Below are 44,693 nucleotides of genomic sequence, written 5' to 3'. Positions count from 1 at the left end.
TTTCTTCGTTGACGCCTGCCGTGACCTTCAGGTCTTTTATGCCGTTTCGGGGATGTCGCTTTTCTTCTATTCCTATGCGGCAGGCGCAACCGAAAGAGCCTATCCATTGTTCCGCAGATTTCCCGGCCTTCTCTATGAGGACGGCATCCGTTTTGGGTTAATCATTTCGCAGCGCACCGATGTGATCCGTGACGTCAATTGGTTGACAGCCGTCAACGATGAACTGCTGGCGCGCGTCGGTGGTCTTGAGAAGGCGAGAGAAGTGCTCGCAGACGAAATCGTCCTCCATCCTTACGAGGGGGGCGTCGTTTTCCAGGCGGGTGAACGGCCGGTGCTTGGCGACTTGAACAAGGGGCAGGTGCCCGCAGCGTACCGCGCGGTCAACGATTTTCTCAAGCCCCTGCGTTACGAGGCATGGGATTATCCCTATCTTCGAGCACCCTACGATGTCGATGAGATGGAGTATACGCAATGGTGGACAAGTCGATTTGACGATGGTGAACGTTAAGGTTGCTCAGCCTCGTGAACTTAAGCGAACTCATCACCACGATGGCGATCCTTGAGGAGCGGGGTGAACTCGAAAAACTGGACGAAATTGGATCGCCGCCCGGCAATGTCATCCAATGGCTGTTTGGACTGACGTCCGGGTTCTATTTTGCCGACGGAGAAACACGTCAAATACGCCAATCTATGCTCGGCTTGGCACTGCGTTACTACGATCTCGTAGAGAGCAATACCAATTTATTATCGTTTAATGAGCGGACACGCCGCATTTCAGCAGGAAAACATATTGAGGAATATCTGTCGCAGAGGGAATATGACGACGAAAGGGAGACGGCGAGTTTCTACATAAGGCATATGCCAAAACAGGCGTTGCGTTCGACCGATCCGGTCCACGACTACTTCACTGCCCTTCTTCCCGGCGCCGGTTATCGCGGTGGCAATGGCGTTGTTTTCCAGGTTGGCGAACGGCCTGTGTTCGGCGATCTGAACAAGGGGAGGGTGCCCGCAGCATATCGTGCAGTCAACGATTTCCTCAAGCCCCTGCGTTACGAGAACTGGGAGCGCGCCTATCTTAGAGCGCCATGTGATGTCGATAAGATGGAGTACACCGAATGGTGGACACACCGGTTTGATGGTGGCGAGCGCTAGGATGGCGTTTTGGATATAAGCGAACTCCTCGCCACAATGGCGATCCTCGAAGAGCGTGGCGAACTAGGGAAGCTTGACGAAATCGGCCTGCTGCCCGGTAATGCCATTCAATGGTTATTCGGGCTGACGGCCGGGTTCTATTTTGGGGTTGGTGAAACACGGCGTACACGCCAAGCCATGCTCGATCTGGCGCTACGTTACTACGACCTTGCGGAAGGCAACACAAATTTGTTGTCCTTTAACGAGCGAGTACGTCGCATCTCTTCACGGGAAGACGTTGCGCAAAATCTGTCACAAGATGAATATTTTGATGAGGGGAAGACTGCGAGCTTCTATATCAGGCATATGCCAAAACAGGCGCCGCGTTCGACCGATCCGGTCCATGACTACTTTACTGTCCTTCTTCCAAGCGCCGGCTATCGCGGCGGCAACGGGCGCTTGATGTATCAGACACGGCTATCGGAATTATCACGCGACCCAACTGGCGTGGTTCGTTTATTCGTTGACGCCTGCCGTGATCTCCGGGTTTTTTATGCTGTTTCGGGGATGTCGCTTTTTTTCTATTCCTATGCCGCGGGTGCGACTGAAAAAGCATATCCTCTGTTCCGGCGGTTTCCTGGCCTGCTTTACGAAGATGGCAGCAATTTTACTCTGGAAATATTACACCGCACCGATGTGATCCGTGACGTGAATTGGCTGACAGCCGTTAACGATGAACTGCTGGCGCGCATCGGTGGTCTTGGAAAGGCGAGAGAAATGCTGGGAGACGAGGTCGTCCTCCATCCCTATGAGGGGGGCGTCGTTTTCCAGGCGGGTGAACGGCCTGTGCTTGGCGACTTGATCAAGGGGCGGGTGCCGACGGCCTATCGCGCGGTCAATGATTTCCTCAAGCCTCTGCGCTACGAGAACTGGGACTATCCCTATCTACGGGCTCCCTACGATGTCGATGAGATGGAGTATACGCAATGGTGGACACATCGATTTGACGATGGTGAACGTTAAGTTCGCCCAGCCTCGCGAAGTTAAACGAAACTTATTACCATCATTTCGTCTCGACGCTGCCTTCCGGCGCAGCCGATTGCGTCGCGACCGTTTTGGAAAATGCGGGATCGTCGTGATAAAGCGTGCTGCGGAAGAAGGCGGTTGAAAGACGCTGGATCGCGGCGACCCGCTGGGGCCGTTCGTCTTCTCGCGCGCCTCACAACCAGGGATGTCGCCAAGAGCATGCCCTATCGATTAGGCGAGCGGAGTTGCCTGAGAATGACTTATCGCGAAGACGCGCATCCTACACGAATTTGCACTTTCGACCGGTATCGACGCCGACGGTTCTACGTAACTTCCACGTAATTTTCGATGGCCATACGTCTGCACCTTGGTGCGTCTCAACGGTCGACGGGCGGCCGTAGCGGCGATGGATCGAAAGGACAGACATGAAAAAGATCATTTCAGGCGTACTCGTTTGCTTGACGCTGACTGCGTGCAGCCAGACGGAAAAGGGCGCCGGTATTGGTGCGGCCAGTGGCGCAATCATCGGCGGGCTGGCAAGCGGCACCTGGGAAGGTGCTGCAGTGGGAGCCGCGGCGGGTGGTGCGGGAGGGGCGGTCATTGGGAACATCAGTGAACGAAACGACAGGAACCGCGGCGATCGCTGGGAACATCGGGACCGGCGCGACTACGGTTGCAGATATCGGGATAACTACGGCCGCTGCCGATAAGGAGCTGGCCCTGGCGACGGGGGGGCTAAAAGCCAGCTGGATACCGGGCAGGTTTCGGTTCCCCGGTGCCGGACATCTGGACTGCCGATTCGCGGCCAGTCGGTCATGGCAGTCGAGTTTATCTGAAACATACATATAAATTTGCTGTTAGAATTCTGGAGAACAGCTGTCCGGGACTTGCACGATCAGGCCAATATGAAGCTTTTACTTATCGAAGACGATCCGGAAATGACGGATGCCTTGAGGACGGCCCTCTCGCAGCATGGCATCGTGCTTGACGCTGTTGGAGATCTGGCGACGGCGCGGGAAGCAATAGCCATGGCGGATTACGATATTGTCCTTATCGACCGGCAACTGCCGGATGGCGATGGCAGTACCTTCCTCGCCGATTTGCACCGCACGGGTTCAAATACGCGATCGATCATCATCTCCGCTCTGAGGTCGACCGACGAGCGAATTTCCGGCCTCAATGACGGCGCCGATGACTATTTGCCGAAGCCCTTCGAAATTCCCGAGCTTATTGCCAGAATGAGCGCTGTGCTGAGGCGGGTGCCGACAGCCGGCCCATTCGTCCTGTCGGCAGGAAACGTCACCTATGATCGTGTTTCATGCGATGTGCATGTCAACGGCGTCCGGCTTGCGCTCACTCGCAGGGAACTGCTCATCATCGAAACTCTGCTGAGAAACCGTGGTCGTACCGTGTTGCGCTCGTCCCTTGAGGGGCAGGTCTATTCCTTTGACGACGAGATCCAGTCGAACTCACTGGAATCCAATATGTCTCGCCTGCGCCGAAAGCTTGGCGAAGCGGAGGCCGACATTGTTATCAAGAATATTCGTGGCATAGGCTACTACCTTCATGAGCAGAAATAGGATGACCAGCACATCCCTTCGCTGGCGATTCACTTTTGGTTTTATTGTCCTGCAGCTCTGCGCGGTCATCGCGTCGCTCAGCCTGGTTTTATATCTCCTTTCTGGCATCAAGCCGGATGTGGCGATCACGTCCATCTGGCTGTCTCAGGAAATCGCAGACTCGGTCCGTCTCGAGCCGAATGGCCGGCCCCATCTGGTGCCGACGGCCAAGCTTAAAGAGATTATGGAGGAAGCGCCTGATCTGTGGTTCGTGGCAGACTTGGGCAAAGATATTGTCCTTGCACACAGAGCGCCTCCCGGGAAAATTGCCGACAAAATGCCATTCTTGCGGACGTTCAGAAGTGTCGAGCTCCATGGTGATCTGAATGATCCGCTGAGTGTCGCGCGCATGGAGCGTTTCGACACAGAGGCCGGTGAGGCAACGATTTTTGCTGGCGGTGTTTCGATGTCCCAATATGGTGTGACCGTGCTGTTGGGGAACCTTGCCATCGGCGTGCCGGCGCTGATCCTTGTCGCCATTTCCCTGATTGGCGTTCCGTTTGTCACACGCTGGGCTTTGCGGTCCTTCAGCGATCTGACCAGGCGTCTCGACAGGATCGACCTCGACACACGTGGCGCCCTGGTGGAAGAGCGGGGCTTGCCCAATGAGGTGCTTCGCCTGGTGCGCGATATCAACAGGGCGCTGCGTCGTCTCGATAGCGGCTTCGAGGCGACGCAGCGCTTCTTCGTCAACGCGGCCCATGAACTTCGAACGCCGATTGCTGTCCTGCAGGTGAGAATCGATACACTTTCACCAGGTGCGGACAAGACACACCTGCAGACGGCCATCAAGCGACTTACAGCAATCGCGAACCAGCTTCTCGACACCGAGAAGTACCGGCAGAAGCCCCAGCAGAATGCACCTGTCGATCTCAACAGCGTTGTGTCGAAGGTGGTTGCCGACCTTGCTCCCCTGGCGATTGCCGAAGGTTACGAGATTTCGTTCGATAGCGATGCCGAAAACCTGTTCGTTCCCGGGGATGCCGAAGCTCTGGAGCGTGCATTCATCAATCTGGTCCGTAATGCAGTCCAGTACGGAGGCGGAAGAGGACAGATATCGGTCAGTATCGAGGCTGACGGCAGCGTGACTGTCGCCGATCAGGGCTGCGGAATTGCCGGCGATAAGCAGTCGCGCATATTCGAACCGTTCTACCGGGTCAGCCCTCACGGCTCAGGTGCGGGTCTGGGGCTCAGCATGGTCAACGAGATCGTCACCCGTCACGGCGGCTACGTTGAGCTTTCGTCCACTCCAGGCAAGGGCAGCACATTTGCCGTACGCTGGCGCGAGAAGCGCGTTTTCCAGCAGCGGTAGGTTCGTCGCCTGCGCCAACAGGTCAAGGCGTTTTCATCCGTCGACGTTGGCTGAGCACGGCCGCGATCGCTTGATGTCTGGCGGGCAATCTCTGGCACGCCCCCCCACATTGCAAACACTTTGCCGATCGGTTGATTCTACAACGCGTACCAAACGGATCAGGCACGACGACGGCTCCCCGTAATTTTCAGGTAACTCTCGTGACAGAGAAAGCCCGCAAATTTCAATAGCATGGACCACGACTAAATGACACGACACATTACCCGCAAGCGTTTGATCCTGGCGGCGGCAACCCTTGTCGGTCTGCTGGGTGTCGGGCTGCTGTTTCTGCGTCCGCCGGCGAAGCTTGAACTGGTGACCGCGCAGGCGCGGACGGGTGACCTTGAAGAGGTGGTGCTGGCGACCGGGGTTCTCGAACCGCTCGAGCTGGTGCGTGTCGGTGCCCAGGCCTCGGGTCGCATTGAGCATCTGGTTGTCAAGATCGGTGACATCGTCGAGGCTGGCCAGTTGGTGGCCGAGATCGATTCCCAGACCCGGCGCAACACCTTGCGGGACCGCAAGGCCGCTTTGGCCAACATCCGCGCCGTTCACGCTGCGCGCAGCGCCGGTCTGGTGAAAGCCGAGAAGGATTTCGAGCGCGAGCGTGACCTGCTGGCAGGTGGTTCCACGCCGCGCGCCCAGTATGACGCCGCGGTTGCGATGCGAGACACCGCGCGGGCTGAGGTTCAATCGCTGGACGCTCAGGTCGCCCAGGCGCAGGTCGGGCTGGAGTCTGCGGGTATAGAACTGGATTATACGCGCATCACTGCCCCAATAGCCGGCACAGTAGTGGCGATCGTCACTGACGAAGGTCAAACCGTGAATGCCCTGCAGACTGCGCCGACCATCGTCATGATCGCGCGATTGGATACAATGACGGTGCGCGCGGATATCTCCGAGGCTGACGTCGTGCGTGTACGGCGGGGCCTGCCGGTCTGGTTCAGCATTCTTGGCGATCCGAAGCGCCGTTTCGATGGGGAGTTGCGACAGGTGGAACCGGCCCCAGCCTCCATCGCCAACGAGAGCAGCGCCGCCGCGAGCCGGATTGGCTCAACCAACGGCGCTGTCTATTACACCGGGCTGATCGACGTGGCGAATGAGGACGGGGTTCTGCGGCCCTCCATGACCGCGCAGGTGTCCATCGTTCTGAGCCGCGTCAGCGGCGTCGTGCTTGTCCCGCTCAGCGCAGTGGAAGGGGCGTCCCGGGCCGGCGATACGGCGCGTGTCCGCATACTGGACGCGGTGGGCGAGGTCCAGATCCGGGAGGTCCAGGTCGGTATCGACAACGGCGCGGACATCCAGATCCTTAGCGGTCTTCAGGCAGGCGAGACCATCGTCCTGGGAGCATCCACGGACGAACGCACGAATGGCCAGGCTCAACTGGCCGCGGCGAAGCGGTAGGGCGCGCCATGACGGAACCACTGATCCGCGTACGTGGGGTATCCCGCGCTTTCCCCGCAGGCGACGAGATGGTGCAGGTGCTGAAAGACGTCGACCTCGACATCGAGGCCGGCGAGATGATGGCCATCATCGGTGCTTCTGGCTCCGGTAAGTCGACGCTGATGAACATCCTTGGTTGCCTCGATCGTCCGACGGACGGCAGCTACTGGATCGAAGGACGCGAGACCTCGAAGATGTCCGTGGATGAACTCGCGGCACTACGCCGTGAGCGTTTTGGTTTCATCTTTCAGCGCTATCATCTGCTTGGCGATCTCAGCGCGGCCAGCAACGTCGAGGTGCCGGCCATCTATGCCGGACGCAGCCGATCCGACCGGCACAAGCGAGCGATCTCCTTGTTGACCCGGCTGGGCCTGGCCGACCGGACGGGCAATATCCCGGGCAAGCTTTCGGGCGGCCAGCAGCAGCGTGTGTCGATCGCCCGCGCCCTGATGAATGGCGGCGAGATAATTCTGGCCGACGAACCGACCGGAGCGCTGGATACCCACAGTGGCGCCGAAGTCATGAAGATCCTGCGCGAGCTTCACGCCGAGGGGCACACCATCATTCTCGTCACTCACGACAAGAAGATCGCCGAACACGCGGATCGGGTTGTGGAGATCAGCGACGGCGTAATCATTTCCGACGAGCGCAATATATCCAAATCCGCCGCGACGGCTCGGCCCATCCGCGAACACGCGCCGGGCGCTGGCTGGCGTGGCGCAATTGACCGGATGACTGAGGCCTTTCGTATGGCGGGCGCGGCAATATGGGCGCACAAGATGCGCTCGCTTCTGACCATGCTCGGTATCATCATCGGTATCGCCTCGGTAGCGGCAATCTCGGCACTGGGAGCCGGTTCGCAGCAACAAATCCTGAGTAGTATCAGTTCGCTCGGCACCAACACGATCGAGGTGCGGGCCGGTAAAGGCTTTGGCGACCTGGAAGCGGGCAAGATACGGACGCTGGTTCCCGCCGACGCCGAAGCGCTGGTGAACCAGCCCTATGTCGACAGCGTGACACCAACCGTCACGACGAGCGTAACCGTCAAGCGCGCCGCCGTGGCCGTCAATGTGTCAGTCTCCGGAGTTGGCGCCGACTTCTTTCGTGTACGGGGCCTTGAGTTGGCGTATGGACAACTGTTCGACGCCCAGGACGTTACCGCTTACAGCCAGAATGTGGTGATCGATGCAAACGCCGCGCGAGACCTGTTTCCAGACCGGGTAAACCCGGTGGGACAGGTCATCCTTCTGGGCACAATGCCGGCGAGGGTTGTGGGTGTGACGAAACGGGAAAACTCCTTCGGCCCGGCGGTTGATACGTTGACCGTTTATGCGCCTTACACAACCGTCATGGGCCGCATGCTGGGTCGTCCGAACGTCGACGGCATAACGGTCCGTATCAGAGACGATGTCGATCCGGGCAATGTCGAGGCCGCGGTTTCGCGCCTTCTCGAACGTCGGCATGGCGCGAAAGACTTCTTCCTCACCAACTCGGCGACCATTCGCGAGACTATCGAGACCACCACGCAAACCCTGACGCTGCTGATTTCGTCAGTCGCCGTGATCTCGCTGATTGTCGGCGGCATCGGCGTGATGAATATCATGCTGGTGTCCGTGACCGAACGTACCAAGGAGATCGGCGTTCGTGTGGCTGTCGGCGCGCGCCGCAGCGACATCCTTTCCCAGTTCCTGATCGAGGCCGTCATGGTCTGCCTTGTCGGCGGCTTCATGGGAGTGATGCTCGCCCTCGGGATCAGCGCTCTTTTCAATTTGCTGAGCCCCGACTTCAAAATGATCTTCTCTTCCGGCTCCATCATGGTGGCCTTCGCCTGCTCGACCCTGATCGGAATCGTCTTCGGCTTCCTTCCCGCCCGCAATGCGGCAAAGCTGGACCCGATCGAAGCCTTGGCGCGCGACTGATGACCCGCATACGTCTGCTTGGTTGCGATGCAACGATTCGTGTCCAATGGAGATATGATCGCGAAGGGCAGACTGGAGGGGCAGACCAACTCTAGCATGGCAATCCGGTGTTGAGCGCTTTTAAATGCAATCTCAAGGGTGCGGCATTCGCGGTCCTTATGGACCCGCCGTATCTTCAGACAGGCTGACTCAATTGGCGTAACCATGTTTGTCATGTCAGCTCTAAGGCACCCGGCTGCGGGAAGATAATGGCGGCAATGAGGTCGAAAGCTGCCTGGCAAGCCTGTTCACGTTGCGGCTCGATCGTTACTATTGAATCGGGCGTAGTGTCACGAGACTGATGCCGACAAGGCTGCATCTCGCGACCTGCGCCCATTGCCAGCGAGCCAGGACCTGAAAGTCAGCAGATACAGGGCTGGGGTATATCGCTGGGAGGCTAACCAATCTGTCGCATCGACCTGAGTCCCCTTTTGGGCGCAAAATCGCCTACGCCTCGCAGTCGAACGGGTAAGAATCGAAGCCCGTTAGACGCCCCTTTTTGCAGGCAAACGATATCGAAAATGGCCGGTCGCTTCAGACGACCGGCCTGCTTGACGGGACGATTACTGTGCCGCTTCTTCAATGAGCTCGGCGACTGCCTCTGGCTGCGAGACCATGACCACGTGAGAGGCGCCTTCCACGACGACCGTGCGTTTCGAACCTGCTCGTTCAGCCATGAAGCCCAATGCCTGAGCCGGGATATTCTTATCACCATCGCCATAGATGAAGTAGGAGGGTAGCGCCTTCCAAGCCGGCTTGCCTGACTTCTCTGTCAGCGCCGCCTCAGTGATTGGCCGTTGACCGGCTGCCATGAGTGCAGCGTCATCAACGCTGACATCATGTGCAAACTGCTTGTGGAACTTCTCCTGATCGATGGACAGGTCGGTAGCGCCGTCGGACAGCTTGACCGGAGCCGCAAGGGCCTCGCCAAGCGTGCCACCTGGAAACTTGCCGGCAAGATCGGCAGCCGCCTCTCCTTCATCCGGTGCAAAGGCCGCCACGTAGACGAGTGACTTGACGTTATCCCTGTCATTGGCGGCGGTCGTGATCACCTGACCACCATAGGAATGGCCGACAAGGACGACAGGACCTTCGATGCTGGCGACGATGTCCGAGACATAGGCTGCGTCGGACGAGACGCTGCGCAAGGGATTGGCGGCGGCAACAACATGATAGCCATCCTTCTGCAGGATTCTGGTGACGCCATTCCAGCTCGAAGAGTCGGCAAAGGCTCCATGAACGAGAACGACGGTCGGCTTGGCAGGTTGGGCAGATGCACTACCGGAGACCAGGGCGCCGACGACAGCAAGGCTTGTAACAAACTTGGACATGATATTTCCTTCTCTCAGTCTTGAGGGTGATGTTGATAGGGAATTTGTTCGGTAAAGCTGCGGATTTTCAGCTGCGGATGAATGCAAGCACGTCGGCGTTGAAACGATCGGCCTCGGTCTCTGCCAGCCCGTGAGAGCCGCCTGCATAGATCGTCAGCGTGGCATTTGAGGCGATTTCGGCCGCACGGTGGGCTGAAGCGTTGATCGGCACGATCTGGTCCTCATCGCCGTGAATGATCAGCGTGGGCCGGTCGATGCTCTTCAAATCCTGCGTGTAGTCCACCTCGGAGAACTCGCGGATACAATCATACTGGCCCTTGATCCCGCCTTGCAGGCCAATACGGCGAAAGTTCTCCCGCAAGCCATCATTGGGGGCGACACCCTCCCGATTGAAGCCATAGAAGGAGACCGTGAGATCGAAGAAGAACTGCGAACGGTTCTTTGCGGTGCTTTCCCGGATGCCGTCGAAGACCTCCATCGGTGTGCCATTCGGGTTCTCGGCAGTCTTCAGCATCAGCGGCGGGACTGCACCCACCAGAACCACCTTAGAAACGCGTTGGGTGCCATGACGGCCGATATAGCGCGCGACTTCGCCGCCACCGGTAGAATGGCCGACCAAGATCAGGTCGGTCAGGTCAAGCGTCTCGATCAGTTCAGCCAGGTCGTCGGCATACTGGTCCATATGATTGCCGTCGAAAGTCTGATCCGAGCGGCCATGGCTACGACGGTCATGAGCAATGACCCTGAAACCATTCTGGCTGAAGAACAGCATCTGCTGGTCCCAAGCGTCCGAAGACAGCGGCCAGCCATGGGAAAAGAGGATCGGCTGTCCTGCACCCCAGTCCTTATAGAAGAGGCGCGCGCCATCGGTGGTGATGAATATCGACATGTTGCTCTCCTGGAAATTTGATTGTTCGCAATTTGTTTGTGCGCGATATATATGTCCACTCATTTAGCTGCTGTCAATCGCTTGCAATCTAATCGCGTACAAATTATTTTTAAGCAAAGGAGATTGCCATGACTGACAAACGGATTGACGCCCCGGATACCCGCGCAGACGTGACCGGATTGCTGTGCTTTTCACTCTACTCGGCGAGCCACGCCTTCACGCAGCTCTACAGGTCACTGCTCGACAAATTGAGCCTAACTTACCCGCAGTATCTGGTGATGCTGACTCTGTGGCATCGCGACGGCCAGACCGTGAAGGAACTAGGGAAGACACTGTTCCTGGATTCCAGCACTCTGACACCGCTCCTCAAGAGACTGGATGCGGCGGGGCTGATCACCCGAAGCCGCAATCCAAGGGATGAACGCGAGGTTCTTATTCACCTGACGCAAAAAGGGGATGATCTCCGGACTAGCGCTTCGGATGTCGGGCGCTGCATTGAGGAAGCCGTCGGATTGGATGCCGAGACAGTTCAATCGGTCAAAGCGTCACTCGACGCCATAAGGGATAAGATCAAGTCATAAGGGCCGCTGCAATGCTAGCGCTCGATCATCTCGTGGCTGAGGATCGACCGCAACCAGAGTTCCACATCCGTGACGGCCGCCTTGGCCTGGACCGTCCAGAGTTCGGCGCCCTCACGGCGCAACTGCTTCACCGTAGATCTGTGCGACCCGATCATCATAGCGCTGCCCCCACGCCCCATGTGAACCGTGAGGGCAGCATGAAGCGACGTGCCCGCCAGCTACGACACCTTGAGCAGATGCTCATAACCCATCATTTGGAACACGCGTGCAGTTTGCGTTTCAACCACCGCGTTGATTACAGGAGTGCCATAGTCCGAGTAATCGATGATCGTGCGCATTGGCTTATCGCCTTTCGGGAGCGCCAACACACGTGCGATCTCGTCGGCAACGCCTTGGATGGGTGCATCGGCTCCTCGAAGAAGAGCACGCAAACCAGGCCCGATATTGTCGAAGTCGGCCTTGAATTTCTCATATCCCTCGACCGCGTCGTCATCGCCTGGATGGACAGCGGATTCGAAATGCGCCGTCCCATCCGGGAAAATGCCCGGCATTACGATCACGGTCTCGATGCCGAAGCGATTGATTTCATAGGCGGTCACCTCTGCCAACGCGTCCAGCGCATATTTCCCGGCGATGTACGGCCCGACAAAGGGTGTCACGATGCGGGAAATGGTGCTGCCAACGTAGAGGAGAACACCGTTCCCCTGTTTGCGCATCTGCGGAATTGCGGCACGGTTTAGCCGGTGAGCACCGACGACATTGGTGTTGAGACAGTCGGTCAACTGGTCCGGTGTGAAGCCTTCAAATACGCCGATGAACAGATGAGCGGCATTGTGAATGACGACGTCGAGGTGTCCGTGATCGGCGACCAACTGATCAACGGCTGCCTGGCAAGATTCTTCGCTATGAATGTCCATGTCGATGACACGGACATAGCCACCATGTTCGGTCGCGTAACGTTCAAGGGCTTCTCGCCGCCCGGCACTTCTCCCGTGAGGATCACGTACCCCGGCGTAGACCGCATAGCCTTGCCGGATAAGCGTTTGCGCGGTCAAAAGGCCCATACCCGATCCGGAGCCTGATATAAGAACGGTCTTCATAACATTTCTCCTTGGTTTTGTTGAAGGGAAGCTCGCAAACGTGTTGAACAAAATGCGCACCCGTACCGCTTTCGCGACCGAAATCAGTACCTGTTTCGAGCTGGAAGATGATTGACGACGGCTGTGCCTGACTCTTGCGGCAACTATGTGAGATTCCGAAGCGTCACTTTTACTTTTCGCGGTAGAATGTCATTCCACCGTGATGTAGTTCGTTCGCACTTACAAAATCTCCGTCAGCGGTAAAACCGGTATCGTCCCAATAATTGATGTGGGCGCCCCGGACCTCATAGCGGCCCTGATATGCGCTTTTGCGGTTGCCGCGCGCTTCATCGTAGCGCCCGTTTGGCAATAGTTCCTGGCGGATGCGCCCGTCAGCCGTTACCCAAATGCCGACATAGGGATGTTGCATAGTGCCTGTCCTTTCATTTCTCGAGGTTGAGATTATACGCCCGGCGTCCGCCTCGTTTGGCATTTCCATAGCGAGGAGCGGGACAGTGAGGATCACCGATTCGAGCAAACCGCAGCCGAATAGCTTTGCTTTGGTCATCGTGATCACCGCAATTCGGAATGTGGAATACGGCGCAGCACATCCTCATAGGCAACGAGGTCAAGGAACGCAGTCACCTCAGTCGCCCTTTCTCCGTCCATGCGGAGTATCCACACATAAGTGTTGGAATAGGGCTTGCCGTCACGAGCGACGGCTTCGCCTTCCCAATTGACGATGACGTGATCGCCATCGGCCCAGATACGCGTTGAGACTGGCCGGATGGGCTTGGTCAGGCGCGTCGCGAGGGGACGAACAGCTCGCTCAATCAAGTCGTCTTGACCGCGGTAAGTTCCAGCATTCGGCCCTGTGCCCTCTATTGTCCAGACAACATCTTGCGCCAGAACCTCATTGAAGAAGTCGGACCCGCCGGCGGCCCAGCGATCGAAGGCGGCTCCAATGATCGCCCTGTTGCGGTCGCGTGGCGCCTCCTGCAAGGGCGTTTCCTGTCCATGCGCGATGGACATCGGCAGCACCACAGCGCAAGCCAGAAGAGTTTTCAAGAAAGTCCAGCGCGAGCGACTGGCGAAATCTATGCTCAGCATGACATTATCTCCTGTCTACTACCTTGTTCGTGCCGAAGATGAGTTGCTGGCCCATCGGGCGGCCGATGAAGCGCTCTGGGAAGATCGGCGGCAAGGCGCTGGACCGGTTCAGCAAGTCGATCTGTTTGTCGCTAAACATGATTTCCAGCGCACCGAAATTGTCTTCCACCTGTCCAAGGGTGCGTGCTCCCACGATAGGCGAGGTTACGGCCGGGTTGAGCAGCGTCCAGGCAAGCGCGACCTGCGAACGCGACGCGCCAAGCTCTTCCGCTACCGTCCCCACCACGTCAGCAATCTCAAGTGAGCGCTCGTTGAGGTGGCCGGTCGAGGCGATCACACCTTTTCGTGTCGGCGCGACATTGGCGTCGTTTTCGTCAGACAGGTCGGCGCGGCTGTACTTTCCCGTCAGGATGCCGCCGCCTAGAGGCGACCAAGGCAGCACGCCAAGCCCCAACTCGTGTGCCATCGGCATGAGTTCAAACTCCACCGTTCGCTCCACGAGGCTATACTCGATCTGGAGCGCCACGAACGGTGACCAACCGCGCAGATCGGCCAGCGTCTGCATCTGCGCCACGCGCCAGGCCGGCGTATTGCAGATGCCAACGTAAAGAACCTTGCCGGCGCTAACGAGATCATCCAGTGCGCGCATGACCTCTTCGGGTGTTGTCGTAAAGTCCCAGGCATGCAGATAGAGAAGATCGATACGGTCGGTGTCGAGTTGACGAAGGCTGGTTTCCACTGACCGCATGAGGTTGAGACGATGGTTGCCGCCCGAATTGATGTTTTGTGCGTCGCGCGCCATCGTGAACTTGGTTGAGAGAACCACGCGCTCACGCTTGTCCTTGACGAAGCCGCCGAGAATCCTCTCGGACGCACCATCGGTGTAATTGACCGAGGTATCGATGAAATTCCCGCCACGGTCGACGTAAGCGTCAAAAATGCGGCGAGCCTCGCCTTCATCGGCGCCCCAGCCCCACTCCGACCCGAAGGTCATCGTGCCGAGAGATAGGGGTGATACGCGCAGGCCGGAGCGGCCGAGCAGACGATATTGGTCTAGCGAAATGGTCTTTGGCATGAAAGCTGTCTCCGATCGAGGCTAACGTGTCGCTGTTTCTTGCCGTCCCATATGAACGGATACGCTACGTCGGAGGTAGAATGTTTGTCCGGGTTTCTTGTACGATCATCCGAATGATACCGATCCCCGTCATCTAAGAGCCTACGCTTTTGTATCGTTGCAAACGGGCCGTGCTGGGCGCGAGATCCTTCATCTGTGACCGTCAGGCTATCTGATGCGTCGGTCGATTTGCCAATCGTGGGATCGGTCATCGAAGCGATTGTGGAGAGGTCTTATCTTTGCCTTCAGCTCGATCTCGACGCGGCCGCGCAATCCGCTGCCCCCAAAAGTCCCAACACCAAGGGAATGCCGGTAGGGATTGCGCTCAACCGCGTTACACCTCCACTGCTCGATACTTCGATTCGGCTTGCCAGACTTCTGGAAACACCAGATGACATTGAGGAGCTTGCACCTTTGACAACTCGGGAAATCCTTTATCGCCTTCTGACGGGGGGGCAGCGGAACTACGCCCCACCAAATGGCGCAGGCTGACAGCGTCTCAGCCAGATTGCCCGCGCCATCCTTTGGATCGGGACGCATTTCCGGGAGGCTTATCCGATTGAGCAGGCCGCCGCCCTAGCGGGTATGAGCCGCATTCACGGCTCCATAATCACCCGGCCAAGCGGTTTCGCATTTTCTGCAAAATCATGAGCGGCTGCCGCTTCCGAGAGCGGAAACGTCTTTTCGATCATCACACGGATTTCGCGACGATCGAGTATTTGAAGCATCTCATCTACCGTCGCACGAACCTGAGGTCTCTCTAATAGCGGGCCCATGAAAACTCCGAGCAAAGTCTGATTTGACTGCATGGCTGGCCACAGATCGATGGTCAGGCTTCCGCCCCCAGCGTTTCCCACAAACACAAGACGTCCTTCTGGTGCCAGGAGAGTCAGAGAAGCGGACAAGGTGACACCGACAGGATCAATCACGAGATCGACTCCTTTGCCTCCCGTGTTCTGTCTGACAGCCTCGACAACGTTCCCCATCGACCGATCGACAACGTGATCAGCCCCAAGGGAGGATATCCTTTGCAGCCGGCTTTCTCCACTTGAGACGGCGATGACGGTTGCGCCGGCTTGAGCCGCGAGCTGAACTGCGGCGAGGCCAACTCCACCCGCCGCTGCCTGTACAAGAACCGTCTGGTTGCGCAGAAGGCCACCTCTGGCAAAAAGACAATGGTGGGCAGTACCAAACGATATCGGCAAAGCGGCAGCCGACGCTGCATCCACGCCGGATGGCAAAAGCCACGTTCGGATCGCTGGCACGGCCCAGAGTTCGGCGTGCGAACCCTGCATGTCAAAGGCAGTAACCCTGTCTCCGACTTTGCGGTCCCTCACGTTCGCACCGGCCCCCACGACGCGCCCAGATGCTGCATAGCCGACTATCCACGGGCGGCCAGGAGGCGGCGTGGATCGACGATTGATCAAGTCTCCTCCTTCAATCGAAATGGCTTCCACTGCGATGAGGACATCATCCGGACCCACAATCGGGTCGGCGACGTCCCTGTACGTCAAAACATCCGGAGGTCCTGCTTGATCGTAAACGGCTGCCTTCATGCCTTCTTTTCCTTTTTAATTATCGCTGGGCCTGTGCGGCGGCAAATCGCGCCCTCGTTCACAACTCACCTGTTTAGAGGCACGATCCATCCCTTGCAGGCTGTCGACAAAACTTGATGTCGAAGAAGCATAGACGTCCATCCGCATATTGATAAGATACTGCGCCTCAAGAAGCTCTATAGATAGGATCGATAAATGGACCGGTATATCCTCCGCGATTTAGCAGTCTTCGAAGTGGTTGCGCGACACCAGAGCTTCACCGATGCGGCATCCGAACTTGGTGTGAAGCAGTCCACTTTGAGCTACACGATTAGCCAACTCGAACGGAAAATCGGGGTTGCTCTGCTTGCAAGAACCACGAGAAGCGTGGCTCCAACCGGCTCAGGGTTACGCCTATTGGAGATACTCGGTCCGGCACTGCGCGATCTCCGGGAAGAGCTCCTGCGTTTACAGGAAGCAAGGGAGACGATCGCAGGCGTCGTTCGGCTGACGATGATCCCGGTCGCCTTTGAAAGCATCGTTCGGCCAATGCTGCCAAGCTTTTGTCAGCGCTACCCCGATGTCGTGTTCGAAATCTCTACGAGTGAGAGACTGGATGACATCGTCACAGAAGGGTTTGACGGTGGGATCCGTTTCGGTACGCTCATCGATAAAGATATGGTGGCGCTTCCCTTGACGGCGTCTACCCCTATCGTGATTGCTGGCTCTGCATCTTACTTTGAGAACTACCCAATTCCCTTGGCTCCGGAACATCTGGCTGGTCACCGATGCATATTATATCGCTATCTGAGCTCGTCACGGCTATTCCGGTGGCCGCTGGCAAAGGGTAGTCAGAAGTTTGAATACAAGGGAGACCCAGCGTTGATCCTCGACGACGGAGCGGCGATCCGATCAGCCGTAATGGACGGGCTCGGTATTGGCTTTCTGCTTCGCTCGCAAGTGGCCTCCGATCTTGAAGCCGGCAATCTCCGGGAGGTTCTCACAGATTGGCTAACGGACCTTCCAGGTTTCAGCCTTTATTATCCGAGCCGACGCAGAACTTCGCCAGCGTTTCGCGCACTCATCGAGCATTTCAAAAAGGAGGGAATGACTTAGAATCCTATTGTCATTGCCTGAACGCAATGAAAACCGGTACCGCAGTTGTGCAATCTTGAAGTCGATTTAAACGAAGGCACGCACGTGTGGTTGAGCAGCATACGTGGATTTGACGTCATCGTTTTCTCAGCCGATTGAAGCGTCCGTTCGCGTAAGGGTCAGTCCGTACACGGTTACGTGAACTTCAATGAGGTGCCTCATGTGATTAACGTCAGTCGCTGCGTATCGAAGGCCTCGTAGACCATAGGTGAGCGTCGTCGCAAAGTCTGCACGTGACACCGGCAATTCCCAAGAAGCCGTTCCTTTTTCCAATATTCGAACGAGAAACTGCTGAAACCGTTCGTAAACTTGACGAACGGCCGGAAATTGGAAATCGAATAGATCGGCAGCGTCGGGATATGCGGTAGCGAGTTCCACTCCATGCAGACCCCAAATAGTACAGGCGTGTAGCAGCTTCTGATCAATAGCCGCGATCTGATCGACCTCATTCTGGATCAGGTCCAGGGATCTGGCGTCCATCATCTCGATCACACGGGTGAAGATTGCCTCTTTGTCTGGAAATATTAAATAGAGCGCCGGACGGGAAATGGCAGCCGCTTTTGCGATGTCGCCCATCGTCGTGCGCGCGAATCCGTACCGGACGAACACATCTTCCGCAGCGGTCAGGACCCGTTCTTCTTTATTTGAAAACTTCTCCATTCCCCTAACTTGACAAAAAGACGAAAAGTGTCAATCTCTGACATATCAACATAAAGTGTCAGAAAGTCAAAAAATGGAACTTGAAGCTCTCTCTCCTGAAACACTTGCCGACGCTGCTAAGCGGTTAGGCGGTGGGCCGGTTGTCATGATCAACTTCCTCCGCTTCAGAGACCGTCCGCTATATTCCGACGGGTTCGAACATGTGAAGACAACGTCTCGATCCGCATACTATGAGGGTTATGCCTCGGCCTTCCAGCAGATCGCGACGGCGCTCAATATTTCAACGGAGCTTATCTACGCTGGCTCCCAATTGATGACATTGCTTCCAAAAGAGAGCGAGGTATGGGACGACATCGTCATCGTCCGCTACGACAGCTTCGCGGACCTGTGCTCAATAATCGACACACCGGAATACGCGTTGCAAGCTGAACCTCATCGCGAAGCTTCCGTCGCGGGCTGGCGGTTCGTCGCGACCAGGTCAGTGATGTAAGTCCCGACGAAAATCGCAAGCTTCCCGGTATACTCGCCGAATTTGCATCAGGTGCATGCTCGGTAGAGACGTGCGGTAAGCGTTTGGAGCAATGGTTTCGAAGATGCGGGGCCACCTTCCGTAGCTTACCGAGCCGTTGATTGAACTGGTGTGCCAGTGAGCAAGCCCTCTCCAACGTGTTGCTGATCGATATTGGGTACCGGCTGGAAACGCTTGCGCGTTTGTCTCGCAGATCTACGAGGACCGGCTAAACCTGCCCGATGGCATCACATCGGCCCTGAACCCGCACATAATAAGGTTTTCCAAAATTGGAATTCGGTCCGTCATTCTTTTGCGTTTTCTTCTCGAGGAAACGACCTCATTTTACCAACATCAAACAACAAATGGCTAAGAAGGAGACACGCCATGAGTAGAGAGCAGAAAGAGAGAATCGCCAAAGCATTTCTGGACGCACTGGGGCGCTGCGACACTGAAACCATGTCGAACCTCAGCACGGACGATATGACGTGGTGGATCATGCCAGGCAATAAGTTTTCCGGCACGCATGCGAAGCGCCCTTACCTCGAGAACTTACCCCGACTTCTGGATGACGCCGCGGGCCCTCTGAAGATGGAGTACCACGAGGTCACCGGGGAAGAAGACAGGCTCGCGGTCGTCGCGAAGGGTGATCTGCCGATGAAGGACGGCCGGCACTATCGAAACAACTACCATTTTCTTCTTCACTTCCGCGACGGCAAGATCGCGAGCGGTCGGGAATTTACCGACTCGCTGCACATCAACGAAATCTTCGGGGCGCCGGGCCAATAGATTCAGCCTGGCACCTGAGGCGTTTGCTGGGGCTCTCCATGAGCATTCGTCTCACCACTTAGCGAGGCCCCGGACCATCAATCTACCATCAGCAAGCGACAGCGAACCGAGATCTTCGGCTCGTACGCAAGCTTGCGTCTTCAGGAGCGACTGACATGAAATACAAGACACTTGGAAACACCGGACTTCTTGTCTCACAACTTTGCCTCGGAACCATGACGTTCAGCGACGGCACGGGCATCTACGAGCATATCGGCGATGTCGGCCAGACCGGGGCGGACGAATTGGTCAAAGCCAGCATCGACGCCGGGATCAACTTCTTCGACACCGCCGACGTCTATTCAGCCGGTGCGAGCGAGCGAACGCTCGGACAATCGTTCAAGAACCTCGGTATTGCCCGAAACGAGATCGTGTTGGCAACGAAGGTCTATAGTCGGATGGGTTCAGGCCGAAACGACGTCGGCGCATCGCGCGGACATATCATGGACGCTGTTGAAGCCAGTTTGAAGCGCCTGCAGACCGATCACATTGATTTGTACCAAATCCACGCAACCGACACCCTCACTCCTGTCGAGGAAACTCTGCGTGCGCTTGATGATCTGGTTCGACAGGGCAAGGTACGTTACGTCGGCGTATCCAACTGGCAGGCGTGGCGCATTGCGACGGCTCTTGGCGTTTCTGCCCGCCTCGGGCTGGAACGATTCAATACACTCCAGGCATATTACTCGATTGCGGGTCGAGACCTTGAACGGGAACTCAAGCCATTGCTCGATGCAGAAAAGATGGGCTTGCTTGTCTGGAGCCCGCTTGCTGGCGGGCTGCTATCTGGGAGATTCAGCCGCGCAAATCAGTCTCCGGAAGGCTCGCGCCGCTCCTCTTTTGATTTCCCGATTGTCGACAAGGAGCGGGCCTGGAACGTCATCGACGTCCTGAAGCCCATAGCAGAGGCGCACGGTTGCAGCCCGGCACGAATAGCGCTGGCCTGGCTCCTCGCCAAGCCGATCGTGACATCGGTCATTGTCGGAGCAAAACGGCTTAGCCAGCTCGAAGATAATATGGCCGCGGTCGGCATCGTGCTGAGTGACGACGAAGTTGCGCGGCTGGATGCTGTAAGCGAGCTGCCGCCCGAGTATCCAGGTTGGATGCTCGCGACGCAGGGCGCTGACCGGTTGGGGCCTGTGGATCTGTGGTCAGGCAAGACCTCTCAGACCTCTTGATTCTGTCGATCCAAACGAGAGACGCCGAATAGGCGTCTCTTGCACCAAGACAGACATACGCGGTTACGCCTCTTTTGCATAAGCGCTGGCGAAAATTACGCATGACGCCAAGCATGAAACCAATGGGCCAACGAGCCTCAAGGAAAGAAACATGAGCAATCGATTGCAAGGTAAAATCGCTGTCATCACCGGCGCTTCCAAAGGACTTGGCGCGGCAATTGCGCGAAGTTTCGCCGCAGAGGGTGCATCAGTCGTAGTAAACTACTCGTCAAGCAAGTCTGCGGCCGAAGCAGTTGTTGAGGAGATCATCGACGCTGGTGGCACAGCCATCGCCGTGAAGGCCGACATGAGTGAGCCCGCGGAAGTTGAAGAGCTGTTTGCGGCAACAAACGCAGCTTTCGGCCGCCTTGACATCCTGGTCAACAACGCCGGTGTCTATGACTTCCAGCCGCTGGAAAACCTGTCTATCGATCTGTTCCGCAAGCATATGGAGCTTAATGTCTTTGGCTACCTGCTCGCGGTCAAAGAAGCTGTGAAATACATGGCGGAGGGCGGCAGCATTGTGAACATGTCCTCGACGGTAACGATTTTCGGCCCAGAAAACGCATCGGTCTATACGGCAAGCAAAGGTGCAATCGACGGTTTGACGCGCGCGTTGTCAAACGAGCTCGCCCCCCGCAAGATTCGTGTCAACGCAATCAAGCCCGGCGTGGTCGACACTGACGGCGTGCAGGCCGGAGGCTTTCTCCACTCTGACTTCGGCCCCATGATCACGGCGCAGACGCCGCTCAAGCGTCTCGGCGTTCCTGAGGACATTATACCTGCAGCGATTTTCCTCGCATCGGACGAATCGAGCTGGACGACTGGCGAATTTTTCATCCTCGCCGGTGGCCATCGCTAATCACCCCTTAATGCGCAACTAATCCTGCAAGGAGATACCAGATGACAACTTATACCGAGATGACACCCACACAGGTCGTCCAGCATTATCTCGAGACGTTCTTCAAGAAGGATGTCGAAAAGACCCTTCAATGCCTGACTGAGGATGTTGTATGGAAGGTTCAAGGGGCCAGTGATGTGCCCACCATCGGCCTCAGGCACGGACGGGATCAGGTGCGCGATTGGATGGCGCTATTTCCTGTCAATTTCGAGCCGCTCGATTTTCAAGTGGAGCGTACCTTTGAAAGCGGCGACAAGGTCGTGATCATCGGCAATTTCAAGCATCGCATTCGTGGCACAGGCAAAGATTTTGTTAGCGACTTCGCGGCAATCTGCTCGGTGAGAGATGGCAAAGTGAGCGCCTACAACTTTATTGAGGATTCATACGCGCTCTGGAGAGCATTTCAGCCGTCTTAGCAGGCAATTAATGTGGTCCACGCGGAAGAGAAAAGCGACCCTCTTCCGCGCCGGGACTGGAAGTACGCAAAGAGGTCACACTGAACTCCATCGCCAAGTCGTCCTCTCGCGTCAGGTTTCATGTGATCGCGGTTGCCCACGGCGGAGCAAGCGAGCGTGTACCGGGACACAGCCGGAAGTCAGGTCACTCGCGATTGGACACTTTTTCCCATTAGCGGTTCACTGCGACGAAACATTGACGATGGCCACTTGGGCAGATGTCGGAAAGTCATAAGCGTCTGGTTTTGCTGGCAGGATTTTCAAAAGCACAATCTTTCCGGAGATCATCTGGAAGTTCAGCTTGTAATATCGAAGGTCGCTGCCGGACGGTGATACGACCGTAACGCGGCAACCTTCGAACAATGGCTCAGATCTAAGCACGACAACCGGCGAACGCAAAAAGGAAAGCGTGTCGTTCAGCCTCTCGCGGGGAGACGCGTTGGTGTCTCCTCGACCTTTACCGTCAACGATCAGAGCGCCGGGGGCGAGAAGCTGTGGAAGCGCGTCAATTTGACGGTTGTTTAGTAGCAGAAAGAATTCCCGAATTGTTTCCGGAAGTTCGGTTCGGTTTGCGGTTTGGGAACCACTTGACAGTGGCATGAGCCGGGAAACCTGCTGGCTCACTTGCAAATCTGTCGGCTGCATTGGCGTTTCCTTTCTATTTGACGATCTTGCAGGTACTCATCGTTAATCGGCCGTGCCCCCTGTCCGTGGACAAACGGTCTTTGCGTTCGAGCTGGCAGAAAAAAAGATGTGCCGGGAATGCGATTTAGCGGTAGACGGATATTCCGTTATCCTTGCCGAATTGTCTGAAGCTGCAACTTTCGTGTTCTGGTCGATCCAGGGGGAAAACGGTGACGAGATTGGTGCTTCTATCGGGAAATGGAGGATTTCTGGGTGGGAGACCCCTGACTCCTTTAATGTCCGATATGCTTGCTTGATCGTCCAAATATCGCTTGCTCAGACTTTCCGTTGGTAAGAAGGCATGGCATAAAAGCATTATGAAAAGTGAACACGCCATCGAAGCCACCATTGCTCGCCATGCACCTCACGACGGTACGTTTGAAACGCAGCTGCCGGGGTTGAAGCTCATTCGCTGTTCCGAGACGACATTGCCGATGCCTGTCGTCTACGAGCCGACACTTTGCCTCGTCGCACAGGGGCGAAAGCAGGCGGTTCTCGGGCAGACAAGCTTTGTCTATGATCCCTCCAGCTATCTGGTCGCCTCCGTTGATCTTCCGGTCATGGGATCGGTAATCGAAGCATCGAAAGACAAACCGTATCTTTCGATGCAACTCGACCTTGACACCGTGGAGTTGGCGGATCTGGCAATTCGCTATCCTTCAGAACAGCACGCGCCAATCAACGGCCCTATCGGCCTGTTACTTAACAAGGTGGATGAGGGTATCATTGATGCCGCTTCGCGTCTCCTTGCGCTGCTGGACACGCCTCGAGATATCGACGCCCTTTCACCGCTGGCGAAGCGTGAGATATTATATCGTCTCATTACCGGTGTTGGAGGAGCGGCGGTGCGACAGATCGTGCAAGCTGGCGCGCATGTCAATCAGATCGCACGGTCTATTGTGTGGATCAGGAAGCACTTTCGCGAGACCTGTTCGGTGGAAGCTGGCGCCGAAGTGGCCGGGATGAGCCGCTCTACGTTTCACGCGCATTTCAAAGCGGTCACCAATATGAGTCCACTAGAATTCCGAACACAGCTTAGGCTTCAGGAGGCTCGTCGTCTGATGCTTAGTGAAGGTCTGGACGCAGCAACCGCAGGTTTCCAGGTCGGCTATGCGAGTCCGTCCCAGTTTTCGAGAGAATATGGCAGGGTTTTCGGCATGTCGCCCGCCAAGCATGCGAATGCTTTGCGCCAATCGCCCAAGCAGTGGATTGAACCCTTGGCACCAGTGAGTTGATGTGTTTCCTCCGCTATCTTTGAACCTCGGTCAGTAAAGTCGGCGCGGTGGCAGCCACGCATTGAAGATATTGCTCGAAACCAACGCTGCGGCGTGTTTGTCACCGTCAAGTACGTACCAACCGTCCCCAACAGTGAAATGATTTGACGGCCGGCGAGGTAGGATGGATGAGGACGTTAGACGAAAAGCCCAGCGCTCGACAGCCGGTTCACCGACTGACCAGCCGCGCCTTTCGTGACGCCAAGATCTGCTGCCATTGGCGTGAGCACTGCCGTGGATAGCAATTCGCTGCTGATCATGGCAGACTGTCTAAGGTCCGTGCTTGAAACAGAAGGGACGACACGGCGATTGACTGCTTTGCCTCGTGCAGCCACCAGACTGTTGATTGCCACTGAGAACTGACCCCAGGCTTCGCGAAGATTGTGAGGCACTTATTCGGGAGGACTATGCCCGTTGTAATCCTGGCGACTCGCTGGAGTGGTTAAAACATCGAGCGCGCTTTTCGAAACTGGACCAGGGCATCCTTTATGAATGGATAGGTATCGCATCGAAACGAGTTCGACAGCAGGAATAGAGGCCAACTGCCCTTGTTATTCGCGCAAAGCAGAAGTCATTTTAGCGGCATCCTATCCGTCTGAAAATTACAAGTCTCCGTGGACTCAGGCCCCCGCAACCAGAATTTACGAATAGTTTCAACAAGAAAGCCCTCCCGTCGCGGAGGGCTTTCTTGCGTTTGGAGCCTAGCACAGAGCTAGCACAACGGACCCCACCGGTTTGACGGGTGCTTGATGGCGTGATTCCCTGTTCTTACATCAAAGACGAAAACAGGTTGGAGAGCGGGTATGGCGAGCCACGAAATCCTCGGAGGAAAGGTCAATGTTTACCGGCGCGGCGGGCTCACGTGGCACTGCTCGGCGTCCGTAAAAGGCCGCCAGTACCGTGCCAGCACCAAGGAAACCGGATTGGAGCAGGCGAAAGCGTTTGCGGAAGATTGGTATCTTGGGCTTCGCGGCAAGCTAGCTGTGGGCATCCTTAAGACCGAAACCACCTTCGCGGAAGCCGCCAAGAAGTTCGAGCAGGAATACGCCATCATACAGAAGGTGAGCGTAGCCAGAAATGGGTCGAGGGCCACAGTATCCGCCTGCGGCTCCACCTGATCCCCTTCTTCGCCAAGATGGGCCTTTCCGAGATCAACGCCGGGACGGTCCAGGACTACCGCGTCCACCGGATGACGACTTCCAAGACCGGCAAACAGCCATCGCGCAGCGCTCTCCATGATGAAGTTGGCACCTTGCGGCAGGTGTTGAAGACGGCCATTCGTCACAAGTGGCTCAGCCATCTGCCCGACCTGTCGCCGCCCTACAAGACACAAGGCAAGATCAGTCACAGGCCGTGGTCAGCCCGGCTGAGTACAAGCAGCTATACGAGGCGACCCGCCAGAACGCCAAGGAGCCGAAGAACAAGCACTTCCGTTGGGAAGCCGAACAGTTGCACGACTTCGTGCTGTTCATGGGCAATACCGGTCTGCGGCCTGACGAGGCCAAGCAGCTCCAGCACCGTGACGTGACCATTGTTGTGGACCCGGACAGCCGCGAGCGCATCCTTGAAATCGAAGTGCGCGGCAAGCGCGGCATCGGCTGGCGCAAGTCCATGCCGGGCGCGGTGAAGCCCTATGTCCCCGCGATCGGGGCGGCCTGTCGGCGCGTCCTTGATGAGCCTTACCCGACATTTGATGACATCATGGATCGGAGGCCTGATCCGCATTTTGAGCGGGATGAATCCTATGGGCGGCTAGTCCCACGGTCAAATTGATGAACGTCCTCGCCTCTGCGATCAATGCCTCGGCTTCGTTGGACGTGCTGAACATCGCCTGAAGAACTATGGCGTTTCGGGTCGCATTGATCTTCTCGGCGGACTTGATCAGGGCCTTCGCCGTGGGGCTCGCCTTCGGGGTCGCGAAGTAGATCGGGACAAAGAAGGCGCTCGACCTTCAAAGGCAGCCCGTTCGCCCAGCGAAGGAACTGGTCTACGATCGCGGCGGATGGCTCGTCCCGTCCGTGTAGTCCCGAAAGTTTGGTCCATTGCGAACAGAGCTTTTCGAGGTCGGTTCTCTCATTATACGGCTTCCTTGAAGGTCTTCGATGCGCGTCAACGTTCGCCTTTGTCATGCCTTCCCCCTGAAGCCAGGCAAAATACTCGGCAAAACCCGGACGATATTTTCAGCGAAGTGGTGACGACTTGCAAGCTGGCAATAACTATTCATCGTGCTTCCACAATGCCTGCTTGAAATCCAGCGTCCGGCTTTCGCTGCGTTGGAATGTTACCAATGCCTCGATGTCGCCGAGGGTGATCTGATCGAGAGGGCGGTCAACCATATTGCTGCGTCGCAGGAACAGGCTGACAGGTCATCGTGCTAACAACCATACAATTTTCATACAGTCTGCAATAGAAACATTTACACAATAGTACACGTTGTGGTAACGGAGCGCAAATTGTCTCCATAGTAAAAGATTCGATGTACTTAGAATATTCGTACTATTTAATTAATACTATTAGAAAGTTTTTCGGTTCTCGCAGTATTGAGCCGGATATTTTATTTGGATCAGCGCATTTCGGGCAACGGTGGATCAAGGCGGTTGCCGTCTGCCTTGTGTGCATCGCAGCGAGCGATAGCGGAGTTGCAGCACAGGGCGTGGAGGGCGGGACGCCGCAGCCCGCGGTTCGCGAACAGAGGTTTGATGCATGGACGGTGCGGTGCATCGAGCCGGCGTCAACGCCAGCCGTTTCCACAAAGGGTGCCAGGTGCGAGGCAACGCAATCGGTTGTCGTCGAGCAGGATGGTCGCGAGGTCGAAGTCCTGAAGCTGGCGGTTACCGCCACGGATGACAAGGCTGGCAAGGCTGAATGGGCACTTGTCGCCCTCTTCCCGCTCGATGTCCTGTTGAATGCGGATTTCGGCCTCAGCGTGGGTAAGGGGAAACCGCGCCTCTATCGTTTCCGCAACTGCAGCCATCTCGGCTGCTTCGGCCTTGCGCCGATCGACCGGAACTTGCTCGGGGGGTTCAATGACGCGCCGGAGGCGGCGATGTTCTTTCGTCTGCTGAATGGCCAAGCCGTCAAACTGGTCTTCTCGCTGAAAGGCTTCCGGCAGGCCGTCAGCGCGCTGAAATCCGGGCCGGCGTCGTTGAGCCCATCGCCGGCGGCTAAAGGGCGGGCGAAACCGTGACCAGATCGCCGCGCCTCCCGCCTTTTCCTGTTGTAGCTCGACATGCGATCGCCGTCACCGCTGCGGTGATCCTGACGGGCGGCCAGGCAGTGGCGCAGGATCCGGTTGGAGCTGCGGTCAAGCAGGCTGATGGAATCTCTAGGCGATTCTCTGAAGATGTCAGGCAGTTTGAGGAAAAGACCAGTCGCACCGTCCGTCAGGCGCCGGGCGGCATTGCGGCTGGTCCGGAACTGGTCGGCGGCGACGGCGAGAGCGGACAATGCGTTGCGGTCAATCGGATCGCTGTATCCGGCGTGACGCTCCTGCCGCAATTGGACCTGCAAAAAACAGTTTCTGAATGGCAGGGCCGCTGCCTGCGCTTGTCCGATCTCAACGCCGTCCTGCAGAAGATCACATTTCTCTATATCAATCGCGGTTACGTCGCATCGCGCGCCTATCTTCCCGAACAGGATCTGTCCACGGGCACGCTTACCGTCAACGTCATCGAAGGCCGGCTTCAGGACATCATCGTCAAGCAGGGCAGGGCGGCAGGGGGACAATTACTGACCGCCTTTCCCGGATTGAAGGGAAGGCCGCTGAACCTGCGCGCGGTGGAGCAGGGGCTGGACCAGATCAACCGTCTGCGCTCCGTCAAGGCAACCATCAGCCTGGAGGCGGGCGCCGAGCAGGGCGATTCCGTTCTGGGCGTGACACTGCAACGGCAAAAGCCGTGGGCGCTGAGCATCGGGGCGGACAATTCCGGCACGCCGTCGACGGGCATCTATCAATCCCGCGCGGATCTCGGTGTCGACAATGTGCTCGGCCTGAATGACCAGTGGTCGGTGAACTATCAGCGGTCGATGGCGCGTCATCCGCTTTTCATGTCCGAAGACCCGCCGACCAGCAATCTGGTCGCCTTGGCGGCCTCCATTCCCTACGGCGCATGGCTGTTCGGCGTCGATAGTTCCTGGAGCAGCTACCGCTCGTCGGTGCGAGGCCAGATATCCGATATCGATACCTCAGGCAGTTCGGAATCGGTCTCCCCTTACGCGTCGGTGATATTGTCGCGCGACCAGATCTCGAAGACCTGGCTGAGCGGGCGATTGACGCGGAAATCGACCGAGAATTTTTTGCTGGGCAGCCGCCTCGACAGCGCCAGCCGCACGCTTGCGGTGGCGTCGATGGAGATCGGGCATTCCCGGCAGCTTCTGGGCGGCGAGGCAAGCGTCAGCATCGAATATCGGCGCGGCCTCAATATTCTCGGCGCGGTCGATGATGCAACGGCGGCGGTGGGGTCGCCGAAGGCGCAATATGACATGCTTGCCTATTCACTCGGCTATGTGCGCAGTCAGGATATCGATGCGTTCACCGGAATCTTCCGGACGTCGCTGTCGGGCCAGTGGACGGATGATCCGCTGTTTGCCTCGGAGCAAATGGCATTTGGCGGCAATTCGACCGTTCGGGGCGTAAGGGATGCGCTGCTGTCGTCCAGCACCGGCGTTCTGTGGCGTAACGAACTTTCCATGCTCCTGCCGCCGCCGGAAGAGGACGGGCTTGCCCAGGCGTTCGGCCGGTTGGAGCCGTATATGGCTGTGGATGTCGGGCACGCCCGGGCGAATGCCGAGGACGGCAGCATCGGCGGCACCATGACGGGTGGGACGGTCGGCCTCAGAAACCGCGGCGGCCAACTAAATTTCGATATTTTCTACAGCCGTGTCCTTTCGATTTCGGGGGCGCGTCGACCGGATGACGGTCTCGTTCAGGCGCGGCTGACAATTCAGTTTTAAGAGTAAGCGGCTGCAAGCCGGTATGGAGTAAGGCATGACCGGAAGACAGATCGCATCGGCGTTTCGCGCATCGTTGGCATCGATACTGAGCATCAGCCTGATCGTTGAGCCGATCATCGTGCGGGCACAGGAGCTTTCCGGCGCGACCGGCGTTTCGCCGGCCAACCAGCCGCGGATCGAAGCTGCGGGCAACGGCGTGCCGATGGTCAACATCGTCACGCCGAATGCGGCAGGCCTGTCCCACAATAAGTATGACAACTTCAATGTCGGGGCGCCCGGTCTTATCCTCAACAATTCGAACGGCGACCTCAATCGGTCCCAACTCGGTGGTCTCGTCCAGGGCAATACAAATCTCGGTGGGTCGGGGCCAGCGCGCGTGATCCTGAATGAGGTGGTCGGCGCAAACCGCTCGCTGTTGCAGGGTGCCACCGAAGTGTTCGGACGGGGGGCAGATGTCGTTATCGCCAACCCAAATGGACTGACCTGCAATGGCTGCGGCTTCATCAATTCGCCGCGCGTTACGCTGTCCACGGGGACGCCTGAACTGGGCGGCGACGGTTCGCTTCGTAATCTCCGGGTCGAGCGCGGCGATGTCACCATCAGGGCCGGCGGCGCCGATCTCAGCCAATCGGATATTTTCGACATCGTTTCCCGAAAAATCTCCGTCAACGGTCCAGTGAATGCGAGAGGTGAGATCAATCTCGCCGCCGGACGCAACGCTTTCGACTACGCGGCGGGCACCGTCACCTCGCTCGGATCGGATGGCAACGAGCCGGAAATCGCGATCGATTCGTCGCTTCTGGGCGGCATGTATGCCGGCCGCATCAAAATCATCGCCACCGACAAGGGCGCCGGCGTCAACATGAAGGGGAACATGGCCGCCAATGCGGGCGCGATGACCCTTACGGCGGACGGCAAGCTCACTCTCGGCAAAACCTATGCCAGCAAGAGCATCGCCGCCAGATCGGCAAGCCGGTCCGTCACGGTCGAGAGTACCCTGTTTTCCGATGAGGCGGTCGTTCTCGAAGGGAAAAGCATCGCGGAATTGGCCGCGGATGCGCTTGTCGGCGCGAAAGGCGACGTCACCATCAAGGGGCAGTCGGTGGTGGTCGGCGCAGGGGCGCTGGCCGCGTCCGGGCTGGATGCGAATGGCGTACAGTCAGCACTCGGGCGGCTGGACATTCAGGCGGAAGAGCTGAACGCGGGCAAGGGGCGGCTCTTCGGTGGCAGTCTGCTTTCAATCGCCGCCGGTTCGATCGACATCAGCCGGGATACCGACAACGGCAAGGATATATTCCGGTCGCTCGGGCTGATCACCATCGATGCGCGGCGCATCGACGCGGCAAACGGCCGTGCGACCGCGAACGGCAATCTCACGCTCAGCTCGGAAAGCGGCCTTGCGATATCGGGAGGACGGATCGTCTCTGGTGGCATGCTGCTCGCCACCGCCGCAAACCTGTCGTCCAGCGCAACGCTCGCCGCGACCGATCGATTGCAGCTGACGAGCAGGAATGGCGATCTCGTTCAATCGGGCTCCGTCCAGGCGAATGGCATCGAACTGACCTCTGCCAGCGATCTCACCAACAGCGGCAAAATCGTTTCGACGAAGGACGTCAAACTGACGGCGACGGGTGCTTTCGACAACACGGCGTCCGGCGTCATCGCCGCACAGGGCGGCGAGCTCGTGGTAGCGGGCACACACGATGTTTCCAATTCAGGCACGATGACGAGTTCTTCCTTCTCCACCGTCTCGGCCGGCGGCGGCTTGAACAATGGTGGAACGCTCGTAGCGGCGAAAAGCCTGGAGCTGATAGCAACAGGGAATTTTGACAATTCGGCATCCGGCGTCATCGCAGCGCAAGGCGGCGAGCTCGCGATTAACGGCACGCGCGACGTTTCGAACTCCGGAGCGATGACGAGTTCCTCCTCCGCCACGGTTTCTGCCGGTGGCGGATTGAACAACGGCGGAACGTTGGCCGCGGCGAAAAGCATCAAACTGACGGCGGCGGGCGCTTTCGACAACGCGGCATCCGGCGTCATCGCTGCACAGGGCGGCGAGCTCGTTGTTACCGGCACGCGCGACGTTTCGAACTTCGGCAGGATGACGAGCTCGTCCTTTGTCAGTGTTTCGGCCGGCGGTGGATTGCGCAACGGCGGAAAACTCGTCGCGGCGAAGGACGTCAGGCTGACGGCAACGGGGAATTTTGACAATGTCGCATCGGGCGTCATCGCGGCGCGGGGTGGCGAGCTTGTCACTACCGGCACGCGCGACGTTTCGAATTCCGGCACCATGGCAAGTTCTTCGTCCGCCACCGTCTCGGCCGGGGCCAAATTGAGCAATAGTGGAACGCTCGTTGCCGGGAAAAACCTTGAGCTGACGGCGACGGGCAACTTTGACAATTCGGGGTCCGGCGTCATCGCGGCGCAGGGCGGCGAACTCTCCATCACCGGCATGCGCGATGTTTCGAATTCCGGCGCGATGACAAGTTCCTCCTCTGCCACGGTTTCGGCCGGTGGCGGATTGAGCAACGGCGGAACGTTGGCCGCGGCAAAAAGCATCAAATTGACGGCAACGGGGAGTTTCGACAACGCGGCATCCGGCGTCATCGCGGCACAGGGTGGTGAGCTTGTCGTAGCAGGCACGCGCGACGTATCGAATTTCGGCAGGATGACGAGCTCGTCCTTTGCCAGTGTTTCGGCCGGCGGAGGATTGAGCAACGGCGGGAAACTCGTCGCGGCGAAGACACTCGATCTGACGGCGGCGGGGAGCTTCAACAACACGACATCGGGCGTCATCGCGGCGCAGGGCGGCGAACTTGTCATTACCGGTACGCGTGACGTTTCGAATTTCGGGGCTCTGGCAAGTTCCTCCTCCACCACCGTCTCAGCCGGTGGTGGGTTGAGCAATGGCGGAAAACTCGTCGCGGCGAAGAACGTCACACTGACGGCATCGGCGAATTTTGACAATGCCGCATCCGGGACCATCGCGGCGCAGGGCGGTGAGCTTGTGGTCACCGGCACGCGCGATGTTTCGAATTCCGGCACGATGGTCAGTTCTTCGTCCGCCATCGTCTCGGCCGGGGCCAAATTGAGCAATGGCGGAACACTTGTTTCGATGAAAAACGTCGCACTGACAGCGGCCGGGAATATCGGCAACGCTGCATTGGGCGTCATCGCGGCACAGAGCGGCGAACTCGTGGTCACCGGGACGCGTGACGTCTCGAATTCCGGCACGATGACCAGTTCTTCCTTCGCCAATGTTTCGGCCGGCGGCACATTGAGCAACAGTGGAACGCTCGTTGCGGCCAAGAACCTTGACCTGACGGCGACAGGGGATTTCGACAATACGGCATCCGGCACCATAGAGGCGCAGGGTGGCGCGCTTGTCCTGACCGGCAGGCGCACTGTTGCGAATACCGGCACGATCACGGGCCTTTCATCCGCCACCGTCTCGGCCAGCGGCCTGAACAATAGCGGGCGCCTCACGGCGGCTGACGCCCTTGTCCTCAAGGTGGGTGACACCGTTATCAACGGCGGCACGCTGCAGGGCGGCGGCGTTACCCTGAATGCGACGTCGCTTGAGAATCGCGGCCTCCTCACCGCGAAGAGCGAAAAGCTGTCGGCGACGATAGCCGGCAATGTGCGCAACTCCGGGGAACTGTCAGCCAGGGGCGATCTCGGGCTCGGCCTGTCCGGTGACCTTGTCAATAGCGGCAGGTTGGTCTCCGTCGGTGCCATGACGCTTTCGGGCGTCGGCGACGCGGCGATGCAAGCCTTCACCAATGAGGCCGGCGCTCTTGTCGATGGCGGCGGCGGGTTGACCCTGCGGGCCGCGTCGCTCGTCAATGCCGGTACGGCCGGATCGGGACGTGGCAACACTTTCGCCCGTCTGTCCGGCAAGGTCGACAATTCCGGCTTGCTCTATAGTGCCGGATGGTCCGACATCGGCGTCGGCGACGATCTGTCCAACACGGGCGAAATCTCGACGCAGGAGCGGGTTCGGCTTTCCATCGTCCGCGACCTGAACAACAGCGGCAAGATTCTCGCCACGTCGACACTCGACATGGCGGCCGGTCGGCGCCTGACGAACGAGCCGGCAGGGGTCGTCCAGGCGGCCGCCGCCACGATCGAAGCCGGATCTCTGATCAATCGCGGCAGGCTGACGGCGCGCCAGGGCGGGCTCGAGGCGACAATCCGGGGCGACGTCGAAAATGCCGGGGAGTTTTCGGCAAGGGACGATCTGACCCTGAAGGCGGCTGGCAACCTCACGAATTCCGGCACGCTGCTTTCCCTCGGCAACATGACGCTTGCCGGGCTCGGCGATGGGGCCATGGGAGCATTTTCCAATACCGGCCTCGTCAATGGCGACCGGCGCCTGACGATCCGGGCCGCGTCGCTGACCAACCCTGGCAGGGCCGGTTCCGGCAACGGCGCGCTCCTCGCCTATCTCGCCGGCGATCTCGACAATGCCGGCCTGCTGCGCGGCGCCGGGTCGACGGATATCGATGTCGGTGGTGCATTGATCAATCGCGGCGAGCTGTCCACGCAGGACGGTCTGACGCTCGATGCCGCCGGTAACATCACCAACTCGGGGAAAATGATCGCAGCGAACAGGCTCGCGGTTGCGACCGCAGCCGGTATGACGAACGAACAGGCCGGTGTTCTGCAGGGCGACAGCCTCGCGTTCAATGCCGCCTCGCTGAACAACGGCGGCACGCTGACGACGAGCGGCGGCAGGCTTGAGGCAACGATTGCCGGCGACGTCACCAATGTCGGCGAACTTTCCTCGCGCGGCGATTTGACGCTCGCCACGCCCGGCCGGTTCACCAATACCGGCAGGCTCGTCTCGTTAGGCAGCATGGACCTTGTTGGAACCGGTTCGGGCTTCATGGGAGCCTTCACCAATGCGGCGAGCGGCCTCGTCAACGGCCATGGCGGTCTCAGCCTGAACGCCGCCTCGCTCGACAATGCCGGAACCCTCGGCTCGGGCGGCGGCGATCTTACGGTGAAGCTCGGCGGCAATCTCGCCAATACCGGCTTCCTCTATGCCGGCCGTTCGGCTTTCTACAATCTGGATGGCAGCTTCACCAATACGCGTGCCGATGTGATCGCGGAGCGAGACCTGACCATCAGGGGGCTGTCGCGCAACAGGGCCGGGGATCTCGTCAACCGTTCGGGTCTGATCCAGACGAATTCCGGCAATATGGATCTGCGGGTGGCCTCGATCGTTAATACCCGCGACGGCAGCGTTTCCGTGTCACGCCTGGCCATCGCTCCCGTCGTCACCGTCAACGGCAATGTGACGACGACTGTCAATGCCACCCGTGATATGGCCAGCATCAGCGGCACGGCGGCGCAGATCATCTCGGGCGATGCGCTGTCGATCGACACCGATTCGCTTACCAACAGCTACAGTCTGCTGTCGGCAAGAACGAACATGGCCATTAGTGCTGGATCGGTTCTCAACGAAGGGCGCGATCTGATTGAAACGGTCGATACGACGGTCGAGACCCTGCACTCCGAGCGCTACTGCGCAAAACGTTTTCTGGGCAAATGCCTCAGCCGCAAGACGCGCACATGGACGACGTCTGAAAGCTCCACCTCGACGCAAACCTACAACGTCGTCTTCGGCACCATCGAGGCCGGCGGCGCACTCAATGCCGTCGTTACGGGCTATCTGCTCAACAACGCCGTGCGTCAGGGCGCTGGCCAGACCGGCACATCCAGCGGCCGCGCGATCGGCGGGGCAAATGTCGCCGGTGCGGCAGCAGCCGGATCGATCGACGCGGCCAGCCTCGGCAATGCATTCGCCGCTGCGGGCATGGCTGCCTCCAGCCCTACGTCTGCAAACGTTATGGCCAGCAGCATTCCCCCTGTAAATATTGCTGCGACCGGCCTTCCATCTGTGGACACGACGACCGCAGGCATTCTTCCAGCAAGCATTCCCGTAAGCCTGCCGGGCATCGACCCGGTGGCCATCGCCGTCCCACGGGCGGTGGTCCCGCTTGAGGAACTCAACGTCTCGATCGAGGCGCTGACAGGCCGCAAGGCAATATTTGAGGCCGCCGCATCGCCGTCCATGCCCTTCGTCATCGAAACAAGATCGCAATTCATCGATCCGTCGAAATTTCTCGGCTCGGACTATTTCCTGAGCCGCATCGGCGGCTACCGGCCGGAAGCCAATATCAAGCGGCTTGGCGACGGCTATTTCGAGTATCGCCTGGTCGCGGACCAGATCTTCGCCAAGACCGGCGGCCGAACGATCGGATCGGATGTGGATCCGGCCCGGATGATGCAGTCGCTCTACGACAACGCCGTCGACGAGCAACGGTCGCTCGGTCTTTCCGGCGGCATCTCCCTTTCCGCCGGCCAGATTTCCAGCCTGAAGAAAGACATCGTCTGGCTCGAGAAGCAATCGGTGAATGGCGCCGAGGTCCTGGTGCCGCGCCTTTATCTCGCCAAGGCGACGATCGGGACGATCGATGTCGCCAGCGCTCGGATCAGGGGAGGCTCGGTCGCGATAGAGGCCGGCGGTATGGGCAATTCCGGAACGCTGTTCTCCGGTTCCAGCCTCGCCATCGCTTCCTCCGGCTCGCTTCTCAACGACGGCGGCAGCCTGTTCGCCAAAAGCGATGTCATCATCGATGCGCGCGGCAGCTTTACCAACCGTTCGGGCCTTGTCTCCGGCGATAACATCTCCATCCGGGCCGCGTCGATCGTCAACGATACGCTGAAGAGCCGCGACATCACCGCCAACGGCTTCACCGACCGGGCGCAGCAGACGGCGCGGATCGCTGCAGCCAACGATCTGCTGCTGTCCGCCTCCGGTTCGATCTCTTCCGTAGGCGGGCAATTCGCGGCTGGCGGCGACCTGACGCTGAAAGCGGGCGCCGCGATCGATATCGCCGCGCTCGGCCTCGAATTCAGCCGCGACGACAGGTTCAAGGGCGGCTACGACCGCGCCGCGAGCCTCAAGAACACACTGGCCGAATTGCAGACCGGCGGCAATCTCATCCTCGCGGCCGGCGAGGACCTGATGCTCGCCGGCGTAAAGGCCACAGCCGGCGAAAGCGCTACGCTCAGTGCCGGCGGCGACGTCACCATCGCCTCCGTGCAGGATACGGCGAACCGCGACATGAGCTATAGCGGCGGAAGCAGGGGGCTGTTCAGCTCGCGCCGCCAGGTCCGCAACTCGGAAAACAGCACGACCGAACAATCGAGCGTGATCGCGGCCAATGACGGTCTGACGATTGCTGCCGGGCGTGACGCGACGATTTCGGCATCGAGGTTGGAGGCGACAGGCGGCAAGCTCGATGCCGCCGTCGCCATCGACGCGGGCCGCGATATCGTCATCGCTTCCGGTCTCGATACGCTGGAGAAGCAAAGCAGCTCGTCCTCCCGTGGTCTGCTCTCATCACGCAAGAGCAGCAGCCAATCCCATGACGAAACCAATGTCGCAAGCGCCATCAGCACGTCTGGGAATATCAGCCTCAACGCCGGACGCGACGCGGCTATCTCCGGCTCGAAGCTCGATGCAGGCGGCTCGGTGGCGGTCGAGGGCGACAGCGTCTCCGCGCTTGGCGCGCAGGAGCGCGACGCAAGTGGAAGCTCATCGTCGAAGTCCGGCCTCTTCGTTGGCTCGGGCGGCGGCTTCGTTTCCCTTTGGGGCAGCAAGTCGAACAGCAAAGAGCAATTTGCAACCACCAATGTCGCCTCCAGCATCAATGCCGGTCAGGATGTGACCCTTGAGGCGCGCGGCACCGACGTCAACATTATCGGCTCGAACGTCACGGCCGGCCGCGACATCGCCCTCAACGCCGCCCGGGATGTGAACGTCACCCCTGGTTCGGAAACCAGCGGTTCGAGCGAAGAAAAGAAGCGCTCCGGCTTCGGTCTCTCCTTCTCGTCGGGAAGCGGCAGCCTTTCGGTGGGCGTGGGCTACGCCAAGGTTTCTGACAAGACATCGCAGTCGCAGGAAGTGAATGCGGTTTCCCGGCTGACCGCCGGCCGCGATCTCACCATCAATGCGGGCCGCGATGCGAACCTTCAGGCGGCGCGTGCCGAAGCGGGCCGGGACGCCGTGATCCAGGCGGTACGGGACGTCAATCTGCTCTCCGCCATCGACCGCTCGAACTATGCGCGGATGCATGAAGAGCTGTTTGCGGGCGTCACGCTTTCGGTCGGCTCGAAGATTCCCGATGCGATCAGGACAACAGCCGATGCCGCGAAAAAATTCGGCAACATCCGGGACGGTTACTCGGCCGCCAATGCGGGCTTTGCCGCGCTCAAGGCCTATGACGCGCTGAGCCCCGTGGTGCAGGGCAATGTTGCCTCTGCCTCCCTGACTGCTGGCTTCCAGGCCTCGAAGCAGACGGAAACCCTTGCCGCCTCGAGCCCGTCCGTGACGGCGATCCAGGCCGGCAATTCCGTTTCCATCGACGCCGGCACAGGCGACATCAACGCCACCGGTGCGCAGATCACCGCCGGCAGCGCTGACGATGGTAATGGTTCGGCCGGCGATATCCGTCTGGCGGCGGGCAGAGATATCAACCTGAAGAGCGCCGAGGCGAGTTCCAGCAGCTCCAGCAGCAGCCGTTCGGCCAGCGCCTCGATCGGTGTCGGCGCAAACCTCAACCTCACCACCGGCGTCAGCGCCGGCCTGACCGGCGGTGCTGCGGTGTCCAGCGGCTCGGCCACCTCCGCTTCCTCCACGCAGGTCATTACACGGGTCGACGGCGCCGGCGATGTGACGCTGCAATCGGGACGGGATACGACACTGGCCGGGGCCGTGGTCTCGGGCGGTACCGTCAGGGCAGATGTGGGCCGCAACCTCGAGATCGCCTCCGTCCCTGACACGGGCACTCGTTCGAACAAGTCGGCCTCGGCCGGCATCAGCCTCGGCAGCAACCCGATCTCCGGCGTGCAGATCGGCGGTGGCAAGGGGTCGGGCGCGACGAACTGGATCTCCGAACAGTCGGGTCTCGTTTCCGATGGCGCGATGGATGTGACGGTGGGCGGCGACACCCATCTCGACGCCGGCAAGATCGTTTCGAACAACGGCAATCTGAAACTTTCCACCGGCACGCTGACCCATGAAAACTTCGAGGGTGAGAAGCGTTACGAGGGCGTCAGCGCCAGTGTCGGCATCGATCTGACCGGCGGCTCCGGCACCTCGGCCAATCCGGTCGGCAATTCCACGCTGGAAGGCACGTATAAGCTCGACGACACCCGCCAGAGCCTCAAGGCGACGGTCGGCCCCGGCGAGATCACCATCCGCGATCCGGAACAGCAGGCGTCGCTCGAAAGCGGCGGCACGACCGCACCGCTCTCGGAGCTCAACCGCGATCCCGGCAGGGCCGAGGAGATCACCCGCGACAGGCATGTGGAGATCGACGCCTATCTGTCCACCGACAGCCTCAGGGCGGCGGCCAAGGGTGTCGAGGTCGCCGGCAAGGCGCTTGGCGAGGCCTTCGAGGCGCTCGGCGTTAAGCTGGCGGCCTCCGGCGATCTGACGCCGGCCGAGTTGCAAACGGCCCGCAAGGTCGCCAAAGCCCTTGACGCCGGCACGCTGGATATTGCGGCGCTGGCGACCTGCTCCGGCCGGCAGGGGTTCAATCTTCTCGATCTGATCTTCACGCCGGCCTACGCGGCGTCGGGATGCGTGCTGTACGACACGAACGGCAAGGAGATCGCCGAACTGACGGCGAGCGAGCGTGAAGCCTGCGTGCAGATGCTGGCGACGCTGATGGAGGAATACACCGAGAAGTATGCGACCGGCGAGGCGGGCAAGGGCGAGTTACCCAGCAGCGTTAAGAACATTGCGGAGCAACTGCGCAAGGTGGGCTCTGACGAGGAGCTTATGGCCGGTTTCCAGGTGATGGGCCTGACGGCCGGTTTCATGCGGAGCCTGCTAACGAGGCTTGCGATCGGCGAGGAGGGCTACAAGGAACTGGAGGCCGCGCTCAAACCGCTTAAGGCGCTCGGCGGGTTGAGCAAGGAGGCCAGCGAGCGGGCGATTACCAGCATCGCCGCCAAGCATGGCCTTTCGGAGCAGGACACCAAAGACCTCAAGCTCGTGATCGGCGTGACCACCGCCGCGATCATTGGCGTCGTTGGCGTAAAGCCTGGGCGAGGAGGTGTAGATCCGAAGAAGGAAACGCCGGAGAGCCCGCGCCGTCCAACGCCGAAAGAATCCGAGGTGGCCGTAGGCACCGATCTCGGTGCAGGTGCCAGACCGCAGGTCAGTTTCAAGGATGGTAAGGAAGTACCTTACGGCACACCTGGCAGCGTTCGTCCTGATTGGTGTCGCGGCGATGTTTGCAGTGCCGAAGTAAAGAACTACAATGTCGCGAACAATATGAATGGCTTGATCGATAACGTAGCCAAGCAAGCTATTCAGCGGCAACGAAATTTGCCAAGCGGTATGCAACAGGAAATCGTAATCGATGTGCGAGGGCAGGTGGTGACCGTTGACCAAGAGAGGCGCGTGATACGGGGAATTGTCCAAAAATCAAACGGAGCGATTAAGCCCGAGTCGATTGAGTTTAAGAGGGATCAATGAACCGTATTGGGTTTTTCGGCGGAAGCTCGATATTCGAGCTTGGGTCAAAGTCGGACGTATTGTGCTTCTTTTCCATTCTGAAGGATTTGGGGCGCGGGCGGGATTCATATGATGTTTTGACCGATCGACTATTCCGAAAGTATATACGCCTTGGCGAGATAGATGCTGCAATTCTTATCATGAATGAAGCGCACGAGTATTTTTCAAAAATACAGAGCGGTGGCTTCGATTGGGATCGGTTCGGATTCAACAAAAGTGATACGAATCTAGATACAACTCTTTCAAACCTATCCGATGTATTTCGCAAGTATTTCGAGGGATTTGAATATTGTGTTCAGTCCTCCCGCGCGTTCAACGATGATTGGGGTATATACAAAGCTGTGAGGGTTGTAGTCTCCGACATGCCGGGATTTCTTGTCGATAAGAGTCGTCCGCTCGAAGAATATGATGCGCTAGGGGCGGACGAGAAACCCTTTTGGTTGAGATAGTAGGACGTACGGGTTCCGTGACAAAGCGTTCTGAAAAGTTCGAGCAACTGCTAGGTGGGTATTTCCATCAGGATTGGGATATTGAGGGAGAGAAAGATTCGGATGTCATCGTGGCTTTTCGTCAAGCAGTGCCCGCTGTTGAGATCGAGGCGACGATAGCTGAGGTGGACCGTATGCTACAGCAATAGACGGGCCCGTGCAGTCTGTGATGAAACGGCTTCTCCCGACGGTAAGACTGTCCGGCAACTAGGTAAAAGGCTGAGGTCGAGATAACCGGCACCTTGAGGTCGTCCGGAAAGCGTGGTGAGCCTGACGCAACCGACGAGGTCTCCGTGGCCCAGCACGGTGAGGTTTTTCGGCGAGGCCGCAAGGCCCGTGCAACCTGTGAGATACAGATTGTGCTGGACGTCAGGTCGTCCGGAAGGGATGCGATGTCGAACCGGCCGGTGAGGTTAAGGTTGCCTTCGATGAAAGCGTATGTCGCAGTGCGAGTGTTGGGCGAGGGGCTCCCGTGCAAGTGTCGGGACATAATAAATGCCCAGGTGCAGTCGGGGATTGATGTTATTTATGGCATATTTCTTGCTTATTTTATTCATAAATTTGGAGGTCTATTTCCATGCAATTCAGCGCATCGATTTTTACCGATCCTGCCCAGCGGGCGGGGTTGAAAACATATTATGACACTAAGAAATCCGAACTTATTGATTCCTTGAGGGCCCCTGAGTCTGATCCTTCGTTTAGGCTACTTTTACGTCTGAGCTTACCATGCCCGACGGCACGACCCTGATCGGAAAAGGGTGGCGCATAACTGCGGAAATGGCGGAAAAGGTCATGGTCAATTTTGACAAATGGCTTGAGGTCATGGCCGACACTTACGAAAGCCAGGAAACCCAGTTTGAAACGGCGCAGCAGCGCGTGAACATGCTGGAGGAGGAGAGCCCAACAGTAGTTCCCATGTTCGCACTGCCTTCTCCGCCAACGGCGAGTTGCTCGCGTATATCAATGAGGATGGCTCGCTGGTTACCTCCAACATTGGCCCACTACATGGTGAGACGGCAATGCATACGGCTCTTGAACTCAAATTGCAGACCGTTTTGCAGCAGGCCGATGCCATGAGGCTCAGCGGCCAGAGCCGGATTGATTACCTGAACCGTGAGGTTAAGAACGTGCTACCCCACGAGAGGGGCGACGTTACCATGACCTCGTATGACAGCGGCGCATCACCGACCAAACGGGAGTTTGGCAAGGCGTGGTACACGACCTTTGATGTCGATCAGGTCTACACCGATGCCTTGGCGGATGCCCGAACTAGTTATGACAGCGCCAAGGTATTGCACGACCAGTGGCAGGAGAATCTTCGCAAGATGCAAAGCTTTCTGCTTGGTTTGCAGGAGACCTCATAGAAAAAGCCCCCGGTGAACCGAGGCTTCGTTATCAGTCTTGGAAAACGCGTCCGTTAATATACAGGTCGTCGGGCACGGCACGGGCAGTTTATCCCACGCTATCCAACAATAACAGAGAACTATCATCTGGTAAGCTACGACGCCGATTATCGGCGCCCTCTAGAAGCAATCTCCGTCGGTAAGCCCCAAGGCGCTGTTGGATCATCGGCCTATTCCCGGAATCGGCTACTAGGGAACTGCCGATGCTCTGATGATCATGTAAAGATTCTGCGGTTGCAGCCCGGCAGCATCAATTGCCTTGTGCGAGGCATCAAAGGCCAAGTCTATCTGGTCTCGCTATTGCAGAAATAACGTGTCTGAACCCCTGTCGCCGACTTGATGTAGCCTCTCTAGAGACTGCGCTATATATCGAGATTCGACGATAATACGACACGGTTGAGAAGATATCCGCCGGTTCCCAAGATACTCATGCCCGAGAACAAACGTCCTCGTGCGGCATGTACATTTTCAGTTCTTTGCCTGTCGCCCTTGTCTTTCCGGTCTGCCGGATCGAAAAGCAGATGCCCCGTTCGAAGTGACACTGGTCATTTCGAACGGGACACTCACATTTGACGACAGAGTGGCCTGTCAGAGGACAGTCACGTTTTCTGCCTTGGACTTGCCGGTCTTGCGATCCTGTCCCACGTCGTAGCTGACCTTCTGGCCATCCTGCAGCGCGCCGCCAAATCCGACGGCTGAGATATGGACGAAGACGTCAGGGCCACCACTGTCGGGAGTGATGAAGCCGAAGCCTTTATCTTGAGCGAAGAATTTTACGATACCAGTTGCCATGATGTCCTCGTTTTTTGATGTGCGACATCATCGCATAGCGGTTGCGGTGATCCGCATCAAGTCAGCGGTCCCACCTTGGCAATAACAAAGCTGGAAAAAGGCGCGTTTACCGCGTTGCCGCTTGTAGCAAAGAGCATCGCGATGAGCCGTTTTCTTCATGAACGGTCACATGTCTGTCATTCCGATCTTCTTACGCTTAAGATCGCGAAGAGATTGGATTTGCCCATAAAGACGTTCTCATTTCAAATTCAGGACCAAACGACTGCAGGTCGGAGCGAGGGATCGACCGGCGTTAAAGGCTGAGACCCGGAAGAACAGCGCGGATGTGATCGCTGAGCGCCCTGGCTGCCGATGACGTCTGCGGATCGGCAAACTCGATTGCGATACCGATCGTCGGCAGGGGTGGCAGTCCGCTTTTGACAATATGAAGGTCCGGTGGAACGGCCGTCCTGGTCAGAACGCTGATGGCAAGGCCGGAACGCGCGATCGCGATGAGGCCGGCAAGGCTGTTGCTGGCAAAGGCGACACGGTAGCGGCGATTGGCGGTTTCCATGGCGTCGCACGCCGCGCGATGATCGAGCGTCACGGGTGCTGAGAGCGCCAGCGGCAGCACATCCTTGGTGATGAGGTCCGGTTCCGGCCTGTCCGCCACCCAGACGAAACTTTCCCTGCGGAGCACGTCGCGGTGTTCAGGATCGGATTGCGAAACCAGCGCCATGTCAATCTGGCGGCGCTGCAAGAGGGGACGCAATTCCGTCGTGGGAGCGCAGACCATGCGCAGATCGACTTTCGGGTAGGTGCTGAAGAAACCTCTCAGCAGTTCCGGCAGGAAGGCGATGGAGTAATCTTCAGGGCAGCCCAGGCTGACGGTTCCCTGCAGCGTCGCCTCGCCCATGTCGGCAAGGATTTCATCATGCCGGGCAAGAAGCGCGCTGGCATGGGCGAGCAGCTTCTCGCCCGCCGCGGTTATACGTACTCCCGAACCCGTTCGCAGCAGCAGCGTGTGGCCGACCAGTTCCTCCAGCCGCTGCATTTGCGTGCTGAGCGCGGATTGGGTGCGCCCGATCTGTGTGGCGGCGACGCTGATGGAGCCAGCTCGCGCGACGATGGTAAAGTTCTTCAGGAGCGTAAGGTCGAGCATGGCGATATCAAAATTATCGATATCGGAATAAAATACTATCAATTGGACCGGGGTGGCAATGGGTTGTTATGTTTCGGCAAGATAAACTTTGGGGAACGAGCCATGGACAATCTCGCTGAAAACTTCGCCTCGCTCAACGACGAACCGGCATTCTGGGACGCTGCCAATAAACACCTGACCCGTTACGGACCCGCCTTTGAGGAGATCATCGTCGAGCGGGCCGAGGGAAGTTTCGTTTATGATGCGGATGGCCGCGCCATTCTCGATTTCACCTCCGGCCAGATGAGCGCTTTGCTCGGACATACCCATCCGGATATTGTCGCCACCGTCAACCGGCAGATGGCATCGGTTGCGCATCTGTTTTCCGGCATGTTGTCCCGCCCGGTCGTTGAACTTGCGGCGCGGCTGGCGGCTCTGGCGCCGGGTCTCGATCGCGTGCAATTGCTGACAACAGGCGCTGAATCCAACGAAGCGGCAATCCGCATGGCAAAGCTCGTGACCGGCGGGCATGAGATCGTCGCTTTCGCACAGAGCTGGCACGGCATGACCGGCGCTGCGGCCTCCGCCACCTATAGTGCCGGCCGCCGGGGTTATGGCCCGGCGACGGCCGGCTCACTCGTTATTCCCGCTCCGAATGCCTATCGTCCGCGCTTCAAGAACCCCGATGGATCGAATGACTGGCAGGCGGAGCTTGACGATGCCTTCGAATTGATCGATCGCCAGTCGACGGGCAATCTCGCCGCCTTCATTGCCGAACCGATCCTGTCGAGCGGCGGTATCCTCGAATTGCCCCTCGGTTATCTCGCTGCCCTGAAGAAAAAGTGCGAGGAGCGGGGCATGTTGCTCATCCTCGATGAGGCGCAAACCGGCGTCGGCCGGACCGGAAACATGTTCGCCTTTCAGCGCGATGGCGTGACGCCTGATATCATGACGCTGTCGAAGACGCTCGGCGCCGGCTTGCCGCTTGCGGCGGTGATGACGCGTGCGGAGGTCGAGCAGAAGGCTTTCGAGAGGGGTTTTCTGTTCTATACGACCCATGTTTCCGATCCCCTGCCGGCGGCTGTCGGCGTGACGGTTCTCGATGTGGTGGCGCGAGATGGTCTGGTGGAACAGGCGATTGCCCGCGGAAATCGTTTGAAGGAGGGGCTGCTCTCGCTGCAGCAACGGTTCGAATGCGTTGGAGATGTGCGCGGGCGCGGGCTTTTGCTCGGACTTGAAGTCGTCGCAGACCGGCATACGAAAGCCCCGGGTTTCGAACTTGGCGCGCGCATCATGCAGGAGGCGATGTTGCGTGGCCTCAGCATGAACATCGTCAAGCTGCCCGGCATGGGCGGCGTTTTCCGCATTGCGCCGGCGCTGACGGTATCGGATTCGGAAATCGACCTTGGGCTGGAGATACTGGCGGATTCTATCGAATCCGCACAGCTTGCCCGCTAGGTGTGGCCGGCATTTGCCGGGAACGTCAGTTCC

The 44,693-nt window shown here is 58.3% G+C and carries 39 protein-coding genes (1 of these 39 running past the window's edge); 26 read left to right on the top strand and 13 right to left on the bottom strand.

Features of this window, described 5'->3' with window-relative positions:
• The 8 genes from DA915_RS12950 to DA915_RS12915 form a co-directional block, all read left to right on the top strand.
• Positions 1-508, top strand: a 508-nt coding sequence (locus DA915_RS12950) for a type VI immunity family protein (protein ID WP_153064534.1), incomplete at its 5' end; no start/stop codon positions are given.
• A gap of 14 nt (positions 509-522) precedes the next feature.
• Positions 523-1,152 carry a type VI immunity family protein gene (locus tag DA915_RS12945; RefSeq protein WP_192886484.1) on the top strand — a complete coding sequence of 210 codons (630 nt, stop codon included), beginning with the start codon at positions 523-525 and terminating at the stop codon, positions 1,150-1,152.
• 9 nt (positions 1,153-1,161) lie between these two features.
• Entirely contained in the window at positions 1,162-2,154 is a 993-nt protein-coding gene (locus DA915_RS12940; protein WP_107676020.1) for a type VI immunity family protein, read from the top strand.
• 428 nt (positions 2,155-2,582) lie between these two features.
• Positions 2,583-2,867: a YMGG-like glycine zipper-containing protein gene (locus tag DA915_RS12935; protein WP_107676019.1), complete on the top strand. Its 285-nt coding sequence runs from the start codon at positions 2,583-2,585 to the stop codon at positions 2,865-2,867.
• A gap of 195 nt (positions 2,868-3,062) precedes the next feature.
• Positions 3,063-3,737: a response regulator transcription factor gene (locus DA915_RS12930; protein WP_107676018.1), complete on the top strand. Its 675-nt coding sequence runs from the start codon at positions 3,063-3,065 to the stop codon at positions 3,735-3,737.
• 1 nt (position 3,738) lies between these two features.
• Positions 3,739-5,088, top strand: a complete 1,350-nt coding sequence (locus DA915_RS12925; protein WP_107676017.1) for a HAMP domain-containing sensor histidine kinase — start codon at positions 3,739-3,741, stop codon at positions 5,086-5,088.
• Positions 5,089-5,334: 246 nt separating this feature from the next.
• Positions 5,335-6,528, top strand: coding sequence for an efflux RND transporter periplasmic adaptor subunit (locus tag DA915_RS12920; RefSeq protein ID WP_107676016.1), 1,194 nt, complete (start codon positions 5,335-5,337; stop codon positions 6,526-6,528).
• 8 nt (positions 6,529-6,536) lie between these two features.
• Positions 6,537-8,486 (top strand): MacB family efflux pump subunit, encoded by a 1,950-nt coding sequence (locus DA915_RS12915; RefSeq protein WP_107676015.1) that lies wholly within the window; start codon positions 6,537-6,539, stop codon positions 8,484-8,486.
• A 602-nt stretch (positions 8,487-9,088) separates the two neighbouring features.
• Here DA915_RS12915 and DA915_RS12910 read toward each other — a convergent pair.
• On the bottom strand, positions 9,089-9,856 hold the full coding sequence (locus DA915_RS12910; protein WP_107676014.1) for an alpha/beta fold hydrolase: 768 nt from the start codon (positions 9,854-9,856) through the stop codon (positions 9,089-9,091).
• A gap of 67 nt (positions 9,857-9,923) precedes the next feature.
• Positions 9,924-10,745 (bottom strand): alpha/beta fold hydrolase, encoded by an 822-nt coding sequence (locus DA915_RS12905; protein WP_107676013.1) that lies wholly within the window; start codon positions 10,743-10,745, stop codon positions 9,924-9,926.
• A gap of 128 nt (positions 10,746-10,873) precedes the next feature.
• Here DA915_RS12905 and DA915_RS12900 point away from each other — a divergent pair, with 128 nt between their 5' ends.
• Positions 10,874-11,326 (top strand): MarR family winged helix-turn-helix transcriptional regulator, encoded by a 453-nt coding sequence (locus DA915_RS12900; RefSeq protein ID WP_010974234.1) that lies wholly within the window; start codon positions 10,874-10,876, stop codon positions 11,324-11,326.
• 14 nt (positions 11,327-11,340) lie between these two features.
• Here the strand turns inward: DA915_RS12900 and DA915_RS28905 are convergent, their stop codons facing one another.
• From DA915_RS28905 to DA915_RS12880, 5 genes are all read right to left on the bottom strand, one after another.
• Positions 11,341-11,484 (bottom strand): hypothetical protein, encoded by a 144-nt coding sequence (locus DA915_RS28905; RefSeq protein WP_162691344.1) that lies wholly within the window; start codon positions 11,482-11,484, stop codon positions 11,341-11,343.
• A gap of 60 nt (positions 11,485-11,544) precedes the next feature.
• Positions 11,545-12,426 (bottom strand): SDR family oxidoreductase, encoded by an 882-nt coding sequence (locus tag DA915_RS12895; RefSeq protein ID WP_010974235.1) that lies wholly within the window; start codon positions 12,424-12,426, stop codon positions 11,545-11,547.
• A gap of 169 nt (positions 12,427-12,595) precedes the next feature.
• On the bottom strand, positions 12,596-12,973 hold the full coding sequence (locus DA915_RS12890; protein ID WP_244600704.1) for an Atu4866 domain-containing protein: 378 nt from the start codon (positions 12,971-12,973) through the stop codon (positions 12,596-12,598).
• A gap of 5 nt (positions 12,974-12,978) precedes the next feature.
• Positions 12,979-13,515, bottom strand: coding sequence for a nuclear transport factor 2 family protein (locus tag DA915_RS12885; protein WP_107676012.1), 537 nt, complete (start codon positions 13,513-13,515; stop codon positions 12,979-12,981).
• Between the two features lie 4 nt (positions 13,516-13,519).
• Positions 13,520-14,590, bottom strand: coding sequence for an aldo/keto reductase (locus DA915_RS12880; protein WP_107676011.1), 1,071 nt, complete (start codon positions 14,588-14,590; stop codon positions 13,520-13,522).
• A gap of 195 nt (positions 14,591-14,785) precedes the next feature.
• Here DA915_RS12880 and DA915_RS12875 point away from each other — a divergent pair, with 195 nt between their 5' ends.
• Positions 14,786-15,121: an AraC family transcriptional regulator gene (locus DA915_RS12875; protein WP_192886483.1), complete on the top strand. Its 336-nt coding sequence runs from the start codon at positions 14,786-14,788 to the stop codon at positions 15,119-15,121.
• 104 nt (positions 15,122-15,225) lie between these two features.
• On the opposite strand, the gene DA915_RS12870 is transcribed toward DA915_RS12875, so the two are convergent.
• Positions 15,226-16,185 carry a zinc-binding alcohol dehydrogenase family protein gene (locus tag DA915_RS12870; protein WP_107676010.1) on the bottom strand — a complete coding sequence of 320 codons (960 nt, stop codon included), beginning with the start codon at positions 16,183-16,185 and terminating at the stop codon, positions 15,226-15,228.
• 195 nt (positions 16,186-16,380) lie between these two features.
• Here DA915_RS12870 and DA915_RS12865 point away from each other — a divergent pair, with 195 nt between their 5' ends.
• Entirely contained in the window at positions 16,381-17,280 is a 900-nt protein-coding gene (locus DA915_RS12865) for a LysR family transcriptional regulator (RefSeq protein ID WP_107676009.1), read from the top strand.
• Positions 17,281-17,406: 126 nt separating this feature from the next.
• Here the strand turns inward: DA915_RS12865 and DA915_RS12860 are convergent, their stop codons facing one another.
• Entirely contained in the window at positions 17,407-17,979 is a 573-nt protein-coding gene (locus DA915_RS12860) for a TetR/AcrR family transcriptional regulator (RefSeq protein ID WP_107676008.1), read from the bottom strand.
• A 73-nt stretch (positions 17,980-18,052) separates the two neighbouring features.
• On the opposite strand from DA915_RS12860, the gene DA915_RS12855 reads away from it, so the two are divergent.
• From DA915_RS12855 to DA915_RS12835, 5 genes are all read left to right on the top strand, one after another.
• Complete coding sequence (locus DA915_RS12855; RefSeq protein ID WP_243017208.1) at positions 18,053-18,469, top strand: hypothetical protein; 417 nt, start codon at positions 18,053-18,055, stop codon at positions 18,467-18,469.
• Positions 18,470-18,874: 405 nt separating this feature from the next.
• Positions 18,875-19,276 carry a nuclear transport factor 2 family protein gene (locus tag DA915_RS12850; protein WP_010974244.1) on the top strand — a complete coding sequence of 134 codons (402 nt, stop codon included), beginning with the start codon at positions 18,875-18,877 and terminating at the stop codon, positions 19,274-19,276.
• Between the two features lie 155 nt (positions 19,277-19,431).
• Entirely contained in the window at positions 19,432-20,493 is a 1,062-nt protein-coding gene (locus tag DA915_RS12845; RefSeq protein ID WP_107676006.1) for an aldo/keto reductase, read from the top strand.
• Between the two features lie 151 nt (positions 20,494-20,644).
• Positions 20,645-21,394, top strand: coding sequence for an SDR family NAD(P)-dependent oxidoreductase (locus tag DA915_RS12840; RefSeq protein ID WP_107676005.1), 750 nt, complete (start codon positions 20,645-20,647; stop codon positions 21,392-21,394).
• 41 nt (positions 21,395-21,435) lie between these two features.
• Positions 21,436-21,849 (top strand): nuclear transport factor 2 family protein, encoded by a 414-nt coding sequence (locus DA915_RS12835; protein WP_107676004.1) that lies wholly within the window; start codon positions 21,436-21,438, stop codon positions 21,847-21,849.
• 219 nt (positions 21,850-22,068) lie between these two features.
• Here the strand turns inward: DA915_RS12835 and DA915_RS12830 are convergent, their stop codons facing one another.
• A complete protein-coding gene (locus DA915_RS12830; RefSeq protein WP_010974248.1) occupies positions 22,069-22,533 on the bottom strand; it encodes a hypothetical protein in 465 nt (154 codons plus the stop codon).
• A gap of 356 nt (positions 22,534-22,889) precedes the next feature.
• On the opposite strand from DA915_RS12830, the gene DA915_RS12820 reads away from it, so the two are divergent.
• The 9 genes from DA915_RS12820 (at position 22,890) to DA915_RS12770 (ending at position 41,251) form a co-directional block, all read left to right on the top strand.
• Entirely contained in the window at positions 22,890-23,807 is a 918-nt protein-coding gene (locus DA915_RS12820) for an AraC family transcriptional regulator (protein ID WP_107676002.1), read from the top strand.
• Positions 23,808-24,649: 842 nt separating this feature from the next.
• Positions 24,650-24,964 carry a hypothetical protein gene (locus tag DA915_RS29175; protein ID WP_244600703.1) on the top strand — a complete coding sequence of 105 codons (315 nt, stop codon included), beginning with the start codon at positions 24,650-24,652 and terminating at the stop codon, positions 24,962-24,964.
• Positions 24,965-25,199: 235 nt separating this feature from the next.
• Entirely contained in the window at positions 25,200-25,619 is a 420-nt protein-coding gene (locus DA915_RS29170; RefSeq protein ID WP_244600702.1) for a hypothetical protein, read from the top strand.
• Between the two features lie 703 nt (positions 25,620-26,322).
• The gene (locus DA915_RS12795; RefSeq protein WP_107676001.1) at positions 26,323-27,033 is read left to right on the top strand and encodes an invasion associated locus B family protein; all 711 of its coding nucleotides are present in this window, start codon (positions 26,323-26,325) and stop codon (positions 27,031-27,033) included.
• Positions 27,030-28,799, top strand: a complete 1,770-nt coding sequence (locus DA915_RS12790) for a ShlB/FhaC/HecB family hemolysin secretion/activation protein (protein WP_107676000.1) — start codon at positions 27,030-27,032, stop codon at positions 28,797-28,799. Before DA915_RS12795 ends, DA915_RS12790 begins: the two co-directional genes overlap by 4 nt.
• 34 nt (positions 28,800-28,833) lie before the next feature.
• Positions 28,834-39,360: a hemagglutinin repeat-containing protein gene (locus DA915_RS12785; protein WP_107675999.1), complete on the top strand. Its 10,527-nt coding sequence runs from the start codon at positions 28,834-28,836 to the stop codon at positions 39,358-39,360.
• On the top strand, positions 39,357-39,848 hold the full coding sequence (locus DA915_RS12780; RefSeq protein ID WP_107675998.1) for a hypothetical protein: 492 nt from the start codon (positions 39,357-39,359) through the stop codon (positions 39,846-39,848). The genes DA915_RS12785 and DA915_RS12780 overlap by 4 nt, the downstream gene beginning before the upstream one ends.
• Before the next feature lie 17 nt (positions 39,849-39,865).
• The gene (locus DA915_RS28900; RefSeq protein WP_192886482.1) at positions 39,866-40,036 is read left to right on the top strand and encodes a contact-dependent growth inhibition system immunity protein; all 171 of its coding nucleotides are present in this window, start codon (positions 39,866-39,868) and stop codon (positions 40,034-40,036) included.
• 870 nt (positions 40,037-40,906) lie between these two features.
• Positions 40,907-41,251 carry a hypothetical protein gene (locus DA915_RS12770; protein WP_107675996.1) on the top strand — a complete coding sequence of 115 codons (345 nt, stop codon included), beginning with the start codon at positions 40,907-40,909 and terminating at the stop codon, positions 41,249-41,251.
• Positions 41,252-41,878: 627 nt separating this feature from the next.
• Here DA915_RS12770 and DA915_RS12765 read toward each other — a convergent pair.
• Both DA915_RS12765 and DA915_RS12760 read right to left on the bottom strand, forming a co-directional pair.
• A complete protein-coding gene (locus DA915_RS12765; protein WP_003503933.1) occupies positions 41,879-42,082 on the bottom strand; it encodes a cold-shock protein in 204 nt (67 codons plus the stop codon).
• A gap of 292 nt (positions 42,083-42,374) precedes the next feature.
• On the bottom strand, positions 42,375-43,223 hold the full coding sequence (locus DA915_RS12760; protein ID WP_192886481.1) for a LysR family transcriptional regulator: 849 nt from the start codon (positions 43,221-43,223) through the stop codon (positions 42,375-42,377).
• 102 nt (positions 43,224-43,325) lie between these two features.
• Here DA915_RS12760 and DA915_RS12755 point away from each other — a divergent pair, with 102 nt between their 5' ends.
• Entirely contained in the window at positions 43,326-44,660 is a 1,335-nt protein-coding gene (locus tag DA915_RS12755; RefSeq protein ID WP_020811944.1) for an aspartate aminotransferase family protein, read from the top strand.
• On the opposite strand, the gene DA915_RS12750 is transcribed toward DA915_RS12755, so the two are convergent.
• On the bottom strand, positions 44,657-44,693 hold the end of the coding sequence (locus DA915_RS12750) for a PAS domain-containing sensor histidine kinase (protein ID WP_107675994.1). 2,069 nt of this gene lie beyond the right edge of the window; only the last 37 of its 2,106 coding nucleotides appear in the window; its start codon lies off the right edge, out of view — the gene reads right to left on this strand; its stop codon occupies positions 44,657-44,659. The genes DA915_RS12755 and DA915_RS12750 overlap by 4 nt on opposite strands.

The organism is Agrobacterium sp. LAD9 (genome assembly GCF_003031125.1).
Lineage (GTDB): Bacteria > Pseudomonadota > Alphaproteobacteria > Rhizobiales > Rhizobiaceae > Agrobacterium > Agrobacterium radiobacter.
The sequence above is the reverse complement of the archived record's forward strand: the minus strand, read 5'-3'. Positions and strand labels throughout refer to the sequence as shown.

Bases quoted from the DNA above. Each gene is read 5' to 3' on its own strand.
- DA915_RS12760 (WP_192886481.1), bottom strand. From the start codon at position 43,223: ATGCTCGACCTTACGCTCCTGAAGAACTTTACCATCGTCGCGCGAGCT.
- DA915_RS12820 (WP_107676002.1), top strand. From the start codon at position 22,890: ATGAAAAGTGAACACGCCATCGAAGCCACCATTGCTCGCCATGCACCT.
- DA915_RS12830 (WP_010974248.1), bottom strand. From the start codon at position 22,533: ATGCAGCCGACAGATTTGCAAGTGAGCCAGCAGGTTTCCCGGCTCATG.
- DA915_RS12920 (WP_107676016.1), top strand. From the start codon at position 5,335: ATGACACGACACATTACCCGCAAGCGTTTGATCCTGGCGGCGGCAACC.
- DA915_RS12850 (WP_010974244.1), top strand. From the start codon at position 18,875: ATGAGTAGAGAGCAGAAAGAGAGAATCGCCAAAGCATTTCTGGACGCA.
- DA915_RS12785 (WP_107675999.1), top strand. From the start codon at position 28,834: ATGACCGGAAGACAGATCGCATCGGCGTTTCGCGCATCGTTGGCATCG.
- DA915_RS29175 (WP_244600703.1), top strand. From the start codon at position 24,650: ATGGCGAGCCACGAAATCCTCGGAGGAAAGGTCAATGTTTACCGGCGC.
- DA915_RS12855 (WP_243017208.1), top strand. From the start codon at position 18,053: ATGGAACTTGAAGCTCTCTCTCCTGAAACACTTGCCGACGCTGCTAAG.
- DA915_RS12845 (WP_107676006.1), top strand. From the start codon at position 19,432: ATGAAATACAAGACACTTGGAAACACCGGACTTCTTGTCTCACAACTT.
- DA915_RS12865 (WP_107676009.1), top strand. From the start codon at position 16,381: ATGGACCGGTATATCCTCCGCGATTTAGCAGTCTTCGAAGTGGTTGCG.
- DA915_RS28905 (WP_162691344.1), bottom strand. From the start codon at position 11,484: ATGATGATCGGGTCGCACAGATCTACGGTGAAGCAGTTGCGCCGTGAG.
- DA915_RS12835 (WP_107676004.1), top strand. From the start codon at position 21,436: ATGACAACTTATACCGAGATGACACCCACACAGGTCGTCCAGCATTAT.
- DA915_RS12780 (WP_107675998.1), top strand. From the start codon at position 39,357: ATGAACCGTATTGGGTTTTTCGGCGGAAGCTCGATATTCGAGCTTGGG.
- DA915_RS12910 (WP_107676014.1), bottom strand. From the start codon at position 9,856: ATGTCCAAGTTTGTTACAAGCCTTGCTGTCGTCGGCGCCCTGGTCTCC.
- DA915_RS12925 (WP_107676017.1), top strand. From the start codon at position 3,739: ATGACCAGCACATCCCTTCGCTGGCGATTCACTTTTGGTTTTATTGTC.
- DA915_RS12755 (WP_020811944.1), top strand. From the start codon at position 43,326: ATGGACAATCTCGCTGAAAACTTCGCCTCGCTCAACGACGAACCGGCA.
- DA915_RS12915 (WP_107676015.1), top strand. From the start codon at position 6,537: ATGACGGAACCACTGATCCGCGTACGTGGGGTATCCCGCGCTTTCCCC.
- DA915_RS12795 (WP_107676001.1), top strand. From the start codon at position 26,323: ATGTACTTAGAATATTCGTACTATTTAATTAATACTATTAGAAAGTTT.
- DA915_RS12870 (WP_107676010.1), bottom strand. From the start codon at position 16,185: ATGAAGGCAGCCGTTTACGATCAAGCAGGACCTCCGGATGTTTTGACG.
- DA915_RS12905 (WP_107676013.1), bottom strand. From the start codon at position 10,745: ATGTCGATATTCATCACCACCGATGGCGCGCGCCTCTTCTATAAGGAC.
- DA915_RS12880 (WP_107676011.1), bottom strand. From the start codon at position 14,590: ATGCCAAAGACCATTTCGCTAGACCAATATCGTCTGCTCGGCCGCTCC.
- DA915_RS12885 (WP_107676012.1), bottom strand. From the start codon at position 13,515: ATGCTGAGCATAGATTTCGCCAGTCGCTCGCGCTGGACTTTCTTGAAA.
- DA915_RS12935 (WP_107676019.1), top strand. From the start codon at position 2,583: ATGAAAAAGATCATTTCAGGCGTACTCGTTTGCTTGACGCTGACTGCG.
- DA915_RS12770 (WP_107675996.1), top strand. From the start codon at position 40,907: ATGCATACGGCTCTTGAACTCAAATTGCAGACCGTTTTGCAGCAGGCC.
- DA915_RS12765 (WP_003503933.1), bottom strand. From the start codon at position 42,082: ATGGCAACTGGTATCGTAAAATTCTTCGCTCAAGATAAAGGCTTCGGC.
- DA915_RS12930 (WP_107676018.1), top strand. From the start codon at position 3,063: ATGAAGCTTTTACTTATCGAAGACGATCCGGAAATGACGGATGCCTTG.
- DA915_RS12860 (WP_107676008.1), bottom strand. From the start codon at position 17,979: ATGGAGAAGTTTTCAAATAAAGAAGAACGGGTCCTGACCGCTGCGGAA.
- DA915_RS12890 (WP_244600704.1), bottom strand. From the start codon at position 12,973: ATGACCAAAGCAAAGCTATTCGGCTGCGGTTTGCTCGAATCGGTGATC.
- DA915_RS12900 (WP_010974234.1), top strand. From the start codon at position 10,874: ATGACTGACAAACGGATTGACGCCCCGGATACCCGCGCAGACGTGACC.
- DA915_RS12840 (WP_107676005.1), top strand. From the start codon at position 20,645: ATGAGCAATCGATTGCAAGGTAAAATCGCTGTCATCACCGGCGCTTCC.
- DA915_RS12895 (WP_010974235.1), bottom strand. From the start codon at position 12,426: ATGAAGACCGTTCTTATATCAGGCTCCGGATCGGGTATGGGCCTTTTG.